The organism is Enterobacter sp. 50588862 (genome assembly GCF_001462935.1).
Classification (GTDB): Bacteria; Pseudomonadota; Gammaproteobacteria; order Enterobacterales; family Enterobacteriaceae; genus Enterobacter; species Enterobacter bugandensis.
In genome coordinates this window covers 56,352-114,022 of record NZ_LNHM01000012.1, presented here as the reverse complement: position 1 = coordinate 114,022, position 57,671 = coordinate 56,352, and the positions used below count along the sequence as shown (strand labels likewise).

Sequence of the window (57,671 nt, the reverse complement as noted above, 5' to 3'; positions counted from 1 at the left end):
GCAGGAGCGCGCCTCTACCGGCCGTATCTACATCCAGAACGTTGACCACTGCAACACCCACAGCCCGTTTGATCCGGCGGTTGCGCCAGTGCGCCAGTCTAACCTGTGCCTGGAGATCGCCCTGCCGACCAAACCGCTGGAAGACGTGAACGACGAAAACGGCGAAATCGCCCTGTGTACGCTGTCCGCGTTCAACCTGGGTGCGATTAAGAGCCTGGACGAGCTGGAAGAGCTGGCCGTGCTGGCGGTACGTGCGCTGGATGCCCTGCTGGACTACCAGGATTACCCAATCCCGGCCGCTAAACGCGGCGCAATGGGCCGTCGTACCCTGGGTATCGGCGTGATCAACTTCGCCTACTGGCTGGCGAAAAACGGCAAGCGTTACTCCGACGGCAGCGCTAACAACCTGACGCACCAGACGTTCGAAGCGATTCAGTACTACCTGATGAAAGCCTCTAACGAGCTGGCGAAAGAGCAAGGCGCGTGCCCGTGGTTCAACGAAACCACCTATGCAAAAGGCATTCTGCCGATCGACACCTATAAGAAAGACCTGGATGCGATCGTCAGCGAGCCGCTGCACCTGGACTGGGAAGGCCTGCGCGAGTCCATCAAAACGCACGGCCTGCGTAACTCCACGCTCTCTGCCCTGATGCCGTCCGAGACCTCTTCGCAGATCTCCAACGCCACCAACGGTATTGAGCCACCGCGCGGCCACGTCAGCATTAAAGCGTCGAAAGACGGCGTGCTGCGTCAGGTGGTGCCGGATTACGAAACGCTGGGCAACAACTACGAGCTGCTGTGGGAGATGCCAAACAACGACGGTTACCTGCAGCTGGTGGGTATCATGCAGAAGTTTATCGACCAGTCGATCTCTGCCAATACTAACTACGACCCGACGCGCTTCCCGTCCGGCAAGGTACCGATGCAGCAGCTGTTGAAAGACCTGCTGACCGCCTACAAATTTGGCGTGAAAACGCTGTACTATCACAACACCCGTGACGGTGCAGAAGACGCGCAGGACGACCTGGTACCGTCAATTCAGGACGATGGCTGCGAAAGCGGCGCATGTAAGATCTAATGAAGGGCGGGGATATCCCCGCCTTTATTTCGTAAGACAGGACACACTCATGGCATATACCACCTTTTCACAGACGAAAAACGACCAGCTCAAAGAGCCAATGTTCTTCGGCCAGCCGGTCAACGTGGCACGCTACGATCAGCAAAAATATGACATCTTCGAAAAGCTGATTGAAAAGCAACTCTCCTTCTTCTGGCGTCCGGAAGAAGTGGACGTTTCCCGCGACCGTATTGATTACCAGTCGCTGCCGGATCACGAAAAGCATATTTTCATCAGCAATCTGAAGTACCAGACGCTGCTGGACTCCATTCAGGGCCGTAGCCCGAACGTGGCGCTGTTGCCGCTGATCTCGATTCCTGAGCTGGAAACCTGGGTGGAAACCTGGGCGTTCTCTGAGACGATCCACTCCCGCTCTTACACCCACATCATCCGCAACATCGTGAACGATCCGGCGGTGGTGTTTGACGATATCGTCACTAACGAGCAGATCCAGAAGCGCGCGGAAGGCATTGCGCACTACTACGACGAGCTGATCGAGATGACCAGCTACTGGCATCTGCTGGGCGAAGGCACCCACAGCGTGAACGGCAAAACCGTTACCGTGAACCTGCGCGCGCTGAAAAAGCAGCTGTACCTCTGCCTGATGAGCGTTAACGCCCTGGAAGCGATCCGCTTCTACGTGAGCTTCGCCTGCTCCTTCGCCTTTGCCGAGCGCAAGCTGATGGAAGGCAACGCCAAAATCATCCGTCTGATCGCTCGTGACGAAGCCCTGCACCTGACCGGCACCCAGCACATGCTGAACCTGCTGCGCAGCGGTACGGACGACCCGGAGATGGCGGAAATCGCCGAAGAGTGCAAGCAGGAGTGCTACGACCTGTTCGTGCTGGCGGCTCAGCAGGAGAAAGAGTGGGCTGACTACCTGTTCCGCGACGGCTCCATGATTGGCCTGAACAAAGATATTCTGTGCCAGTACGTCGAGTACATCACCAACATCCGCATGCAGGCGGTTGGTCTGGACCTGCCGTTCCAGACGCGCTCTAACCCGATTCCGTGGATCAACACCTGGCTGGTATCCGATAACGTGCAGGTTGCGCCGCAGGAAGTGGAAGTGAGCTCTTATCTGGTCGGTCAGATTGATTCTGAAGTCAACACCGACGACCTGAGCGACTTCCAGCTCTGATGAGCCGCGTAACGCTGAGCCTTTCTGGCACCGAAGTGCTGTGCCAGGAAGAGCATCCTTCCCTGCTGGTGGCGCTTGAAGCGCATCAGGTGGAGGTAGAGTACCAGTGTCGTGAAGGCTATTGCGGTTCCTGCCGCTGCCGTCTGGTCGCAGGCCAGGTGGACTGGCTGACCGAACCGCTGGCCTTTATCAGTGAAGGGGAAATTTTGCCCTGCTGCTGCCGGGCAAAAGGCGATATTGAGATCGAGATGTAAAAAAGGGCCTTACGGCCCTTCTTCTATTTTAAGAACGTCACCGCTTTATCCGGGAAATCCGTAAACAGCCCGTCCACGTCCGCCTGCTTATACAACACCTCGTAAAGCTGATTCACATCGGTGGCATATGGCGGCAGCTGGTCGGCACGCACCGTGTACGGATGCACCTGCATCTTGCTGGCGTGCGCCTCTTTCACCATCGCCGTCAGCTTCACGTGGCCAGGCGTTGAGCCTTCCGCCACCAGCATGTGATAATCCGGCCCGATGCCGTCAGCGTACTGCGCAATCTGCTTCATCGCGCCCGGCTTGAACATCCAGTCGTAGCTGTAGTTCACCCACTTCCCGTCCGGCTGTTTCTCCTGGGTTTCATTCCAGTCGGTGTAGGCAATCAGCTGCACCAGATTGAGATCCATCCCCATCTTCGGCTCCAGCTCGGTTTTGATGCGCTTCAGCTCGGCGGCGTCAAAACACTGCAGGTAAACTTTGTCCTTCTTGCTGGTGTAGCCGTACTGTTTCAGCACCTCCAGCGTCTTCGCGGCAATGTCCTTCCCTTCCTGATGGTGGAACCACGGCGCTTTGATTTCCGGGTAGATACCGATATTTTTACCGGTCGAGTGGTTCAGCCCCTGAACAAACTCAATCTCTTCCTGGAAGGTATGGATCCGGAAGTCAGATTTGCCCATCGGGAAGCGTCCCGGGTAGACCTGCACCTTCTTGCCGTTTTCAATCTCAAAGCCTTCGGTAAACTTCAGAGAGCGGATTTCATCCAGGGTAAAGTCGATGGCGTAGTAACGACCGTCTTTGCGCGCGCGGTCCGGGAAACGCTCCGCCACGTCCGTGACGCGGTCAAGATAGTGGTCGTGCAGGACGACCAGCTGGTCGTCCTTCGTCATCACCAGATCCTGCTCCAGGTAATCCGCGCCCTGGGCATAGGCCATCGCTTTCGCCGGCAGCGTATGCTCCGGCAGATAGCCGCTGGCACCGCGGTGGGCGATAACGATTTTATCCGCCGCCAGGGCAGAGCCAGTCATCAGGCCTGCCAGCAGCAGGCCGGTGGTTAATGGAGTTAATTTCATCGCAATGCTCCTTATTGACGACGCGCCAGCACTTCCGCGTGGTGACGTTTCTCGCCGATCATCACAACAACCAGCAGCAGAACCGCCAGCACGCTGCCGCCGATCATCACCATAAAGCCGCCGTCCCAGCCGAAGAAGTCAACGGTGTAGCCCACGATAGCGCTCGCCGCGACGGAACCGCCGAGGTAGCCAAACAGACCGGTAAAGCCTGCCGCCGTGCCCGCCGCTTTTTTCGGCGCCAGCTCAAGCGCGTGCAGACCGATCAGCATCACCGGGCCGTAAATCAGGAAGCCGATAACGATCATACAAGCCATGTCTACTGATGGGTTACCCGGCGGGTTAAGCCAGTAAACGACAGTCGCGATGGTCACCAGGGTCATAAAGAACACGCCCGTTGCGCCGCGGTTGCCTTTAAACACTTTGTCCGACATCCAGCCGCAAAGCAGCGTGCCCGGGATCCCGGCATATTCATACAGGAAATAGGCCCAGGAGGATTTATCCAGCGCGAAGTGCTTCACCTCTTTCAGGTAGGTTGGCGACCAGTCGAGGATGCCGTAGCGCAGCAGGTAAACGAACACGTTGGCGACCGCGATGTACCACAGCAGCTTGTTGGGCAGCACGTACTTCATGAAGATCTGTTTTGCGGTCAGCTCTTCTTCGTGCTCTTTGCTGTAGTCATCCGGATAGTCGTTTTTGTACTCTTCGATTGGCGGCAGCCCGCAGGACTGCGGCGTGTCGCGCATCAGGGCGAAGGCAATAATCGCCACCAGAATAGCACCAAAGGCAGGCATGTAGAGCGCCGCGTGCCAGTCGTTGAACCAGGCCATCCCCAGCAGGAACAGCAGAGGTGGAAGCCCGCCCCCGACGTTATGCGCGCAGTTCCACACTGACACAATGCCGCCACGCTCCTTCTGCGACCACCAGTGCACCATGGTACGTCCGCACGGCGGCCACCCCATCCCCTGGAACCAGCCGCAGAGGAACAGCAGCACGAACATGATGGCAATGCTGGACGTCGCCCACGGCACAAAGCCCATGAACAGCATGACCGCTGCCGCGAGGATCAGACCGGCGGGCAGGAACACGCGCGGATTCGAGCGGTCCGAAACGGAACCCATGATGAATTTAGAAAAACCGTAGGCGATGGAGATCCCCGACAGCGCGAAGCCCAGGTCGCCGCGAGAGAAGCCCTGCTCCACCAGATACGGCATGGCGAGCGCAAAGTTTTTACGTACAAGATAGTACGCCGCATACCCGAAGAAGATCCCGAGGAAGATTTGCCAACGCAGACGGCGGTAGAGAGGATCGATCTCTGCCTCTGGCAGTCGCGCCCGATGCGGCGCAGGTTTGAAGATACTGAGCATAACAGCCTCCGTGGCCTTTCAAAAAATGACCAGGCATCTCGCGCCCGGTTACAGAGGCGGGGATGTTAAAAAAACATGCGGTTTGTTACTGTGAATCAACGCACAGATTGTTACAGAAATATGACAGAATGCGCAAAAAAGCGCATGAAATCACGTTTCAGTTTCGAATTTCGCGCGTTTATGTTCGAAATCAAACAAACCACACGATCTATGTGGCTAAATGCTAAAAAACGAACATAGAGGAAAGGCAATGACAATTCACGATCCACGCTACAGCGATGTGATTATCATTGGCGGTGGCGCAACCGGCGCCGGCATCGCACGCGACTGCGCCCTTCGCGGCTTAAGCGTCACGCTTCTGGAGCGCCACGATATCGCCACCGGCGCGACGGGGCGTAACCACGGCCTGCTGCACAGCGGCGCGCGGTATGCGGTCACCGACGGTGAATCCGCGCGCGAATGTATCGCTGAAAACCAGATCCTCAAGCGTATCGCCCGACACTGCATAGAGCCGACCGACGGTCTCTTTATTACCCTTCCCGAAGATGACCTCGCCTTTCAGTCAACCTTCATAACCGCCTGTACTGCAGCGGGCATTCAGGCTGAGGCTATGGATCCGGCGCTGGCCCGGCGGCTGGAGCCGTCGGTGAACCCGACGCTGATCGGCGCGGTGAAGGTGCCTGACGGCACCGTCGATCCGTTCCGCCTGACCGCCGCCAACATGCTGGACGCCCGCGAGCATGGCGCGCGCATTCTGACCGGACATGAAGTGACCGGGCTTATCCGCGAGGGTCATCGCATCTGCGGCGTGCGGGTGTTTGATACGCAGTACAACGAGCACAGCGAGCTGCACGCCGCCGTAGTGGTCAACGCGGCGGGGATCTGGGGCCAGCGCATCGCGGAATACGCCGACTTATCCATCCGCATGTTCCCGGCAAAAGGTTCGCTGCTTATCCTTGACCACCGCATCAATAACCACGTCATCAACCGCTGCCGCAAACCGTCTGACGCCGACATTCTGGTGCCGGGCGACACCATTTCGCTCATCGGTACGACGTCAACGCACGTTGACTACAGCGACATTGACGTCAACCGGGTCACCGCCGAAGAAGTGGATATTCTGCTGCGCGAAGGGGAAAAGCTGGCGCCGGTGATGGCGCAGACGCGTATCCTGCGCGCCTACGCGGGCGTGCGTCCCCTTGTCGCCAGCGATAACGATCCGAGCGGACGTAACGTCAGCCGGGGCATCGTGCTGCTCGATCACGCCGAGCGCGACGGCATGGACGGGTTTATCACCATTACCGGCGGCAAGCTGATGACCTACCGGCTGATGGCCGAGTGGGCGACCGATGCCGTCTGCCGCAAGCTCGGAAATACCGAACTGTGCGTTACCGCAGAACAGCCGCTGCCGGGATCGCGCCAGTCTACCGAAAAAACGCTGCAAAAAATCATCTCCCTGCCCGCGCCGCTGCGCGGTTCGGCCATCTACCGCCACGGCGACAGAACGCCGCAGTGGCTCGGTGAAGGACGACTGAGCCGCAGCCTGGTGTGCGAGTGCGAAGCCGTTACCGCAGGCGAAGTGCAGTACGCGGTAGAGAACCTGACAGTCAACAGCCTGTTGGATCTCCGCCGCCGCACCCGCGTCGGAATGGGGACCTGTCAGGGCGAACTGTGCGCCTGTCGTGCCGCCGGGCTGCTGCAGCGTTTTCATACCACCACCGCCACCCAGTCGCTCGATCAGCTCAGCGCGTTTTTGAACGAGCGCTGGAAAGGCATTCAGCCTGTCGCCTGGGGTGATGCCCTGCGCGAAAGCGAATTTACCCGCTGGGTCTATCAGGGGCTTTGCGGCCTGGAGAAGGAGCAACACGATGAAATTTGATACCGTAATCGTCGGCGGCGGGCTGGCAGGCTTGCTCTGCGGCATCAAACTCACGAAGCAGGGGCTGCGCTGCGCCATTATCACCCGCGGCCAGAGCGCCCTGCACTTCTCGTCGGGATCGCTGGATCTGGTGGACGAAGCGTACCGCGACAGGCTGCCGCCGGAGCACCCCTATCACCTGGTTGGCGCGCAGCATATTGACCGCTTTGCGCTGGAAGCCGAAGCGCTGCTGGCGGGCTGCGGCGCGCGTCTGAAGGGAAGCGCCAGGCAAAATCACCAGCGCATCACGCCGCTCGGCACCCTGCGCTCCGCGTGGCTCAGCCCGGAGGAAGTCCCCGTGGCCCCCGTCAGCGCGGGACGAGTGCGGGTGGTGGGTATTAGCGGCTTTCTGGATTTTCAACCCCATCTCGCGGCGGCCTCGCTCTGTCGCCAGGGCATCAACGCCGACACGGCAGAAATAGAGCTGCCCGAGCTGGATATCCTGCGCGATAACCCGAGCGAGTTTCGCGCGGTGAATATCGCCCGTTTTCTGGATAACGAGGAGAAATGGCCGCTGCTGTATGAGGCGCTCAGGCCGCTCGGTAAAACCTGCGATGCCCTGATAATGCCCGCCTGCTTTGGTTTAAACGACAACCGGCTCTGGCGCTGGCTCTCGGATCGTCTGCCCTGCACGCTCGGTTTGCTGCCGACGCTTCCCCCTTCCGTACCCGGCATTCGTCTGCACACCCAGCTTCAGCGCCAGTTTGTTGCGCAGGGCGGCGTATGGATGGCGGGTGACGAGGTGAAAAAAATCACCCTGACCGATGGCGCGGTGAGCGAAATCTGGACGCGCAACCACGAGGATATTCCGCTTCGCGCCCGCTATACGGTGCTGGCGAGCGGGAGCTTCTTCAGCAACGGGCTGCTGAGCAGCCGGGAGGGCATCCGGGAAGCGATTATGGGGCTGGATGTGCGGCAAACCGCTTCCCGCGCGGACTGGTATCAGTGTGATTTCTTCACGCCGCAGCCCTGGCAGCAGTTTGGCGTAATTGTCGATAACCGGCTACATCCGCAGCTTTCCGGTATGCCCGTCGGTAATCTTTTTGCCATCGGCTCACTGCTGGGCGGATACGATCCGATCCCCCAGGGATGCGGCGGCGGGGTTTGCGCCGTCACGGCGCTGTATGTAGCCGAGCAGATTATTCAGCGCGTGGAGGCTGAACAATGAACGATACCCGTTTCGAAAGCTGCATTAAATGCACGGTCTGTACCACCGTCTGCCCGGTCAGCGGCGTAAACCCGCGCTACCCTGGGCCAAAGCAGGCCGGACCGGACGGCGAGCGCCTGCGCCTGAAGGACGGCAGGCTGTACGACGAGGCGCTGAAATACTGCATCAACTGCAAGCGCTGCGAGGTCGCCTGCCCGTCGGACGTAAAAATCGGCGACATCATCCAGCGCGCCCGGGCGCGCTACAGCACGCAAAAGCCGACACTGCGCGATGCGATCCTGAGCCATACCGATCTGATGGGCAGCGTCTCCACGCCGTTTGCCCCGCTGGTAAATGCCGCAACCTCACTCAAGCCGGTGCGTCAGCTGCTGGATGCCACGCTTAAAATAGACCATCACCGCAGCCTGCCAAAATATTCTCACGGCACCTTCCGTCGCTGGTATAAAACCGTCGCGGAGCAGCAGGCGCAGTACGACGATCGGGTAGCCTTTTTCCACGGCTGCTATGTGAACTACAACCACCCGCAGCTGGGAAAAGACCTGCTGAAGGTGCTGAACGCCATGGGAACAGGCGTACAGCTGCTTAGCAAAGAGAAGTGCTGCGGCGTGCCGCTGATTGCCAGCGGGTTTACCGATAAAGCGCGCAGGCAGGCCAAAAGCAACGTCACCTCCCTGCGCGAAGCGATTGTCGATAAAGGCATGCCGGTGCTGGCGACGTCGTCCACCTGCACCTTCACCCTGCGCGATGAGTATCCGCACCTGCTGGACGTGGATAACGCCGGACTGCGCGAGCACATCGAGCTGGCGACGCGCTTCCTCTGGCGCAAGCTGGACAGCGGGCAGACGTTGCCGCTGGGAACATTGCCGCTGAAGGTGGTCTATCACACCCCGTGTCATATGGAGAAAATGGGCTGGTCGCTCTATACGCTGGAGCTGCTGCGGTTAATTCCGGGGCTGGAGCTGACGGTGCTGGATTCGCGCTGCTGCGGCATCGCAGGCACCTACGGCTTTAAGCGTGAAAACTACGAAACCTCGCAGGCAATTGGTGCCCCGCTGTTCCGCCAGATTGAAGAGAGCGGCGCGGATATCGTGGTGACGGACTGCGAAACCTGTAAATGGCAGATTGAGATGTCCACCAGCAAGCGCTGCGAACATCCGATTACCCTGCTGGCGAAAGCACTGGGCTGAACGTTGCCGGGGCGAAAGGCCCCGGCACAGGCATTACTCAACGAACAGCGACTCGACAACGTTAATCCAGCCGTGCTCGCTGGCGACCTCTTTGCCGTTGAGCCAGCGGCGCAGCATATTCAGCGCCATCATGGCGCACACCTCCTGACGCACCGCCAGGCTGTGGCGGGTGATGCTCATTTTTACCCGCAGCGCCCAGGTGCCTTCCGGCGTCGCCAGCGCGAAGTTGAGGTAATCCTCATCCAGCCCGCCGACAAACAGCGCCAGACCGGCAAAATGCTTCACCCTTCTTTCGGAAGCCCAGCGGGCGGTTTGCGCCAGGGTCTCCTGCTGAAACGGCACCACTTCGCTGGCAAGCAGCGGCGCGTTGACGCGCGACAATTGCAGCGCCAGCAGGCCACCGGTGAACTGCTCGCTTAAGGTCACGCTGAGCTGGCGAGTCTGCAGATGTTTTGCAATCTGCTCAGGCAACCCTTCCGTCCCTTCAAAAATAAGGCTTTCGCCCGCCACGCGCTGCACCTCAGGCCACAGGGCCAGCATCGCCTCTTTCTGCGTGGCCGGTCCTGTTAATTTGAGTTCAATGATCGGCATAGAGGAGCGATAGCCCATGGACACGCCCGGCGGCAGCGGAAGGTGGTCAAGGCTCTGGGCCAGATCGCTTTCCGAGCGGCCAAAGGTGGTCAGGCGCAGGCACAGCGGAGGTTCAGGCAGAGTAAAACGCTGGCGAAGGCGCGGCAGGATCTGCTGCTCGACCATCACCTTAAATTCAGAGGGTACGCCCGGCGTGAAGAACATCAGGCAGCGGTTCAGCTGCATGGCAAACCCGCATGCGGTACCGACCGGGTTATCAACCAGCTCGGCGCTGGCGGGAATTTCAGCCTGTTTACGGTTGCTGGGGGCCATGACGCGGCCACGTTCGGTGAAAAAGCGCTCCATCTGCGAAAGCCACGCCTCATGCAGCACCAGCCCTTCGCCTTTTGCGGTCGCGGCGGCCAGCGCGCTGAGATCGTCACTGGTGGGGCCGAGCCCGCCGTTCACGATCAGCACGTCGCACTGTTCACTGCGCTCGCGCAGAACAGCGACCAGTGACTCCAGATTGTCGCCCACGGTATTGCGGCGCGTTAACGGTAATCCTTGCTCAAAGAAAAGATCGGCAAGCCAGGCAGCATTGGTATCAATAATCTGTCCGTGCAGCACTTCGTCGCCGGTGGATAACATCTCCACGTTAATCATTGTGTTCTCCCGCTTATTTGGTCAAAACACTATAGCGCAAACGCGGGGTGGAGATGAGAGAAACTGGCGCGACGGAACGCCGCGCCGGAACGATTAGAAGCCTGCGCTCACGCCCACGTACGGGCCGTCAGCCAGCGCGTTATCGCGGTTGCCGTCTTTACCGGCCAGGTTCAGATAACGGTAGCCCGCTTCGATGGTAATCGGACGCATGATGGTCCAGCGCGCGCCGGCGTTGGCTTCTTCATAGCTGTCGATGCCGCTGGAGAGGGAATCCGGAGAGTAGTAGTACTCGCCAAACAGGCCGAAGCTGTCGCCAATTTTCCACTGCAGGCCGCCGCCCACTGCCGCTGCGTACCCTTCATCACCGTCATTTGGGTTGGTGTAGATACCTTTACCGCCAACGGTGGCCAGGAATGGGCCAAGAGGAATATTCAGACCGAGGCCGAGGCTTGCCGCGTCGCCGTCGTCATCGTTGTGCGTCCAGCCGCCGGTCATTGCCAGACCGGAGGTCTCAGTACCCATGCCAAAACCGAGGTGGGTATAGTCCTGACCCGCCGAACCATTAATGCTAATGGCGTTAGCCGCCGCAGATACAACCATCAGGCCGAGGCCCAGTAATGCCACTTTTTTCATTGTCGCGATCCTGCATAATTATAGAGAAGTCCCCAAAACCGCGAGATTTTAACCTGAGTCTGCGGGGGATCAAGCACTCTGCGTGCGGCGGACAGGAAGATTGTAACGATTTGAAACCCCCGGCTTTTTTACGTAAGCAGCAGAAAGCGCATTTTGACGCAAAGGCCACCCAGCGTTTCGCTGCGAGTCAGCTGCAAATGGCTGCGGTGCAGCCGGGCGATATCCCCCGCCAGCGCCAGCCCAATCCCGGAACCGGCGGCGTTCCCGACGTTGTCCAGACGGTGGAAAGGCTGCATCGCCTGGTAGATCTGATCCTCTTCAATGCCGGGGCCGCTGTCCTCAACGCTCAGCTCAACGGCGCCGCCATCCACGCGCAGGAATACGGTCACGGTCCCGCCTGCAGGCGTATATTTAATCGCGTTCTCCAGCAGGTTGGCGCACAGCTCGCCCAGCAGAACGTCATCGCCTTCGATCGTGACCGGCTGCTGTACACCGTCATATCCTAAATCGATCGCCTTGCTCCGCGCCTGCGCCAGCCGGGAAAAGCAGCAGTTCTGCACCACCTGAACCAGATCCACAGGCGTAAAATGACGATCCCCCTGCTCTTTTCCCTTCACCGCTGAAAGCTGCAGCAGCCGCTCGGTGAGCACGATAGTGTCGTCCAGGGTGGCATTCATTGCCCGCAGGCTCTCCTGCCACAGGGCGGGATCCTGACGCGCGAGGGCGACGGAGACCTGGGTTTTAAGCACCGCCAGCGGCGTTTTGAGCTGGTGCGACGCATCCGCGTTAAAGCGTTCCTGACGCGAAAGCACGCCGCGCAGCCGGTCGATATAGCGGTTAAAGGCGACTATCAGCAGCCGGGTCTCGGACCAGGGCAGCAGCTCCGGCAGCGGTGCGAGCAGGCCCGGCTCGCGCCGCACCATCAGTGACGAAAGCTGGCGCATTGGGCGCAGCACGCGGCGCAGCAGCCATGCGGTCAGCACCAGCGTCAGCAGCACCAGCAGCCCCTGTGAAACCCAGGATGAAAAGAGCAACTGGCTGGCGAGATAGCGGCGGGACTGGAGCGTCTCGGCGACGTAAATCTCCGCCATGCCAAAAACATTATCTTCATTTACGGGCTGCAGCAGGCGCGCCACCCGAATCGCCTGGCCGCGATATTCGGTGTGGTAAAACCAGGCCAGCGCCGGATAGAGCGTGGTGCGCGACGTCGCAGGCGGCATCTTCGGCAGATCGTCATAGCCGGAGATCACCCGTCCGTCGGGGTCGACCACCTTATAGTAGAGCCGGTCGTTCATGTTGAGCTCAAAGCTGTCGAGCACCACCCAGGGCACGTCGACCACCAACCTGCTGTTGCGCACCTCCAGCCGCTCGGAGATGGTGCGGGCAGAGGATAACAGCGTGCGATCGTAGGCCTGCGTGGCCGCCTGCAGCGCGCTAACGTAGCTGTTAAAGGCCGACAATCCCCACAGCAGCAGCAGCGGTAGACCCAGGAAAAGCAACAGCTGCAGATAGAGCGACTGCGGCTTAACCCACCTCATCGCCGCACTCCAGCACGTACCCAAGCCCCCGAAGGGTGGTGATCCGCACGCCGCTGCCGGTCAGCTTCTTACGCAGCCGGTGAATATAGAGATCGATGCTTTCAGGGCTGACGTCGTCGTTCAGGCTGAATACCTGGTCGAAAAGCTGCTGTCGTGAAACCGGACGGGTCCGGCGGTGCATCAGCACTTTCAGCAGGGAGAGCTCCCGCGGCGTCAGGGAAAGCGGTTCATCGCGCAGCAGGAAAAAGCCCTCGTCGTCATACTCCAGCTCCCCAAGGCGCTGACGCTCCTGCGTTCGACCCTCGCTTCGGCGCAACAGGGCGCGCAGACGCGCGTCAAGCTCCTCCAGCTCAAACGGTTTTGGCAGATAGTCATCTGCCCCGGCGTTCAGTCCCTTCACCCGATCCGCCACGTTGCTGCGGGCGGTAAGAAACAGCACCGGCAGCGTTTGCCCCCGTTTTCTGAGGCGGTGGACCACTTCCAGGCCGTCAAAACCGGGCATGCCGATGTCCAGAATAGCGACCGCGTAGTTTTCACCCTGCAGCAGATGGTCGGCGGCACGTCCGTCGGAGACGCAGTCCACGGCAAAGCCTTCCTGCACCAGCGCTTTCTCCAGCCAGTGAGCCAGCTCACGATTATCTTCTGCGAGTAAGAGACGCATGTCACATCCTGTAAAGTTGGTGTCCCGTTGAAAGGGAAATGAAAGGTTATTGTTTTAACAATCACGCAACGGAACCGCTACAAGGTGGTTCACATAATCAGAAAAAAAGACCCGTATCCCCGGCGTGAGGATAAACGATGAAAAAACAATTACTTTCTACCCTTGCTGCAAGCGTATTGCTGTTAAGTACCTCTGTCGTTCAGGCCCAGGACGCTCCGTCCCGTACCGAATGTATCGCCCCGGCCAAACCGGGCGGCGGTTTCGATCTCACCTGCAAGCTTATTCAGGTCAGCCTGCTGGAGACGAAGGCCATTGAGAAACCGATGCGCGTCACCTACATGCCAGGCGGCGTGGGCGCGGTGGCCTATAACGCGATTGTCGCGCAACGTCCGGCGGAAGCGGGAACGGTGGTGGCCTTCTCCGGCGGCTCGCTGCTGAACCTGTCGCAGGGCAAGTTTGGCCGCTACGGTGTTGACGACGTGCGCTGGCTGGCGACCGTCGGCACCGACTACGGAATGATTGCCGTGCGTGCCGATTCCCCGTGGAAATCCCTGAAAGATCTGCTGACCGCTATGGAAAAAGATCCGAACAGCGTGGTGATTGGCGCAGGGGCGTCTATCGGCAGCCAGGACTGGATGAAAGCGGCCCTTCTCGCCCAGCAGGCGAAGGTTGACCCGCACAAGATGCGCTACGTGGCCTTTGAGGGCGGCGGCGAACCGGTCACGGCGCTGATGGGCAACCACGTTCAGGCCGTTTCCGGCGATCTCAGCGAGATGGTGCCGTACCTGAGCGGGGATAAAATCCGCGTGCTGGCGGTCTTCTCGGAAAACCGTCTGCCGGGCCAGCTGGCGAACGTCCCGACCGCCAAAGAACAGGGTTATAACCTGGTCTGGCCGATCATCCGCGGCTTCTTCGTCGGGCCAAAAGTGACCGACGCCGAGTACCAGTGGTGGGTCGACGCGTTCAACAAACTCCAGCAGACGGAAGAATTTAAGAAACAGCGCGATCTGCGCGGACTGTTTGAGTTTAACCTGACCGGTAAGCCACTGGATGAGTACGTCAAAAAACAGGTGAATGACTACCGCGAACAGGCGAAAGCCTTTGGCCTGGCGAAATAACCGGAGGCGCTATGAGCGATCGTATTTTTGCCGGGATATGGCTGCTGCTCTGCGTCGGTGGGATGTTTGTCGCCTGGCAGATCCACAGCGAATACAGCTATGAACCCGTGGGACCCCGCCCTTTCCCGATGGGCATCGTCGGCCTGATGCTGCTCTGCTCGGTGGCGCTGCTGCTTCGCCACCCGGATACCGTCGAGTGGCCGCCGCGTCGCATTCTGCAGCGTCTGCTGGTGATGGTGATTGTCCTGCTGATGTATGCCTGGGGCTTTGAGTGGCTCGGCTTCCCGGTGGCGACCGCCATTCTGACGATGGTCATCGGCATGCTGTTTAACGCCACCCTCCCCGCGGCGGGGATCTCTGGCGTGGTGATGGGGATTTTACTGTGGTACGCCTTTGACCGCCTGCTGGACGTGACGTTACCGCTCGGCGCCTGGCTTAATTAACGGAGCACGCTATGGATACCTGGATTTACCTCTCGCAGGGGTTCGCCGTGGCGATGACCCCGGAAAACCTGGTGATCGCCCTGATCGGCTGTTTCGTGGGCACGATTGTCGGCCTGCTGCCGGGCCTTGGGCCGATCAACGGCGTGGCGATTTTACTCCCGCTGGCGTTTGCCCTGCATCTGCCTGCGGAATCGGCACTGATCCTGCTGGCAACGGTCTACATCGGCTGTGAATATGGCGGACGCATTTCGTCGATCCTGCTTAACGTGCCGGGGGATGCGGCGGCGATCATGACCGCGCTGGACGGCTACCCAATGGCGCGGCAGGGACGCGGCGGTGTGGCGCTCTCCATCTCTGCGGTCAGTTCATTCTTTGGCTCACTGATTGCCATTGGCGGCATCATTCTGTTCGCTCCTGCGCTGGCCCAGTGGTCGCTGGCGTTTGGTCCGGCAGAATATTTTGCCCTGATGGTGTTCGCCATTGCCTGCCTCGGCAGCATGATGGCGCAAAATCCGCTGAAGTCGTTTTTATCCGCGCTGATTGGCTTAGGGTTAGCCACCGTCGGCGTGGATGCCAACACCGGGGTCTATCGCTTTACCTTCGACAGCGTTCACCTGTCCGATGGCGTGCAGTTCATTGTCGTCGTGATCGGCCTGTTCTCTGTCTCTGAGATCTTACTGATGCTGGAGCATACCAGCAGCGGGCAGACGCTGGTGCGCAAAACCGGCCGGATGCTCTTTAGCGCTAAAGAGGGCGCGCAGTGCATCGGCGCCACGCTGCGCTCGTCGGTGATTGGCTTCTTCGTCGGCATCCTGCCGGGCGCCGGGGCCACTATCGCCAGCGCCATCACCTACATGACCGAGAAGAAGCTCAGCGGCAATAGCGACAGCTTTGGTAAAGGCGATATTCGCGGCGTCGCCGCGCCTGAGGCGGCCAATAACGCCTCGGCCTGCGGCTCGTTTATCCCGATGCTGACCCTGGGCGTGCCGGGATCCGGCACCACGGCGGTGATGATGGGCGCGCTGACGCTCTATAACATCACGCCCGGCCCGGCGATGTTTACCGAGCAGCCTGATATTGTCTGGGGGCTGATTGCCGCGCTGCTGATCGCCAACGTCATGCTACTGGTGATGAATATCCCGCTGATTGGGCTGTTCACCCGCATGCTGACGATTCCGCTGTGGTTCCTGGTGCCCGCCATTGCCGCCGTCTCTGCGGTGGGGGTTTACGCGGTGCACAGCACCACGTTTGACCTGGTGCTGATGGTGGTCCTCGGCGTGTTCGGCTACATCTTGCGAAAAATGCACTTCCCAATGTCTCCGCTGATTTTGGGCTTTGTGCTGGGTGAGATGCTGGAGCAGAACCTGCGCCGCGCCCTGTCCATCAGCAACGGTAATGTGTCGATACTGTGGGACAGCAGCGTCGCGAAGGTTCTGTTAGCGCTCGCGGTCATGGTGATTGTGGTGCCGCCGGTGTTGCGCCTGCTGCGTCGTCGCCAGCGCAAACCGGAGCCGGATATCGGCTAACTATACGGACAGCTGGGCATTGACCCACTGCTTTAACGCCTGGCGGGAGATCTTAATCCCGCCATTTTTTAGCTCAGCCGGCAGCACCAGCCAGTGAACGGGCTGCTCAAAGCGCGCCAGCCTGCCCTGTACCCAGGTCGGGAAACGGGTGATATCCGTTCCCGGCTCGCACTCCACCACCGCCACCGGACGCTGTCCAAACTCGGCGTCATCCAGCGGGACGATAAAAACCTGGTTAATCTGCGGGTGCGCGGCGATAACGCGCTCCAGCGATTCCGGCTGGATCCCCTCTCCACCGCTGAAAAAGAGATTGTCCATGCGGCCTAAAATCGTCAGACGGTCGCCATGCCATTCCCCGCGATCGCGAGTGGCAAACCAGCCCTGCGCGTTGGTCAGCGGTATCAGGGCGCCGTCCCGCCAGTAGCCGGAAGCCATGCTCTGCGCTTTGATCCAGACTTCACCGTTAACGACCTGCACCTCTCTGCCCGGCAGCGCACGGCCCACGTCCGGATCGCCGTCAGCCTCTTTTGCGCAGACGGTAGAGGCAAACTCGGTGAGGCCGTAGCCGCAGTACGTCCGAACGCCCTGTTCCCGGGCCTTTTGCGTCAGCGTTACGGGAATGGCCGCCCCGCCGAGCAGCACCGCTTTCAGTGCGATGTGGCTTTCGCTATTGAGGAGACGCCAGAGCTGGGTCGGCACCAGCGAGGCGTGGGTGCAGCCGCGTAGCGCCTGCTCCAGCGGCTGCTTCTCGCGCACGGTTAAGCGCGCACCGGCCTGCAGCCAGCGCCATAAAATCCCCTGGCCTGAAACGTGAAACAGCGGCAGCGAAAGCAGCCAGTCGTCATTATCCCCGTAGGGCATCAGCGACAGCACGCCGCGGGCGCTGGCAAGATGGGCGGCGCAGGTATGCACCGCCGCCTTCGGCAGCCCGGTGGAGCCGGAGGTGAGCGTCATGGTGGCCAGCCGCGACGGCTGCCACGCAGCGCAGTACGCATCTGCTGGCTCGCACATGCTCAGGCCGTGAAGGCCGTCGTAGCTGCCGTCCAGCACCAGCGCAAAGCGCAGCGTCATCTGCGGGATCAGCACGTCGAGCAGCGGGCGCGGCAGCTGCGGATTAACGGGAAGAATACGTGTCCCGCACTGAAGCAGCGCCAGCCATGCCAGCAGCGTTTGCGGGTGGTTATAGGCCAGCAGCAGTACGCCGTCGCCCTCCGCCACGCCCTGCTGGTGAAACCCTGCCGCAAGGCGGTCGACGCGCACACACAACTGCTGCCAGGTGAGCGCGTCATCATTCAGCCTCAGGGCCTGATTATCGGCAAAAAGCGCGCGCCAGTGACGCCAGGGCCAGTCGGTAAAACTCATAGCAACGGCTCCAGCGCCTCTGCGTCGAGGCACGGCAGCGTGCTGGCAGGCCACTCGCGGAGAAGCTGAGCCTGCATCAGGTTCAGCGTGTCGAGGCCGGGAACCGTGTCCGGCGTTAACCAGGCGGCAATGCGCGCCAGCTGGGTCAGCCCCAGGCTGGACTCTATCGACGAGCTGATCACCGCCGTCAGCCCCAGCGCGTGCGCCGCCGAGACCTGCTCGCGCACCTTCGCCAGGCTGCCGGTTAGCGTCGGCTTAATCACCACCGCGCTGACGCCGGGCTCGGCGACAAATTCAAAATCGTCCTCGCGCAGACTTTCATCCCAGGCGATGGCGATCCCCGTTTCGCGGGCAAAGGCGCGCGAGTCATCGCGGGTTTTGCACGGTTCTTCGAGGAAGGCAATGCGGCTGCGGTACGCCGGGTTGACGTACCTGGCGAACTGCTGCGCCTTAAGCGGCGTCCACGCGCGGTTGGCATCCAGACGCAGGTGCAGATCGGGGATTGCTTCCAGCAGCAAGTTGGCGACCATGCCGTCACGCACCGCTTCGTAGAGACCGACTTTGATTTTCGCCACTTTCTCGCCCGGCATGGCGGCGAGCAGCGCGAACAGCTCGTCCGGGTCGCCCGTGCAGAGCGGTGCCGCGCGATAGTTAGCCTCTTCCGGCAGGCTACCGTCCAGCTCCGCCAGCGCGCAGCTGATGCCAAAGGCGGCGGAACGCGCGTCCGGTAATGCCGGGTTTGCGCCCTCACGCCACGCCTTGACCCACGCCAGCAATGCAGACTGCGCGTCATCCAGCGACTCCAGACTAAAGCCCGGCAGAGGCGAAATCTCGCCCCAGCCTTCCTGCTCGTCCTGATGAAGATGCACAAAGAAGCCGTCACGGGTTTTTAACCGCCGTTCACGCAGCACCACGCCCGCGTCCATCGGTATCTGCCAGCGGTAAACCTGCGCGCGACGCATTACGGGTTCCGTTTGTATTTGCTGAAGTCTGGCTGGCGTTTTTCGTTGAACGCGTTGCGCCCTTCCTGACCCTCTTCGGTCATGTAGAACAGCATGGTGGCGTTACCCGCCAGCTCCTGCAGACCCGCCTGACCGTCACAGTCGGCATTAAGTGCCGCTTTCAGGCAACGCAGCGCCATCGGGCTGTTTTGCAGCATCTCTCGGCACCAGCGCACGGTCTCTTTTTCGAGATCGGCAAGCGGCACCACGGTATTCACCAGGCCCATATCCAGCGCTTCCTGTGCGTTGTACTGGCGGCACAGGAACCAGATTTCGCGGGCTTTTTTCTGCCCGACGATGCGCGCCATGTAAGAGGCACCCCAGCCGCCGTCGAAGGAGCCCACTTTCGGGCCGGTCTGGCCGAAGATGGCGTTTTCAGCAGCGATGGTCAGGTCGCACATCATGTGCAGCACGTGGCCGCCGCCGATGGAATAGCCCGCCACCATCGCCACCACCGGTTTCGGGCAGGTGCGGATCTGGCGCTGGAAATCGAGGACGTTCAGGTGGTGCGTACCCGCATCGTCCTGGTATCCGCCGTAGTCGCCGCGCACCTTCTGATCGCCACCGGAGCAGAAGGCCTTCTCGCCTTCACCGGTCAGCACGATCACGCCGATACTGTCGTCGTAGCGCGCATCCGCCAGGGCCTGAATCATCTCTTTGACGGTCAGCGGACGGAAGGCGTTACGCACCTGCGGACGGTTGATGGTGATTTTGGCAATGCCGTCGGCGGATTTGTGGTAACGAATGTCGGTGTAGCCTTCGGAGCAGTCCTGCCATTCAACCGGCGCATAAAGCATGTGTTCATCAGGATAGATCATAGAGTGTCCTTTATTCGAAGACGCAGTATCTGAGCCAGACTCGCGGCAACCGCGTCGGGGTTTTCCCGGTGGGCGTTGTGTCCGGCGTTTGGAATCGCATGGCGAACGGCGTCCAGTTCAGCGGCCAGGGCCGCGAACTTCTGGTCACGTTCACCGTAGAGATAGTCAAAAGGGAAATTGCATACGCTAATCGCGGCACGCAAATCGGGCTGCACGGCCAGCGACGTTGCTTCGAGCATCTTCGCCAGCGTCGCGCCGTTGTTCTGGCTGCGCAGGGCGATAAGCGCCTTGCGCTGGTGGTCAATGAGGGAAGCAAATACCGGCTGTTGATACCAGTCGGTAAAGACCTTTTCCAGCGGTTCGGTGCGAAAACGCGTCGCCCAGCGGTGGTCGGATGTCCACCGTGCGTGACGCTCATCCTCATCCTGCAGGCCCGGATGTCCACCTTCAACGATCACCCCCAGCAGCCCCTTTGGCTGCTGGCAGGCATGAAACATCGCAATGCGGCCACCGAGGGAGTACCCCACCAGCCAGTAGTCCAGTATGTTGTAACTAAGCAGAGTTCGGGTAAGTAACGTGCTCATCTCGTCGAACCCCGTCACGGCAATATTCCCGGACTCACCGTGGCCCGGCAGGTCAAGATAGAGCCGGGAATACTCGCCGAGTTGCTTCCCGACAGCCTGCCACTCGCGGCAGTCGCCGGAAAAACCGTGCAAAAAGACCAGCCAGGGATAGCCTGGTTTTCCGGCCTGCTGCACGCCCGAGAGGATCACAGCTGGCTCACCTGCGCCAGCAGGCTTTGCAGGGTCTGCGCGCCGTCGGCCTCGTTCACCACCAGCTCAATCAGCGTCGCGCCCGGCTGCTTCCAGGCGGTGCTTAACGCCGCTTCCAGCTGTTCCCAGCTTTCCGGGCGATGGTATTTCAGGCTGAACATCGCCGCGGCGTGTTCAAACTGCACGTTCTGCGGCATCAGGTAGAAGCGCTCGCGCTCGCTCTGGGGCGTTGGCAACAGGGAGAAAATCTGCCCACCGTTGTTGTTGACCACAATCAGCACAAACGGCGCGGACGCCTGACGCAGTAGCGCCAGCGCGTTGAGATCGTAGAGCGCGGAGAGATCGCCCACGATCGCCAGCGTCGATTTCGCGCTGGCGCGCTGCACCCCCGCTGCCGTCGAGATCAGCCCGTCGATGCCGCTGGCACCACGGTTGCTGTACACCGGGTAGCCCGCCGGCAGCTGCGAAAAGGCATCGATCAGCCGCACGACCAGGCTGTTGCCGACAAACAGCTGCCCTTGTTCCGGCAGGTATTGGCGAATACGGTGCGCCAGCCCGGCCTCGCTGAATGTCTCACAGCGCGCTTTGGTGATTTCCCACGCCTGACGCGACAGCTCAGGGATCGCCACCGCCCAGGGCTGACGTTTTTCCGCCGGGTGCAGTTCCAGCCAGCTATCAATTTTGCTCACCAGACGACGGCCGCGATGGTGCGCCGGGTCGAGCCGCCCTTCCAGTGCGTCCACCACCCAGTACTCTTCCGGCGTGCAGGTCGCCTGCCACTGCAGCAGACGTTTTCCGGTCAGGCTTGCGCCGATCTGGACCACAATCTGCGCCTGCGAAAGCTCAGTAACCGCTTTCGCGTTACCCAGCCAGAGATCGGCGCACGGCAGCGGCTGGCCGGTCTGGGAAAGCACGTCGCCAATCAGCGGCCAGCCGAGGGTTTGCGCCCATTCGGCGACCAGCCTGCCTTCGGCGGCGCTCATGCGCCCGGCGATGACCACGCCTCGCTTCTGCCGCCAGAAGAACCAGTCGCGCTGTTTCGCGCTCTCAAGATGCGTCTGCTCGCGCAGCCACGGCTTTTCGCTCTGCCACCATTCGCCGAGCGACCGCTGCCAGTCAAGGCCGGTATCGTCCAGCTCGCCGTACAGCGGTTCGGCAAACGGGCAGTTGATATGCAGCGCCCCGCTGCGCAATGTCGCCATGGCGTGATCGACGGTGGAGACCAGCCAGCTTGCAGGAATATCCTGGGTGGGACGCGGTAACGAAACCGTCTGCGAAGGGTGCGTAGAAAAAAGTCCGGGCTGGCGAATGGCCTGATTGGCGCCGCAGTCGATTAGCTCAGGCGGACGGTCGGCCGTCAGCAGGATCAGTTTTTCACCGGTTAACCCGGCTTCAATCAGGGCCGGATAGAGGTTCGCCACGGCGGTACCGGAAGTGACAATCACCGCCACGGGTTCTTTGCTTACCTTCGCCAGCCCGAGCGCGAGATGTCCCAGACCTCGCTCGTCAAAGTGGGTGTGGTGAACAAACGCCCGGTTTTCAGCCGCCGCCAGCGTCAGCGGCGTTGAGCGAGAACCCGGTGCAATACACACGTGCCTGACGCCATGGCGCGTCAGGGCTTCAAGGATCACCGCCGCCCAGCGTCGGTTAAAAGAACTTACTGACATGAGATTGTCCGGTATCAAGAATGCGACACAGTATAAATAATAGAAAAAATTGGAATTTTGATATGAATCGGGATTGCGCGAATCAGTATTAATCCCTTAGGAGCAGAGAGCGCAATCCGGCGGCTTTGTTTTCGATCTCCTGCCACTCCTGCTCCGGGTCAGAGCCGCTGACAATGCCCGCTCCAGCGTAAAGCCGCAGAGCGTCTTCCTGTACGCGCGCCGAGCGCAGCGCCACGCAGAATTCGCTTTGTTCGGGGGATAAATACCCGGCCGAACCGGCGTACCACTCGCGGTTAAAGGGTTCAACGTGCTGAATAAACTCGCGCGCTGGCTGTCGCGGAAGCCCGGCAACCGCCGCCGTCGGCTGTAGCACGTGCAGGCACAGCTCATCGTCGGCCTGCTTGAGCTCGGTCCAGATACAGCGGCGTAAGTGCTGCACTTTGCGCAGGCGGACGACCTGAGCCGGCAACACCTCCAGCGTCTGCGTATGGTGTTGAAGACGCTGGCAGATATCTTCCACCACCAGCATATTTTCGCGCTGGTTTTTATCGTCATTCAGCAGCCACTCGCCCAGACGCTGCGCCTGTTTATCGTCAGTATGGCTGGCGACGGTGCCCGCCAACGCTTCGGTGCGCAGCAGCTTGCCGCGCCGCCGCCAGAGACGCTCGGGCGTGGAGCCGAGAAACGCGTTGCTGGCGTCGAATATCATGCAGAAATGATAGCAGTTTAAATTCAGGGCGCGGCTGGCGGCCATCAGCGCGACGGGGTTAACGCGCTGTTTACACTGCAGGTCGGTTGCTCGGGCGAGAACGACCTTTTCGAAATCACCGCGTGCAATCGTCTCTGTCGCTTTGCCGATAAGGCTAAGCCATTGCGGTTTTTCCGGGTGATGGGTTTCGCGCTCAACCTGCACGGAGAGCGGACGGATCGGTCTGGCGGGAAGCAGTTGCTGTAAGAACGCCCGCGCGGTGTCGGCATCGTCCTCAAGCGAGCTGTCGCTCCACAGCTGCAGACGCAACGTGGCGTTGCCAGCGGTACGTCGCCACAGCAGACGCGGTAAAAAGAGGCTGCCCTGCTCCGGGTTAAACGCGTTCAGGCCGCAGATTCGGGTATCTTCAGGGGCGTGTTGCGCACTTAAAAACTGCGAGGCTAACGCCAGAGAGGAGAATTGGACCACCGCTCCCAGCGCGGCCAGCTCTTCATCGCCGTTACGCTGTTGCCAGTAAAACTGAGGATAGCACTGCTGCTCGCCCAGCCAGGCAAGGGGATCGAAGGCATCGTTTAACGGGAAAGAGACGTCGAAATGACGCAGGCCGGATGTGGCAGGTAACGCTTGCGAAAGATGGCTACGCAATTGTTCCAGCGCGAGGAAAATCGAATTCACGCGAACCTCTCCCTGTTAAAACCTCATATTATACGGGGTACCATAAGAAATATCAGTACCCACGTATAGGGAGTGGTTAAACGGCTTAACGACGGGCCAGCAGCAGACCCAGCACCAGCCCTACGGCTGCGCCCACCCCAATGCCCTGCCACGGTTTTTCATGGACGTAATCATCGGCACGATAAACCGCTTTTTTGGCGCGGTAGTAGTAAGTATCAGACGCATGGCTGACGCGGTTTTTAACGTCGTGGAGCGCCTGCTCGGCACGGGCTTTCAGCTCGATATATTTCTGATCGGCAGGGTCGCCCGAGGAACGTAACACCTCTTCCAGCGTTTCGCTCAGTAAGGTCAGGTCGTCGTCGATACGGGTATCCCAGGATTGAAATGACATATTTTTCTCCATGTTAGTACACCAGTCCGCTAACTATAGACAACGACGCGCCATTACGCCTGTTTCGCTTCCCGCGCCATGCCGATGTGCGGAATACCGTCTTCGTCGTAGATGTCGGTGACCGGCATAAAACCGAAATGACCGTAGAAGGATTGCAGGTGCGCCTGCGCGCCCAGGTATAACGCCTTGTCCGGCCACTGTTTCTGGCATGACTCCAGCGTTTTTTCCATCAGCTGATAGCCCAGTTTCTCACCCCGAGCGTTACCGCTGATAATGACGCGGCCTATCACCACGGGCTCGACATCGTCCTCGCTTTTCAGAATCCTCGCATACGCCACCAGCTCGTTATCCTTCCAGCCGAGGATATGGCGGTTTTCGCCAACGAGGTCATCGCCGTCGATGTCCTGATACGGGCACGTCTGTTCAACCACAAACACTTCGCAGCGCAGTTTAAGCAGCGCGTAGAGCGAATGAACGGTGAGCTCACTATGATGTAAATCTTGCCACTGGATCATCTCTTTCTCCTTCCTGGGGTTCATCACGTTATACTAAACCCCTCCCCGTTCGGCAAAGGGCTGATTGCGTTATGGAACTGATTTTTCTGGGTACGTCCGCTGGCGTGCCAACCCGCTCACGAAACGTGACGGCAATTCTGCTGGATCTTAAGCACCCCACCCGCGGCGGGCTGTGGCTGTTTGACTGCGGTGAAGGGACGCAGCATCAGCTGCTGCACACCGCGTATCACCCCGGCAAGCTGGATAAAATTTTTATTACTCACCTGCACGGCGACCATCTGTTTGGCCTGCCGGGCCTGCTGTGCAGCCGCTCCATGGCCGGCAACGCCAATCCGCTGACGATTTACGGTCCTGCGGGTGTGCGTGAATTTGTTGAAACCGCGCTGCGCCTGAGCGGATCATGGACGGATTATCCGCTGGAGATCGTTGAGATTAGCGAAGGCCTGGTTTTCGATGACGGTGATTATAAGGTGAGCGCTCAGCCGCTGAATCATCCCGTTGAGTGCTATGGCTATCGCATAGAAGCGCATGACAAACCCGGCGCGCTGGACGCCGCCGCGCTGATGGCCGCTGGCGTAAAACCCGGACCGCTGTTCCAGCGCCTGAAGCACGGCGAGACCGTCACGCTGGAGGACGGTCGCGTCATCAACGGTCAGGATTATCTCGCCGCGCCCGAGCCGGGCAAGAAGCTGGCTATCTTTGGCGACACGGCCCCGTGCCCTGCCGCCCTTCAGCTTGCCCGGGGCGTTGACGTGATGGTGCACGAAGCCACGCTGGAAACGGCGATGGAAGAGAAAGCCAACGGCCGCGGCCATAGCTCAACGCGTCAGGCGGCGCAGCTTGCCCGCGACGCAGGCGTCGGGAGGCTGATCGTCACTCACGTCAGTTCCCGCTACGACGCGCGGGGGTGTGCAAGCCTGCTGGCAGAGTGCCTGGCGGTGTTCCCGGCGTGCGAGCTGGCCGAAGATTTCGCTAAGGTCAGCGTTTAGCCCTTCATTTTTCTCTCAGAATGCCGATAACGATTAAAAGGTCAGCATTTCTCTCGAGGGTAGAATGGATAATTTCCAGAAAGATATTGATGACAGGGCGAATCTCACCCTGTCGAACCGTTTTGAATTGTTGCTGTTCCGTCTTGGCACCTCTCTGAACGAAAATAAATCCGAGCTGTTTGGCATTAACGTCTTTAAGCTGCGTGAAATTGTGCCGATGCCGGAATTCACAAAACCCGCCGGGATGAAATCACCGCTGATGGGGATGGTGAATATTCGCGATCAGGTGATCCCGGTGATCGACCTGGCCGCCGTGGCGGGCTGTAAGCCTACCACCGGGCTGAACATCCTGCTTATCACCGAATATGCCCGCAGCGTGCAGGCCTTTGCCGTGGAGTCGGTTGAAAACATCATGCGTCTGGACTGGAAGCAGGTGCACGCGGCGGAAACGGCCGTCAGCGGCCGCTATATCACCAGCATTGCCTGCCTGGATGAGAAAACGGATACCAACGATCTGGCGATGGTGCTGGACGTTGAGCAGATCCTGTATGACATCACCCCAGCCAACCACGATCTGCACGCCACCAATCTGAAAACCACCAAGTTCAACATCAAGCCGGGCGCAGTCGCGATTGTGGCGGAAGATTCCAAAGTGGCGCGTTCGATGCTGGAGAAAGGTCTGCAGGCGATGGAGATCCCAGCGCAGCTGCACATCACCGGCAAAGACGCGTGGGAAAAAATTGGCGTGCTGGCCGCGCAGGCGCAGGCTGAGGGCGTGCCGATCACCGATAAGATCGCTCTGGTGCTGACCGACCTCGAAATGCCGGAGATGGACGGATTTACGCTGACGCGCAAAATCAAAACCGACCCGGTTCTGAAGGATATTCCGGTAGTGATCCACTCCTCCCTTTCCGGCAACGCCAACGAAGATCATATTCGCAAGGTGAAGGCGGACGGGTACGTGGCGAAGTTTGAGCTGAACGAGCTGTCGTCGGTGATTGAGGAAGTGCTGGATCGTTCGATGAAGAAGATTGGCGGGCCGTTGATTAGCCGGAAGCAGCTGGCTTAAGTCCTGTGCGGGCTGGTGCCCTCACCCCATCCCTCTCCCACTGTACACCCACAGGGAGAGGGCGCAAACCATAAAAAACCCGCCGAGGCGGGTTTTTTGTTTTTACATTAATGGCATCGCTCGCTGCACGATATCAATCAGCGGCTGCGGATAGATACCGAAGATCAGCACCAGCAGCGCGGAGATAAGCACTACGATACCACCGGCGCTGTACTGCCAGTTGCCTGGAGCATCACGGTTAAGCTGCTGAGGCGCGCTCAGGTACAGGCTCACGGCCACACGCAGGTAGTAGTACAGACCAATCGCGGAGCCGATAACGACACCGGCAGTCAGCCACCACAGGTGCGCCTGCACACCGACGGCCAGCACGTAGAACTTACCGATAAAGCCCAGCGTCATCGGGATACCCGCCAGAGAGAGCATCATCACGGTCATTACCGCGGACAGAATTGGACGGTGCCAGAACAGACCACGGTAGGAGAACAGTGAATCGGCATCCGGACCACGGTACGGGCTGGACATCAGGCTCACCACGCCGAAGGCGCCGAGGCTGCTGAACAGGTAACCGGCCAGATACACGCCTACGGCTTCCATCGACATCTCACCGCTCTGCAGCGCAATCAGCGCCACCAGCAGGTAGCCCAGATGAGAGATGGACGAGTAGCCCAGCAGACGCTTGATGTTGGTCTGGCTCAGCGCCATCAGGTTACCGAAGATGATGGAGACGAACGCGATGATGCCCAGCACCACGCGAACGGCTTCACTATCACCCACCGGCGCGTACAGAAACAGACGCATGACCACACCGAAGATAGCGATTTTGCTCGCCGTCGCCAGGAAGGTAGAGACCGGTGCAGGCGCACCCTGGTATACGTCTGGCGTCCACAGGTGGAACGGAACCAGAGAGAGCTTGAAGCCGAGGCCAACGATCATCATGCCCAGACCCGCCAGCAGCAGCGGCTCATGCAGCATGCCGTCGCCGAGGCTCTTGCCGAGCGCCATGAAGGAGAGGTTACCGGACTGTGCGTACAGCAGCGCAATACCAAACAGCAGGAAGGACGACGCGGCAGCAGACAGAATGGTGTACTTGATGCTCGCTTCCAGAGAGCGCTTCTGACGGAAGGCGTAACCAATCAGGCCGAACAGCGGCAGAGAGATCAGCTCAATACCGAGGAACAGCGCGGCCAGATGGTTGGCATTCGCCAGCAGAATGCCGCCCAGCGCGGCAATCAGTACCAGCAGGTAAAACTCTTCTTTGTTGTCGTTGTAGCCTTCGAGCCACGGGTAAGCAAAGGTACAGGTTGCCAGGCTCGCCAGCAGCACCAGCCCGGTATACAGCATGGCGTAACCGTCAACGCGCATCAGCGGGGTGACGTCCATCGCCCCGCCCTGGCCAACAAACCAGAGTGAGACTAACGCGGCATTCAGGCCGATGACCGACAGCGTGGCATTCAGGAAGTGATTGCGTCGCCACGCAATGGAGAGCATCACAACCACCACCGTCAATCCGACGATCAGCAGCGGTAGCAGCGCGATCAGTTGTTGTGGAGTTATTGTCATGGCGAATTACGGCCTTGTAGTAGAAACAGAATTAACAAACCACTGCTGGATATTGCCCATCGCGCTGTGCGAGGTATCCAGAATCGGCTGCGGGAAGAAGCCCAACAGCACCAGCAGTACGACCAGCAGCAGGATGATGAACAGCTCACGCAGCGACATCCCCGGCAGTTCTTGTGCAGCAATTTCGCTCTTCGCTTTACCGAAGTAAGCGCGGTGCAGCATCGCCAGCGAGTACACGGAAGCGAACACCAGACCAAAGGTGGAGATCACGGTAATCACCGGTACCACTTTGAAGCTGCCGAACAGAATCATGAATTCGCCGACGAAGTTACCGGTACCCGGCATCCCCAGGGTAGCCACCGCGAAGAACATGGAGAGCGCTGGCAGCCACTTAATTTTGCTCCACAGACCACCCATCATACGCATGTCGCGGGTGTGCAGACGTTCGTACAGCTGGCCGCACAGGATGAAGAGACCGGCTGCGGACAGACCGTGCGCAATCATCTGGATCACCGCGCCCTGGTACGCCAGCTGGCTGCCGGTGTAGATAGCAATCAGCACGAAGCCCATGTGGGAAACGGAGGTATAAGCAATCAGACGCTTGATGTCGTATTGCGTGAAGGCCATCCAGGCACCGTAGAAGATACCGATCACACCCAGCCACATGGCAATCGGTGCGAACTCCGCGGAGGCATTCGGGAACAGCGGCAGTGCGAAACGCAGCAGACCGTAGGCCGCCGTTTTCAGCAGGATGCCCGCCAGGTCAACGGAACCCGCCGTTGGTGCCTGGGAGTGCGCGTCTGGCAGCCAGCCGTGCAGAGGAACCACCGGCATTTTCACCGCGAAGGCAATGAAGAAGCCCAGCATCAGCAGGTATTCAACGCCGTGTGACATCGGGGTCTTCAGCAGGTCTTCGTAGTTGAAGGTCCAGGTGCCGGTTGCGTTGTGATGAACGAACACCAGCGCCAGAATGGCAATCAGCATTACCAGACCGCTCGCCTGGGTATAGATGAAGAACTTGGTTGCCGCCGTGATACGCGTTTTACCGTCGGACGCCTTGTGGCCCCACAGCGCGATCAGGAAGTACATCGGCACCAGCATCATCTCCCAGAAGAAGAAGAACAGGAACATGTCGATGGCAAGGAACACGCCGATCACGCCGCCCAGGATCCACATCAGGTTCAGGTGGAAGAAGCCCTGGTATTTTTCGATTTCTCGCCAGGAGCAGAGTACCGCCAGAACGCCGAGCAGACCGGTCAGCACCACCATCAGCAGCGACAGACCGTCAATCGCCAGGTGGATCGTAATGCCGAAACGCGGGATCCACGGCAGGATAAACTCAGACTGCCACTGCGGAATGCCCGCAGACTGGGTCAGTGAGTAACCGCCCTGCAACCACAGTTGCAGGCCAAGCGCGAGCGTCAATCCCATGGTGATCAGCGCGATCCAGCGCGGCATCTTCACGCCAAAGCGTTCGGTCTGCCAGCACAGGAAGCCGCCGATGAAGGGAATTAATATTAGCCAGGGTAGTAACATGGCGATTTACATTCCTTTTTAAGGCCCCCAGCAGGGGCCTGATTTTCAACGAATTCGAATAAAATTCACTTAACGATCAACGCAATACCATCAGCAGCGCCAGCACCACAACCGCACCGATGCTCATGGACGCCACATACCAGCGCAGGTAACCGTTCTCGCTGTACAGCAGGCCTTTACCTGCAAAGCGGGAGAGGATTGCCGGGATGTTCATCAGGCTGTTCAGCGGGTCGCGCTTCAGCAGCCACGCAACGCCCAGGAACGGCTTAACGAAGATCATGTCGTACAGCCAGTCAAAGCCCCACGCGTTGTACCACCAGGTGCCCAGCAGGCGGCCCGGCGCACTGTTGGCCACGGCAGTGACCAGCGTACGTTTGCCCAGCCACAGCCATGCCGCAATCAGGATACCCGCGATAGCGACCACACCGGAGGTGATTTCAAGCGTCAGAACGCGACCGTGCTCAAGCTCGGTGGTGTCTGGCAGTACGCCCTGCAACGGTGGCACAATCATCGCGCCAACGAAGGTGGACAGTACCAGCAGCACAATCAGCGGCAGGTGGTGGGTAATCCCCTTCCCTGCGTGAGCGTGAATTTGTTCTTTACCGTGGAATACGATGAAAATCATACGGAAGGTATACAGGGAAGTCATGAACGCACCGACCAGACCCGCAACCATCAGATTGATATGACCATTCGCCATGGCACCCGCAAGGATTTCGTCCTTACTGAAGAAGCCCGCGGTGATCAGCGGCAGTGCCGCCAGCGCCGCGCCGCCCACCAGGAAGCAGACGTAGACCAGCGGGATGGACTTACGCAGTCCGCCCATCTTGAAGATGTTCTGCTCGTGATGGCAGGCCAGAATCACCGAACCGGATGAGAGGAACAGCAGCGCTTTGAAGAACGCGTGCGTCATCAGGTGGAAAATGGCCGCGTCCCACGCCTGAACACCCAGCGCCAGGAACATGTAACCAATCTGGCTCATGGTGGAGTACGCGAGAACGCGCTTGATGTCGGTCTGAACCAGCGCGGCAAAGCCTGCCAGCACTAGCGTGACCGCACCGACGATACCCACCAGATGCAGAATTTCCGGAGTCATCAGGAACAGGCCATGAGTACGCGCAATCAGGTAAACACCGGCGGTGACCATGGTCGCGGCGTGGATCAGCGCGGAGACAGGGGTTGGACCCGCCATCGCGTCGGCCAGCCATGTCTGCAGCGGCAGCTGCGCGGATTTACCCACGGCACCACCCAGCAGCATCAGCGTTGCCCACCACAGCATGTTATTGCCTGCCTCGAAGTGTGCTGGCGCCAGTTCCACCATCTCGCGGAAGTTCAGCGTGCCCAGTTCGTTGTAGAGAATGAACAGCGCGAACGCGAGGAAGACGTCACCCACGCGGGTCACGACGAACGCTTTCATGGCCGCTGCGCCATTCTTCGGATCGGTATAGTAGAAACCGATCAGCAAGTAAGAGCACAGGCCCACGCCTTCCCAGCCCAGATACATCAGCAGCAGGTTATCGGCCAGAACCAGAACGACCATGCTGGCAATAAACAGGTTGGTGTAGGCGAAGAAGCGGGAGTAACCCTCTTCACCGCGCATATACCAGGAGGCGAACATGTGGATCAGGAAGCCGACGCCGGTGACCACGGAGAGCATGGTCAGCGAGAGGCCGTCCAGCACCAGGTTGAAACCGATGTTGAAATCACCGACCGACATCCAGGTCCACAGCGGCACGCTGAAAGGCTGGCGTCCGTTGTTAAAGAAGTCGATACCCGCATACGCTGTGACCAGCGCAGCCAGGCCGACAGAGCCCATGCCAACGGTCGCGGACAGGTTTTCAGACCAGCGGCCGCGAGAAAACGCCAGCAGCACGAAGCCAATCAGCGGAAAAATAATGGTTAAGGCAAGCATGTTCATCCACGCAACTCACTTACTGAATCGATGTTCAGATTCTGGCGGCGACGATGGAGCTGCAGCAACAGCGCCAGGCCAATACTCGCTTCAGCAGCCGCGAGGCTGATGGCGAGAATGTACATCACCTGACCATCGGTCTGGCCCCAGTAGCTTCCGGCGACCACGAAGGCCAGCGCGGAGGCGTTAATCATGATTTCCAGACCGATCAGCATAAACAGCAGATTGCGGCGGATAACCAGACCGGTCAGACCCAGAACGAATAAAATCGCAGCGAGGATCAGTCCATGTGTTAAGGGGATCATGCGCGCTCCTCCGTTTTTCTTTTCGCGCGGTCGTCAGTGCGGTTGCTCAGCACCTCGCCAGCACGCTCTTCGCGGCCAACGTGGAAAGCCACAACCAGGCCTGCCAGCAGAAGCATAGAGGCCAGTTCCACCGCCAGAACGTATGGGCCAAAGAGCGTGATACCCACCTCTTTCGCACCAATTGGCGTGCCGTCGATGCCCTGATCGTTCACGCCCAGAATGGCGTAAACGATCACCACCAGCATGATGGCCGACAAAATTGCCGGGCCAATCCACACCTGCGGTTTTAACCACTGACGTTCCTGCTCAATTTCAGAGCCGCCCAGGTTCAGCATCATCACTACGAACACAAACAGCACCATGATGGCCCCGGCGTAAACGATGATCTCCAGCGCACCGGCGAAGTGCGCGCCCAGTGCGAAGAACACCCCGGAAATGGCCAGCAGCGAAATGATTAAGTACAGCAGCGCATGCACCGGATTGGTGTGCGTAATCACTCGCAGCGTAGCCAGGATGGCGATAAGGCCACAGATATAAAAAGCGAATTCCATTGCCCTCTCCTTACGGTAACAGGCTCTTGACGTCGATAGGCTTAGCTTCGTTCTCTGCTTCGCCCTTATCTTTGCCGTCGATTGCCATACCCGCCATCCGGTAGAAGTTATATTCCGGGTATTTGCCCGGACCGGAAATCAGCAGATCCTCTTTCTCGTACACCAGGTCCTGACGCTTGTACTCACCCAGCTCGAAGTCTGGAGTCAGCTGAATCGCCGTGGTTGGGCACGCTTCTTCACACAGACCGCAGAAAATGCAGCGTGAGAAGTTGATGCGGAAGAACTCAGGGTACCAGCGGCCGTCTACCGTCTCGGCTTTCTGCAGAGAGATACAGCCGACCGGACACGCTACCGCACACAGGTTACAGGCAACGCAGCGCTCGGAACCGTCCGGGTCGCGCGTCAGCACGATACGGCCACGGTAGCGCGGCGGCAGATATACCGGCTCTTCCGGGTACATCCGGGTTTCGCGTTTAGCAAACGCGTGCAGGCCGATCATCCAGATACTGCGTACCTGGGTACCGAAACCTACCAGTAATTCTTTTAAGGTCATGGTCTATAGCCCCTTATGGCTGCTGCCAGAGAATGACAGCTGCCGTTACCAACAAGTTGACGAGCGTCAGCGGCAGGCACACTTTCCAGCCGAAGGACATTACCTGGTCATAACGTGGACGCGGTAACGCTGCGCGAATCAAAATGAACATCATCATGAAGAACGCGGTTTTCAGCGCGAACCAGATGAACGGCGGTAAGAACGGGCCATGCCAGCCACCAAAGAACAGCGTTACCATCAACGCGGAAATGGTGACGATACCGATGTACTCGCCCACAAAGAACAGACCGAACTTCATGCCGGAATATTCAATGTGGTAACCGTCTGCCAGTTCCTGTTCGGCTTCCGGCTGGTCAAACGGGTGACGGTGACACACGGCCACGCCCGCGATAGCAAAGGTAATAAACCCAAAGAACTGCGGGATAACGTTCCAGATGTCGGCCTGATTATTGACGATGTCGGTCATGTTGAATGAACCGGCCTGCGCCACCACGCCCATCAGGGAGAGCCCCAGGAACACTTCGTAGCTCAGCGTCTGCGCGGAAGCACGCATCGCACCCAGCAGCGAGTATTTGTTGTTACTGGACCAGCCTGCGAACAGCACCGCGTAAACCGCAAGGCCTGCCATCATCAGGAAGAACAAAATGCCGATGTTCAGGTCAGCGACCACCCAGGTCGGGCTGACCGGAACGATAGCAAACGCCAGCAGCAGCGAGGTGAAGGCGATCATCGGTGCCAGAGTAAAGATCACGCGATCCGAGAAGCGCGGGATCCAGTCCTCTTTAAAGAACATCTTGATCATGTCCGCCACCAGTTGGAGTGAACCACCCCAGCCCACGCGGTTCGGTCCGTAACGGTTCTGGAACAGACCGAGAAGACGACGTTCACCAAAGCTCATGAACGCGCCGCAGGTGACCACCACCAGCAGGATAACAATCGCTTTCAGAATGCTCAGCAGGATGTCGATAAGATCCGGCGTTAACCAACTCATGCTTTTGCCTCCTGCAGATTATCAAGACGCGCACCCGCCAGAACCGGCGCGATGCCAGGCATACCCATCGGCAGACCGACCTGCCCTGCTGTCAGATTTTCAGAAATAATCAGCGGCAGGCTGATGCTCTGGCCGTCATAGCTAAAGGCGATGTTCGCGCCCGCGTTAACGCCAAGCTTCGCGGCATCCGCCGGGTTGAGCTTGATGTAAGGCTGCGGCATACGGGTCTGGAAGACCGGTGAACGCTGGGACAGCTCATCGCTACCGAACAGGTGGTAGTACGGGGCAATACGCCAGCTACCGTCCTGCGCCTGGAAGCTCGCCGGTACGGTGGTGAAGAAGTCCAGACCGGTTTCGGAAGCTTCAATCAGACGCACGCCCGGATCGCCGTGGCGCAGGGAGCCGCCCACTTCAGCCTGGAACTTGTTCCACGCCTGCGGGGAGTTCCAGCCCGGAGCCCATGCGAACGGAATTTGCGAACGCGGGGCAGACGGCTGGTTGTTCCCTTCCATGGAGAAGGCGAACATGGTGTCTTTATCCTGCGGCTGGCGCGGTTCGTGCACGCTGATATTGGCGCGCATGGCGGTACGGCCGCTGTAGCGGTGCGGTTCACGCGCCAGCTTCTGGCCGCGGATGCGGAAGCTTGCTTCAGGCGCGGCATCTTTAATGCCTGCCAGCTGAGGCAGTTTTTCCACCACCGCGTCGATAACGTGGTCGAGCTGCGTCCAGTCCACTTCACGGCTCTGCACGGTGCTGTGCAGGGAGTGCAGCCAGCGCCAGCTTTCCAGCATCACGGTGTTGCTGTCGTAGTACGCCGGGTCATAAACCTGGAAGAAACGCTGGGCGCGGCCTTCGTTGTTGATAACGGTACCGTCGCTTTCTGCGAAGCTTGCCGCAGAGAGCACCAGGTGCGCTTTGTCCATGATCGCGGTGCGCTGATGGTCAATGACCATCACCAGCGGCGCTTTGGAGAGCGCGGCATCAACGCGAGCGGCAGACGCATGACGATGCAGATCGTTTTCCAGCACCACCACGGCGTCAGCGGAACCGGATTCCAGTTCGCTTAACGCTTCTTCCAGCGAGCCGCCGCCAATCATGCCCAGACCGATGCTGTTTACCGCACGGGCAATCATGGTCACGCCGACGTCTGCACCGCGGCCTTTCAGGGCTTTGGCAACGTTCGCGGCGGCCTGAATGATTTCAGCGCTACCGGCGTTGGTTCCGGAGATAATCAGCGGTTTCTTCGCACCTGCGAGGGCCTGAACAATCACGTCGACCTTGTTTTGCAGGTCGCGATCCAGCTCAACGGCCGGTGAGCTGTTGTCCAGCGCGTGGGCAATGGCAAAGCCAAGACGCGCCTGGTCTTCAACCGGCGCGCAGTAGGTCCACGCCGCGATATCGTCCAGACGGGTATTGTCGACGTTAGTCACAAACAGAGGATGCTTCGCGCGCTGGCCGATGTTGAGGATCGCCGCAATCTGCCAGTCAGCCACTTTCTGCGCCGCTGCCATTTCACGTGCTTTACCCTTCACCGCCTGACGAACCGCCAGGGCCGCGCGGGCGCCGGTCTGCGTCAGGTCTTCACCCAGCACCAGAACCGCATCATAGGATTCAATTTCGCGCAGCGCAGGGGTATGGATACCGCCTTCACGCAACACTTTCAGTACCAGCTGCAGACGTTCCTGCTCGCCCTGAGCGATGCCGGTGTAGAAGTTTTCCGCTCCAACCAGCTCGCGCAGCGCGAAGTTGCTTTCGATGCTGGCGCGCGGGGAGCCGATGCCGATCACTTTCTTCGACTGGCGCAGAATATCTGCCGCGCCCTGCATCGCCTGTTCTGCGTTCAGGGTAATGAAGTCGTCGCCACGGCGCTGAACCGGCTGACGCGGACGGTCTTTCAGGTTCACATAGCCATAGCCGAAACGACCGCGGTCGCACAGGAAGTAGTGGTTAACGGTACCGTTGTAGCGGTTCTCGATACGACGCAGTTCGCCGTAGCGCTCACCCGGGCTGGTGTTACAGCCGAGGGAACACTGCTGGCAGATGCTTGGCGCAAACTGCATGTCCCATTTACGGTTGTAACGCTCGGAGTGGGTTTTATCCGTGAAGACGCCGGTCGGGCAGATTTCTACCAGGTTACCGGAGAATTCGCTCTCCAGCACGCCGTCTTCCGGACGACCGAAGTAGACGTTGTCATGCGCGCCATACACGCCCAGATCCTGACCGTCTGCATAGTCTTTGTAGTAACGCACGCAGCGATAGCAGGCGATGCAGCGGTTCATTTCGTGAGAGATGAACGGCCCCAGATCCTGGTTACGGTGGGTACGCTTGGTAAAGCGATAGCGACGGAAGCTGTGACCGGTCATCACGGTCATATCCTGAAGGTGGCAGTTACCGCCCTCTTCACAAACCGGACAGTCGTGCGGGTGGTTGGTCATCAACCACTCCACCACGCTTTCGCGGAACTGTTTGGCTTCTTCGTCATCAATCGAAATAAAAGTGCCTTCGGTGGCTGGCGTCATACAGGACATCACCAGGCGACCACGCGTGTCTTCCGCGTTTTGATATTGCTTCACCGCACACTGGCGGCAAGCACCGACGCTGCCCAGCGCCGGATGCCAGCAAAAGTACGGAATATCGAGGCCAAGAGACAGACAAGCTTCCAGCAGGTTGTCCGCCCCGTTGACTTCGTATTCTTTGCCGTCTACATGAATCGTAGCCATTAGCATGCTTCCAGTTGGCTCAGTCGAAACCGAGCGTTAATCAAAATTCTTGTCGTTACCAGCGCGCTTTCAGCAGGTTCGGCTGAATACCATTGATCGAATGGGTATTGCTGAACGGCTGCTTGATGCCTGCTTCGAATTCGTCGCGGAAATATTTAATCGCGCTCTGCAGCGGCTCGACGGCACCCGGTGCGTGGGCGCAGAAGGTTTTACCTGGCCCTAAGAATCGACACAGTTGCTCAAGTGTCTCGATATCGCCCGGCTGGCCTTCGCCGCGCTCGATGGCGCGCAGGATCTTCACACTCCACGGCAGACCGTCACGGCACGGTGTACACCAGCCGCAGGACTCGCGAGCAAAGAACTCTTCCAGGTTACGTACCAGCGAGACCATGCCGATCTCGTGATCGACGGCCATCGCCAGCGCCGTACCCAGACGGCTGCCTGCTTTCCCAATGCTTTCGAATTCCATCGGCAGGTCAAGGTGGGCTTCGGTCAGGAAGTCCGTCCCTGCCCCGCCCGGCTGCCAGGCTTTAAATTTCAGGCCATCGCGCATGCCGCCGGCGTAGTCTTCAAGAATTTCGCGTGCGGTGGTACCGAACGGCAGTTCCCAGACGCCAGGGTTCTTCACGCGACCGGAGAAGCCCATCAGCTTGGTACCGGCATCTTTGCTTGAGGAGATGCCCTGATACCACTCTACGCCGTTGGCGAGGATAGCCGGGACGTTACACAGGGTTTCGACGTTGTTTACGCAGGTCGGTTTACCCCACACGCCGGAGCTTGCCGGAAACGGTGGCTTGGAACGCGGGTTCGCACGGCGGCCTTCCAGGGAGTTAATCAGCGCAGTTTCTTCACCGCAGATGTAACGCCCGGCACCGGTGTGCACGAACAGTTCGAAGTCAAACCCGGTACCCAGGATGTTTTTACCCAGAAGGCCGGCTTCGGTGGCTTCGGCAATCGCGCGACGCAGGTTTTCTGCCGCTTCGATGTACTCACCGCGCAGGAAGATGTAGCCACGGTACGCTTTCAGCGCAAACGCGGAGATCAGCATGCCTTCCACCAGCAGGTGCGGCAGCTGCTCCATCAGCAGGCGGTCTTTATAGGTGCCTGGCTCCATTTCATCGGCGTTACACAGCAGGTAACGGATGTTCATGGATTCGTCTTTCGGCATCAGGCTCCACTTCAGACCAGTGGAGAAGCCCGCACCGCCGCGGCCTTTCAGACCGGAATCTTTCACCGCGTTAACGATGTCGTCCGGCGCCATGCCGCCAAGGGCTTTACGCGCACCGGCATAGCCGTTTTTGCTCTGGTATTCGTCGAGCCATACCGGCTGTTTGTCATCGCGCAGACGCCAGGTCAGCGGATGCGTCTCAGCAGTACGAATTACAGTTTTCATTTGTACTGCTCCAGCAGGTCAGGAATCGCTTCCGGCGTCAGATGGCTGTGAGTGTCCTCATCAATCATCATGGTCGGCCCCTTGTCGCAGTTACCCAGGCAGCAGGTTGGCAGCAGAGTAAAGCGTCCATCGAACGTGGTCTGGCCCGGCTTGATATTGAGCTTTTTCTCAATCGCAGCCTGAATGCCCTGATAGCCGGTAATGTGGCAGACGACGCTGTCACAGTAGCGGATCACATGGCGACCTACCGGCTGACGGAAGATCTGGCTGTAGAACGTGGCTACGCCCTCTACGTCACTTGCCGGAATACCCAGCACTTTTGCGATCTCGTAAATCGCCCCATCCGGCACCCAACCACGCTGTTTCTGTACGATTTTCAGCGCTTCAATGGACGCCGCACGCGGGTCTTCGTAGTGGTGCATCTCGTGCTCAATGGCGGCACGCTCTGCTTCACTCAGCTCAAAAGCCTCGGTTTGTGGTTGTTGATTCTCGTGCATAATTAGCGGTCCACATCTGACATAACAAAATCGATACTACCCAGATACACAATCAGGTCAGAGACCAGACTGCCGCGGATGGCGGACGGGATCTGCTGCAGGTGCGCAAAGCTCGGCGTACGCACGCGGGTACGGTAGCTCATGGTGCTGCCGTCGCTGGTCAGGTAGTAACTGTTAATACCCTTGGTCGCTTCAATCATCTGGAAGGATTCTTGCGCCGGCATGACCGGGCCCCAGGAAACCTGCAGGAAGTGGGTGATCAGGGTTTCGATATGCTGCAGCGTGCGCTCTTTCGGCGGCGGCGTGGTCAGCGGGTGATCCGCCTTGAACGGGCCTTCCGGCATGTTGTTGAGGCACTGCTCGAGGATGCGCAGACTCTGGCGCAGCTCTTCCACTTTCAGCATCACGCGGGTGTAGCAGTCGGAAACACCGCCGCCTACCGGGACTTCAAAGTCGAAGTTCTCGTAGCCAGAGTAAGGACGGGCTTTACGCACGTCGAAATCAATACCGGTCGCGCGCAGGCCAGCACCTGTGGTCCCCCACTCCAGCGCTTCTTTCGCGCCGTAGGCAGCAACGCCCTGGGAACGGCCTTTCAGGATGGTGTTGCGCAGCGCGGCTTTCTCGTAGGAGGCCAGACGTTTCGGCATCCAGTCGAGGAATTCACGCAGCAGGCGGTCCCAGCCGCGCGGCAGATCGTGCGCCACACCGCCAATACGGAACCAGGCCGGGTGCATACGGAAGCCGGTAATCGCTTCCACCAAATCGTAGATTTTCTGACGGTCGGTAAAGGCGAAGAAGACCGGGGTCATCGCGCCGACGTCCTGAATGAACGTGGAGATGTACAGCAGGTGGCTGTTAATACGGAACAGTTCAGACAGCATAACGCGAATCACGTTAACGCGATCCGGTACGGTGATGCCTGCCAGTTTCTCAACGGCCAGCACGTATGGCATTTCGTTTACGCAGCCGCCGAGGTACTCGATACGGTCGGTATACGGAATGTAGCTGTGCCAGGACTGACGCTCGCCCATCTTCTCAGCACCGCGGTGGTGGTAGCCGATGTCAGGAACGCAGTCGACAATCTCTTCGCCGTCAAGCTGAAGAATAATACGGAATGCACCGTGCGCAGACGGGTGGTTCGGACCGAGGTTGAGGAACATGAAGTCCTCGTTTTCAGTACCGCGCTTCATGCCCCAGTCTTCCGGCTTGAAGGTCAGCGCTTCCATCTCCAGATCCTGCTTGGCTTTGGTCAGCTCAAACGGATCGAATTCGGTCGCACGTGCCGGGTAGTCTTTACGCAACGGGTGGCCGGTCCAGGTCTGCGGCATCATGATGCGCGTCAGGTGCGGGTGGCCGTCGAAGGTCATGCCGAACATTTCCCAGGTTTCACGCTCATACCAGTTAGCGTTCGGGAAAAGTTTGGTGATCGTCGGCAGATGCATGTCGTTTTCAGACAATGCCACCTTGAGCATGATATCCGTGTTGCGGTCTATTGAGATCAGGTGGTAGAAAACGGAAAAATCCGCAGCAGGGAGCCCCTGGCGGTGCGTTCTCAGACGTTCGTCCATGCCGTGTAAGTCAAACAGCATGACGTAAGGTTTTGGCAATTTCTTGAGGAAATCGACAACTTCCAGCAATTGTTCACGCTTCACCCAAACAACGGGTACCCCGGTGCGGGTCGCCTGAACGGTAAAGGCATCCGGCCCAAAACGGTTGCGCAGTTCGCCAATAACGGGGTCATCAAGATGATCCCGGGTCTGCCAGGCGGCTTCTTGCGCGGTTAAGTCGGTCATATTGTTCACCATTGCAAATGGTCCGTGGTGACTGTTAAGCCTGGCTTCGCGCTATTTGAGTAGTGATATGCGAAGGTTTTCTCCAGGCCTACAGGCGCAAATTAAATTTCGTCAGGCGTACGCAGGTTGGTGACGGCAATACGTTCACCGCGTTTACGCTCGCGCTCGGACTGCATGTTCGCGCGATAGACACCCTGATCGCCAACAACCCATGAGAGTGGGCGACGTTCTTTACCGATAGACTCCTGCAGCAGCATCAGCGCCTGCATATAGGCTTCTGGGCGCGGCGGGCAGCCCGGGATGTAAACATCCACTGGAATGAACTTATCAACGCCCTGTACAACGGAATAAATGTCGTACATACCGCCGGAGTTTGCACATGCGCCCATGGAAATAACCCATTTTGGCTCCAGCATCTGGTCATACAGACGCTGAATAACAGGTGCCATTTTGGTAAAGCAGGTACCGGCCACCACCATCAGGTCAGCCTGACGCGGGGAAGCACGCAGTACCTCGGCCCCAAAACGCGCAACGTCATGCACCGCAGTGAATGACGTCACCATTTCAACGTAGCAGCAAGAAAGGCCAAAGTTGTATGGCCAGATGGAGTTCTTACGACCCCAGTTGACCATATCGTGCATGGCATGTTCGAGTTTGCCCATGTACACGCTTTTGTTGACTTCTTGCTCCAGGGGGTCGGTTACGATCTCCTGTTTTTGCAGGGGGTAACGGTCATTCTCACCGTTAGGATCTATGCGGGTGAGCGTATAATCCATCTTATTGCCTCGCTGTTACTGCTGACGATTAGAGATACTGTTTTCCGGGTTGATGTGTTCACGACGTGAACGCGCAGGCGTCCAGTCAAGCGCGCCAATACGCACCAGATAAACCAGACCGGCCAGTAGCACTAAAATGAAAATTGCGGCCTCGACAAAGCCCACCCAACCACTTTCGCGAATGGAGGTCGACCATGCGAACAGGTAGAGCGCTTCCACGTCAAAGATGACGAAGAACATCGCTACCAGATAGAACTTGGCAGACAGGCGTAAGCGAGCGGAACCTACTGAATCAATACCTGATTCGAAAGGTGTGTTTTTGTGCCTTGCACGGGCGCGACCGCCCAGGAACCAGCCGCCGACTAACATCAGGCAGCACAGGCCAATGGCTACAATAAGAAAGATTGCGAATGCCCAGTGATGAGCGATGACTTCTGTGGATGTTGACATACTCATTGCTTACTCATCAAAAGTGATACCGACGACACTGCTCTTGCTGGCAGATGGGCATCACATCGATTCATGGGGAGGAACAAATAACCTTACACTAACTGTCTGAAATGAGACGTAGACAGCAAAATGATGGGGTTTTTTACTCCTTTCTATAACCTATTGTCAACTTTAACAAAGGTTTCTTCACATTAAATTACATCGAGCGATTCTCATTAACATTTGGTGCCCTTTAACCCTGGTGGTTACCTGACTTTTCGTCAAATGCATGTTGTTGAATCGTGTCCGTTTTGGAAGTAAAAAAAATAACCCTCCTATTTTGACAGGATTTGCCAACGATTCCTCCCCCCAAATAGGAGTATTTTCTTGATCTGAGACACGCTTTTGTTAATTCACCCAAAAAACCGGCAACATATTTGCTGCTTTTTTAACATCAAGGGGTTATGGATGAAGTTAGAACGGAAAGTGAACAAGATATAAGCAGAAGCATTTATTCCCTTGATATGTATGTTTTATTTATGAAAACCTTGTAACGAAAGAGGATAGTAATGGCAAAAAAAAGCCACTGCGTGCGAAAACGGCACGAGTGGCTTTTTTTTACACTTACAATTTGTTACCAGAATTTTGAGCTTTTGATCACTCAAAGTCACCTTCAACGATCAGGGAATCATCCCCCCCTTCGGAGGTAACATGCTCGAACTGCCATGGGTTATGGTAATTTTCCATCGCCTCAAATACCACCTTCGCCAGCTCGTTATGACTGGACGCGTTATGGCAAAGCAGATACTCGGTATCCGGCAGCGCTGGGAGACCATCAGATTTACCGAGAACGCGCAGATCGGGGCTCATCATCTCTACCGGACGGGCCGTTACGCCAAGACCCGCTTTCACGGCGGCACGCACCGCGGGCAGCGTGGACGCTACATAGGCCAGACGCCACGGAATGTTGGCTTCATTTAACGCCGTAAGCACCATATCCCGGAAAGGACTCGGATCGTCCAGTAAAACCAGCGGTACGGGTTCCCCTTTTTGCAACACGTATTCCGCTGCGCAATACCAGTGCGTTGGCGATGTGCGCAAGGTCAGACAATCAAACTGTCCGGGACGATGCGTCGTGACCACCAGGTCGACCTTGTTCTCATTTAACATCTCAACCATAAAGGCATTACGCTTTACGCTTACATCCAGCGCAAGCTTCGGATAAACCGAGCTAATTCGGTTGAGAAGAAACGGCAATATTGTATCCGCTGACTCATCAGATGCCCCTAAGGTTAACACCCCCTGAAGGTTGCTAAACATTAATGACATACATGCTTCATCATTAAAGCGAAGAATTTTCCTGGCATAACCCAGTAGCTGAATACCGTGTTCCGTTAAGAGCTTATTACGCCCGTGACGGGCAAAAAGCTCTTTCCCAACCAGTTGCTCCAGCCGCTGCATTTGCTGGCTAACGGCGGACTGAGTTCGGCAGACGGCGGCAGCAGCTGCTGCAAAAGTGTTGAGATCGGCGACCGCAACAAACGTTCTCAGCAGATCGAGGTCGAGATTCATTATCGGACGATTTGCATTTATCATATCTATTCACTTTCAGGTTGCTCGTGCGGAGCTGCCCGGGTTGAAGCTGTGTGTAACAGTTAAGCAATTCCTTCTGAAGGTTTTCCCTCGCATCCCGGCCCGGCAGACTGCCTGACAGATAGTTATTGTGCTGCTTTATATCAACAGTCAGAAAGCACGTTTCATGACGTTATTTTTATTCTCTTAAACGTTCAGGATATTTAGATGTTCGCAGGGTTATGTAAATTACATTAAAGGCGTAACACTTTTTCTGCCATCTTTTTCGCAGCGCTGTCAACGTAGCAGGAGATGTTTGACACATTCCAGCCAGAGATAACTCCAACAATAACAATCAATTAAATCGGAAAATCAGTTTCAAAAATGCAAAATCACTGCATCTTTCTACTGCTTTCCGTATAGACATCTTAACCCAAATCCACTTTATTTATAAGTCTTATTGCAATATTCGGGATTAAAGAGGTTTGTTAAGCTTCTAAACTAATTTTATTAGAATTAACTAAAGTTGCATTTTGTTGGTTAATAATAAATAAATTTTAATTTAGATTATGGTCATTCATTAATAACACTTAACATTAATTTCACATGATTAACTTTTAGCCGCTCCAGGCTATTACTGCAAGGTCCCTTCAACACTCAGGTTTTACGAAATGTCATCCAGCGTAACTTCTGCTTGTTGTCTGCGCGTTTTTATTTTCCATCAGAACAATATACATAATTCACATAAATTCGTAGCACAATCAACCTTTATTTATGGTTTGTACATGACGTTAAGGCGGTGAAAGCGACAGTCAATAGTTAAAAAGATTCATCACAATTTCGCTATGGGCACAAAATCTTCTTCTGCACACCCTTCAAAACGAAGCGTGGGGGGAGTACATTATTCCGTGCTGACTTCCACGGCAGGGAGTGGCAATAATAGCGAAAAGGTTAAAGGTTCATGTCCCCTATCGAAAAATCCAGCAAGCTAGATAACGTCTGTTATGACATCCGTGGCCCGGTTCTGAAAGAGGCAAAACGCCTTGAAGAAGAAGGCAACAAGGTTCTGAAGCTCAACATCGGCAACCCCGCGCCATTTGGTTTTGAAGCGCCGGATGAAATTCTGGTTGATGTGATCCGCAACCTGCCTACGGCACAAGGCTATTGTGACTCAAAGGGACTTTACTCCGCCCGTAAAGCCATTATGCAGCACTACCAGGCGCGCGGTATGCGTGACGTTACCGTCGAAGATATCTATATCGGCAACGGCGTCTCCGAACTTATCGTTCAGGCCATGCAGGCGCTGCTGAACAGCGGTGACGAAATGCTGGTTCCCGCGCCGGACTATCCGCTGTGGACCGCTGCCGTATCGCTCTCAAGCGGTAAAGCGGTACATTATCTTTGCGACGAATCCTCTGACTGGTTCCCGGATCTGGATGACATTCGCGCGAAAATCACGCCTCGCACGCGTGGGATTGTGATCATCAACCCGAACAACCCGACGGGCGCGGTCTATTCAAAAGAGCTGCTGATGGAGATCGTGGAGATCGCCCGCCAGCACAACCTGATCATCTTCGCTGACGAAATCTACGACAAGATCCTGTACGACGCGGCGCAGCACCACTCTATCGCCGCGCTGGCACCCGACCTGCTGACCGTCACCTTTAACGGACTGTCTAAAACCTACCGCGTGGCCGGTTTCCGTCAGGGCTGGATGGTGCTGAACGGCCCGAAAAAGCACGCAAAAGGCTATATTGAAGGGCTTGAGATGCTGGCGTCGATGCGTCTTTGCGCCAACGTGCCTGCGCAGCACGCGATCCAGACGGCGCTGGGCGGCTACCAGAGCATCAGCGAGTTTATCGTCCCTGGCGGTCGCCTGTACGAACAGCGTAACCGCGCATGGGAACTGATCAACGATATCCCGGGCGTCTCCTGCGTGAAGCCGAACGGGGCGCTGTATATGTTCCCGAAAATTGACGCGAAGCGCTTCAATATCCACGACGATCAGAAAATGGTGCTCGATTTCCTGTTGCAGGAAAAAGTGCTGCTGGTTCAGGGGACGGCGTTTAACTGGCCGTGGCCGGACCACGTGCGTATCGTGACCCTGCCGCGTGAAGACGATCTCGAAATGGCCATCAGCCGCTTCGGGCGATTCCTCTCTGGATACCATCAGTAATCTTAAAATCAGGCTACTTCGGTAGCCTGATTTGCATCTTCCCTCCCCTCCCCGCACAATGAAGTCCTGTCGCAGTGAAGACAAAAGGTAACCTATGAGTCAGAGCCATTTCTTTGCCCACCTCTCCCGCCTGAAACTGATCAACCGCTGGCCGCTGATGCGCAACGTGCGTACAGAGAACGTGTCTGAACATAGCCTGCAGGTTGCTATGGTTGCTCATGCGCTGGCTGCCATTAAGAATCGCAAATTTAACGGGCAGGTGAATGCCGAGCGCATCGCTTTGCTGGCGATGTACCACGACGCATCAGAGGTGCTGACCGGCGACCTGCCTACCCCAGTGAAATATTTCAATTCTCAGATTGCTCAGGAATATAAGGCTATCGAGAAGATTGCCCAGCAAAAGCTTATCGAGATGGTGCCCGAAGAGCTGCGCGATATCTTTGAACCGCTCATCGACGAGCATCAGTATACGGAAGATGAAAAGTCGCTGGTCAAGCAAGCCGACGCGCTGTGCGCCTATCTGAAGTGTCTGGAAGAGCTGTCTGCGGGCAATAATGAGTTTTTACTGGCGAAAACGCGTCTGGAAAAAACGCTGGAATCCCGCCGCAGCGAAGAGATGGACTACTTCATGCAGGTATTTGTGCCGAGCTTCCATCTATCGCTGGACGAGATTAGCCAGGATTCACCGTTGTAATTTTAGCCGGGTGGCGGCTTCGCCTTACCCGGCCTACGTTTCTGCGCTCACGCTAAAACGGGAATAACACCGGAATTAACACCACGCACACCACCATCACCAGCACGGTGAACGGCACGCCCAGCTTCACGAAATCGCTGAACTTATAATTCCCCGGCCCCAGCACCAGCGTGTTCACCGGCGATGAAACCGGCGTCATAAACGCCGCGGATGCCGCCATCGCGACCATCATCGCAAACGGGTACGGCGACACGCCCATAGATTTCGCCATCGCCAGCGCAATGGGCGCCATCAGCACCGCCGTCGCGGTATTCGAGATAAATAACCCTATCGTGGCGCACATGACAAACAGACAGACCATCATCATGTATGGTCCATACCCGCCGCCCACGTCCATCAAGCCTTTTACGATCAGATCCACCCCGCCGGTTTTTTGCAGTGCCAGGGCAAAGGGCATCATCCCGACGATAAGAATAATGCTCGGCCAGTGAATGGCTTTATACGCGCTTTCGGCGTCAATGCAGCGGAATTTCCCCATCAGCAGGCAGGCGATAATGGCCGCGACCGGATTAGGGATTTCATCGGTCAGCATCAGCGCCACCATCAATACCAGACAGAAAATCGCATGGGGCGCCTGGCTGTGCGCCGGGGAGGCATCGCTCTCCTCGACCGGCATGTTGAGCACCACAAAATCACGCCCTTTTTGCCCGAGCTGGCTTATCAGCTTCCAGTTGCCGACCACGAGAAAGATATCGCCCAGCAGGATCGGCTCATCGACGACGGCCCCTTCCATTGCCACGCCATCACGCTTCAGCCCCACTACGTTCAGGCCATAGCGGGTACGGAACCCCATTTCACGCACGGTTTTACCCAGCAGTTCCGATTCCGGTATCAGCGACACTTCGGCCATCCCCACATCCAGCGCCTGGTCGGAGAAATACTCGCCGCGTAGCACCATCGGCTCCAGCAGCTGCTCGCTACAGAACTCTCGCAGATCCACGTCCGCCGTTGACATATCAATCAGCAGGACATCACGCGCGCGGAACTCTGATACCCCGTTCACGTTAACGATCACCCGGCGAAAACGACGCCAGCGCTCAACCCCGATCACGTTCGCGCCATAACGCTCGCGCAGCTTAAGGTCGTCGAGCCGCTGGCCGACCATCGGCGAGCCGGGGCGAATGGCCAGACGGCGCGCCCGCCCGGTGAGGCGGTACTCTTTGATCAGATCGCGGAACGTACGTCGCTTCCACCCCTCTTTATTCTTATCCTGTTTGTCGCCTTTGAGGGCAAAACGGGTCAGCAGCATGTAGACCACGCCCATCGCCAGAATCACCAGCCCAAGCGGGGTGACGCTGAAAAAGCTGAAGCCCTGAAACCCTTCACGAATCAGCTCGCTATTGACCACCAGGTTCGGCGGCGTCGCCACCAGCGTCATCATTCCGCTGATCAAACCGGCAAAGCTCAGGGGCATCATCAGGCGCGACGGCGAGCTCTGCATCCGCATTGAAACGCTCAGCACCACCGGAATAAAAATAGCGACCACGCCCGTTGAGCTCATAAACGCCCCCAGTCCGGCGACCGTCAGCATCAGGTAGATCAGCATTTTGGTTTCACTGCTGCCGGCCACCTTAACCAGCCACGCGCCCATGATGGTCGCCACGCCGGTGCGAACAAGGCCGTCGCCGATGATAAACAGGGCAGCTATAAGGATAACATTGGGGTCGCTGAACCCGGAGAAGGCTTCCGGTAGCGTGAGCGTGCCGCTCAGCACAAACGCGACAATGACAAACAGGGCGACGGCATCCATGCGCACCTTGCCTGTGGCGAAGAGAATAATGGCGATTAAAAGCAGGCTCAGAACCCAGATTAGTTCACCGTTCACAACCTATCCTTGTCAGTGGAAGATGAGAAATTTTGCCATAAAAAAGCCCCAACAGCGTGGGGCTATATCATGGGATTACATTTTTAGCGAGACGGTTACAACTCCGTCGGGCGCTTTTGACACCGCCAGCGCCGTCAGGGAATGAATCACAAAGTCCGCCTCGTCCAGGCGTGGAGATCCCGCCGGAACGTTAACGGCAATGACGTGGCTCCCGGCGTTCAGCCCGGCCAGCACGCCAGCGGCCGCATCTTCCACCACCACACACTCTGCAGGCGCGAAGCCCAGCATTTCTGCACCAAGCAGAAACGCATCCGGCTCCGGCTTGCCGCGTTTAACGCGCTCAGCCGTAATGAACACCTCTGGCTTCGGTAAACCGGCCGCCTTATGGCGGGCATGCGCGACCGGAACAGAGCCGGAGGTGACGATAGCCCACGGGATCTGCGCTTCATTCAGATGCTCAAGCAGTTCGCGCGCCCCGGGCAGCGCGGTAATGCCCTCGGTGTCGGTGGCCTCAATCTGCTCCAGGTATTTGAACTCCGCCTGGATCTCTTCCTCAGAACGCCCCGCTAAAAAGTGCCGCAATGAGGTAATGGCCTGTTTGCCATGGATAAAATTCAGCACGTCCTGATGGTCGATGCCGTGCCGGTCGGCCCAGTGGCACCACGAGCGTTCCACCACCGGCAGCGAATCCACCAGCGTACCGTCCAGATCAAACAGAAAACCTTTACACTGCACACGCACCTCCGTCAGGCATTAATGATTTGTTGAATTTCGTTGCTGCTTAAATGGTACTGACGCGGGCAGGCGTGCCACGCGCTCAGCATACGTTGATATTTATCCCACATGGGGGTTTGGGCGTTGAAGCCGTGCGTTCCCGCATCAAAATGGGTGTAGCGCCCTTCGGTGTTCACCATAAAGCGAACATAGCTCAGGTAGCGCGCTTCCGTCGCGGCATCAAAGCCTAAAAAGGTCACGCGACGTTCGTCAATGGTCTGCTGGTCTTTGAGGTTCGTCCAGGAGACGTGCAGAGCGTGATACATCTCCATAATGTCGATCACGATGCGGCAGGTTTCTTCTTTCAGCTCGCCAAACTCTCGGTCCAGTTCGCGCATTTGCAAACCAAAACCGCGTTCGACGATGGTTTGCAGGCGGCTGTAGCGCGCAGCGTTATCGGGATCAAGCATAGTCATCATCTTGTACTGGTTAGACAAAATCAGACGTTGAGCATGGGTCATTTCCATCTTTTGACTCCTGTAGCGCATTGCACTGTAAAAAAAAGACACGGTAACGGTGTGTTACTGTGCCTTCTTTTGTTAGTCGTTTCGATGATCAATCACAAGTCATCGAGGAATGTTTTATCCAGCTGCTTAAAAGCACGCTTTAACGTGTCCGCCAGCGCCTGGTAATCCGGCTTGCCTTCAACCGGGGCCAGCGCCTGCCCGGCCTCCTCCAGTTTTCCACGCACTTCATAAAACCAGTGTAAAATAGAAGGCGGAAGCGGCGTAATGGAGCGTTTGCCTAACCACCACAGCCCCTGCATCGGCAGGCTTAACGCGAAGAGCGCCGTTGCGACGGCAGGACCAAGCTGTCCACCGAGGGCGATTTGCCAGCACATAGTAAAGATAGCGACCGGAGGCATAAAGCGAATCGCATAGCGCGTGGCGCGGATCGTGCGATTCTCAATAAACATTGGCGCAAGGCGCTTTTCCATTGGCCACGTCTTTGCGTAATGCTGTCCCCGACGAAACAGACTGAAAAAGCTCACGGACGGGATTTCGGGTGTCGACATGGCTGTACCTCAACTTCACATATAAAAATTAAAATTTTTGTGCAAAACCACAACAGGCTATGACAACGTTCAAAATATTTTGTCATCGCTACCCCGTATCGGGTATTCTGTGCCAGCCTGATAGGGCCGTAGACGAGAAGCGTTAACTCGTCAAATTATCGCATATTATGCCATTGTCTGAAAAATGTTCAAAATGGCTTAAAATCATAGGTATTTCTTCCATCCTGCCAGAATGTTCGTTTGGCATGATGTTAATCATAAACGTCTGGGTCAGCTTGCGTTACGCTTTTAGGCTCATTGACGTTTTTTTAGCCACGTATCAATTATAGGTACTTCCATGTCGAGTAAGTTAGTACTGGTTCTGAACTGCGGTAGCTCTTCACTGAAATTCGCCATCATCGATGCGCTCAACGGTGACGAGTACCTCTCTGGTTTGGCCGAATGTTTCCATCTGCCTGAAGCACGTATCAAGTGGAAGATGGACGGCAGCAAACAAGAAGCGGCTTTAGGTGCAGGCGCCGCTCACAGTGAAGCGCTGAACTTTATCGTTAACACTATTCTGGCACAAAAACCAGAACTGTCTGCTCAGCTGACTGCGATTGGTCACCGTATCGTCCACGGCGGCGAAAAATACACCAGCTCCGTTGTCATCGACGACTCTGTTATCCAGGGCATCAAAGACTCTGCCTCTTTTGCTCCGCTGCATAACCCGGCGCACCTGATCGGTATCGCTGAAGCGCTGAAGTCCTTCCCGAATCTGAAAGACAAAAACGTGGCCGTGTTTGACACCGCGTTCCATCAGACCATGCCGGAAGAGTCTTACCTCTATGCCCTGCCGTACAGCCTGTACAAAGAGCACGGCGTACGTCGCTACGGCGCGCACGGCACCAGCCACTTCTATGTGACTCAGGAAGCCGCAAAAGTCCTGAACAAGCCAGTTGAAGAAGTCAACATCATCACCTGCCACCTGGGCAACGGTGGTTCTGTTTCTGCTATCCGCAACGGTAAATGTGTTGATACCTCTATGGGTCTGACCCCGCTGGAAGGTCTTGTGATGGGTACCCGTTCCGGTGATATCGACCCGGCGATCATCTTCCACCTGCACGACACTCTGGGCATGAGCGTTGACGACATCAACAAAATGCTGACCAAAGAGTCTGGCCTGCTGGGTCTGACCGAAGTCACCAGCGACTGCCGTTACGTTGAAGACAACTACGACAGCAAAGAAGACGCGAAGCGTGCAATGGACGTTTACTGCCACCGTCTGGCGAAGTACATCGGTTCTTACACCGCGCTGATGGATGGTCGTCTGGACGCGGTTATCTTCACCGGTGGCATCGGTGAGAACGCGGCAATGGTACGTGAACTGTCCCTGGGCAAACTGGGCGTTCTGGGCTTCGAAGTCGATCACGAGCGTAACCTGGCTGCCCGCTTCGGCAAGTCTGGCTTCATCAACAAAGAAGGCACCCGCCCGGCTATCGTTATCCCAACTAACGAAGAGCTGGTCATCGCGCAAGACGCGTGCCGCCTGACTGCCTGATTCCACACCGCCAGCAATGCTGGCGGTGCTGTTTTGTAACCCGCCCAACGCGGCGGTAACGAAAGAGGATAAACCGTGTCCCGTACTATTATGCTGATCCCTACCGGAACCAGCGTCGGCCTGACCAGCGTCAGCCTCGGCGTGATCCGCGCTATGGAACGCAAAGGCGTTCGTCTGAGCGTCTTTAAGCCTATTGCCCAGCCTCGTGCCGGTGGCGATGCGCCAGACCAGACCACCACCATCGTGCGTAAGAATTCCAATCTTCCTGCGGCTGAACCGCTGAAGATGAGCCACGTTGAGTCTCTGCTCTCCAGCAACCAGAAAGACGTGCTGATGGAAGAGATCATCGCCAACTACCACGCTAACGCGCAGGACGCGGAAGTGGTGCTGGTTGAAGGCCTGGTCCCGACCCGCAAACACCAGTTTGCCCAGTCCCTGAACTTTGAAATCGCGAAAACCCTGAATGCAGAGATTGTTTTCGTGATGTCTCAGGGTACTGATACCCCAGAGCAGCTGAAAGAGCGTATCGAACTGACGCGCAGCAGCTTCGGCGGCGCGAAAAACACCAGCATCACTGGCGTGATCGTTAACAAACTGAACGCACCGGTTGATGAACAGGGCCGTACGCGTCCTGACCTGTCCGAAATCTTCGACGACTCTTCCAAAGCGAAAGTCATCAAGGTTGATCCGGCAAAGCTGCAGGAATCCAGCCCGCTGCCTGTACTCGGCGCAGTGCCATGGAGCTTCGATCTGATTGCCACCCGTGCAATCGATATGGCGCGTCACCTGAACGCGACCATCGTTAACGAAGGCGATATCAACACCCGCCGCGTGAAGTCCGTGACCTTCTGCGCGCGCAGCATTCCGCACATGCTGGAACACTTCCGCGCAGGTTCCCTGCTGGTGACCTCCGCAGACCGTCCGGACGTGCTGGTTGCTGCCTGTCTAGCGGCGATGAACGGCGTGGAAATCGGTGCAATTCTGCTGACCGGCGGCTACGAAATGGACGCGCGCATCAGCAAGCTGTGCGAACGTGCGTTCGCGACAGGCCTGCCAGTCTTTATGGTGAACACCAACACCTGGCAGACCTCTCTGAGCCTGCAAAGCTTCAACCTGGAAGTGCCGGTTGATGACCACGAGCGTATCGAGAAAGTTCAGGAATACGTTGCGGGCTACATCGACGCAGACTGGATTGAATCCCTGACCGCGACCTCCGAGCGCAGCCGCCGTCTGTCTCCTCCAGCCTTCCGCTACCAGCTGACCGAGCTGGCGCGTAAAGCGGGCAAACGCGTGGTTCTGCCAGAAGGCGACGAACCACGTACCGTTAAAGCGGCGGCTATCTGTGCAGAGCGCGGCATCGCGACCTGTGTGCTGCTGGGTAACCCGGATGAGATCAACCGCGTTGCGGCGTCTCAGGGCGTTGAGCTGGGCACAGGCATCGAAATCGTTGACCCGGAAGTGGTGCGCGAAAGCTACGTTGCCCGTCTGGTTGAGCTGCGTAAGAACAAGGGCATGACCGAAGCCGTTGCGCGCGAGCAGCTGGAAGACAACGTCGTGCTGGGCACGCTGATGCTGGAGCAGGACGAAGTTGACGGTCTGGTTTCCGGTGCGGTTCACACCACCGCGAACACCATCCGTCCACCGTTGCAGCTGATCAAAACCGCACCGGGCAGCTCTCTGGTCTCCTCCGTGTTCTTCATGCTGCTGCCTGAACAGGTTTACGTTTACGGCGACTGCGCGATCAACCCGGATCCTACCGCAGAACAGCTGGCAGAAATCGCTATCCAGTCTGCGGACTCCGCGACTGCCTTCGGTATTGAACCACGCGTAGCGATGCTCTCCTACTCCACCGGCACCTCTGGTGCAGGTAGCGACGTAGAGAAAGTCCGTGAAGCGACCCGTATTGCGCAGGAAAAACGTCCCGATCTGATGATCGACGGCCCGCTGCAGTACGACGCCGCGGTCATGGCTGACGTGGCGAAATCCAAAGCGCCGAACTCGCCGGTTGCCGGTCGCGCTACCGTGTTCATCTTCCCGGATCTGAACACCGGTAACACCACCTACAAAGCGGTACAGCGTTCTGCCGACCTGATCTCCATCGGGCCAATGCTGCAGGGCATGCGCAAGCCTGTGAACGACCTGTCCCGTGGTGCGCTGGTTGACGATATCGTCTACACCATCGCGCTGACGGCGATTCAGTCTTCGCAGCAGCAGTAATGTTAAAAAGCCCGGTGGCGCTAGCGCTTACCGGGCCTACGGTGTTGCAACCCGGATAAGCGAAGCGCCATCCGGCAAGAAAGGCGACCACTTAATTGGTCGCCTTTTTTTATTACAGCAGCTCCCGCGCCGCCGACACAATGTCATGCGCCGTCAGGCCATACTCTTTTTGCAGGAAGTCCTGTGTGCCCACCTGGCCGTAACGCTCCTTCACGCCCACGCGACGCATCGGCACCGGGCAGGTCTCCACCAGCACTTCCGCCACCGCTGACCCGAGACCGTTGTGAATACTGTGGTTTTCGCAGGTGACGATGCGCCCGGTTTTCTCGGCATAGTTTTTCACCAGCATCCGATCGATAGGCTTCAGGGTAAACATGTCGATGACCGCTGCGCTTACCCCCTCCTGTTCAAGCTGGCGCGCCGCCTCCAGCGCTTCCGCCACCATGATGCCGTTGGCAATGAGCGTGATATCGCTTCCCTCGCGCAGCACGTTGCCTTTGCCAATGGTGAAGGTTGAGCCCGGCGCATAGACGCTCGGCGCCTGCTTGCGGATGGTGCGCACCCAGTAGAAGCCTTCGAGATCGATAAGCTGACGCAGCACATCCTCGAACATCACCGCATCGGTGACTTCCAGCACCACCGAATGCGCCAGACCGCGCACGATGCCCATATCCTCGAAGGACATGTGCGTCCCGCCGTTGTGGCAGGCCGTCACGCCCGCATCCGAGGCAATCACCTTCACGTTGTTGCGCTGGTAGTCCAGGGACATAAACAGCTGGTCGAAGCAGCGGCGGCTGGCAAACGCGGTGAAGGTGTGCACGAACGGCTTACGGCCGGTGAGCGCCAGCCCCGCCGCAGTGCCGATGACGTTGGCCTCCATAATGCCGCAGTTAATCACGTGCTGCGGATAATCGCGCGCTACGCCGTCCATCGCCATTGAGCTCATCAGGTCCGCTTCCAGGGCGATAATCTCGCTGCCGGCCTCAATCTGCTTTGCCACAAAGCCCGCGTAGACCTTGCGCATCTCAACGGCGTCTTTCTGTCCTGCCGGTGCAACCTTAATCATGTGAAGCCTCCAGTTGGCGAATCGTCTCATTGAGGGCCGCTTTGCTCTCCGCGGTCAATCGCAGGTGGTGCGAGTTGCTGAGCTGTTCCAGGTACGGCACCCCCTGCCCTTTGATGCTGTCGAGGATCACCACTCGCGGACGCGCATCGGCCTCCGGTACCCTTGAAGTCACCTTCAGCAGTGCCGGAATGTCATCCCCTTTGACCGTCACCACGTCAAAGCCAAAGGCGCGGAATTTGCCCTCCAGGTCGAAGGCACAGATGATTTCGTCCAGTTCGCCGTCGAGCTGCTGTTTGTTCCAGTCCACGAACACGGTCAGGTTGTTCAGACGATGGTGAGCGATAAACTGGAACGCTTCCCAGCACTGGCCTTCGTTCAGCTCGCCGTCGCCAACGATGCAGAAGACCCGATTCGGTCGCCCGGCCAGCCTGTGCGAGAGTGCCATACCGCCCGCAATGGAGATCCCCTGCCCCAGCGAGCCGGTGGTGGCATCCACGCCGCGCGTTTTCAGACGGTCCGGGTGGCTGGGCAGACGCGTGCCGTTCTGGTTCAGCGTGCTCAGCTCTTCAACCGGGAAGTAGCCCTTAATCGCCAGGGTGCTGTAGAGCGCCGGGCCTGCATGACCTTTCGACAGCACAAAGTAATCGCGCTCAGGCCAGTCCGGATCCGCCGGGTCGATCTTCATCACGGCGCCGTACAGCACCGCCAGGGTTTCCACCACCGACATGCTGCCGCCGTAGTGCCCAAAGCCCAGCTGCGTCAGGGATTTGAGGGTTTCAAGACGGATCTGACGCGCCAGTTCGGTTATCTCGTTCTCATTCATGATTTGGCTCCGGTATTTTCCTGCGCGTTACTACCCGCAGGTTTGTTTTTCGCGAAGATGTTGTAGGCCACCAGCAGCGCGAACAGCGCCACAACCAGCCCGGTGATGGCAAGCGGTGACAGGAAGCGCGCCAGGTTGCCCAGCACAATCCCGACCGCGCCGAAGTCGGCGTCCGAGAAGGTGGTGTTAGCAAAGCCAATCGCACCCAGTACCGGCAGCAGCAAGACCGGGAGGAAGGTAATCAGCAGGCCGTTAGCAAAGGCGCCTATCATTGCCCCGCGGCGTCCACCGGTGGCGTTACCGAACACGCCTGCCGTTGCGCCGGTGAAGAAGTGCGGCACTACGCCCGGCAGGATCAGCACCCAGCTAAACTGACCGCAGATCAACAACCCCACAATTCCCCCGAGGAAGCTGAACAGGAAGCCAATCAGCACCGCGTTTGGCGCATACGGGTAGACCACCGGGCAGTCCAGCGCCGGACGCGCGTTCGGCACCAGTTTTTCCGAGAAGCCGGTAAAGGCCGGGACGATTTCCGCCAGAATCAGGCGCACGCCCTGCAGGATGATGAACACGCCCGCCGCGAAGGTGATCGCCATGATGATGGCGTAGACCAGGTAGTTTTGCCCGCCGCTGAAGGTGGACTCCACGTACTCACGCCCGGCGCTTACCGCCATGATCAGGTAGATAATCATCATGGTCAGGGAGATGGAGATCGAACTGTCGCGCAGGAAGCTGAGGTTTTTCGGCAGGTTCATCTCTTCGGTGGAGCGCGAGCCTTTGCCGACCCTGCTGCCAATCCAGCCGGACAGCACGTAGCCCAGCGTACCGAAATGACCGAAGGCGATCTCATCGTTGCCGGTAATACGCTTCATATAGCGCTGCGCAATCGCCGGGAAAAAGGCCATAATCAGGCCGAGGATCAGCGAACCGGTAAAGACCAGCCCCACCCCTTCAAAGCCTGCGACCGTCAGGATCACGCCAATCATGCACGCCATGTAGAAGGTGTGGTGCCCGGTCAGGAAGATGTACTTCAGGCGGGTAAAGCGCGCGACGACAATGTTCGCCACCATGCCGAAGGCCATGATCAGCGCGGTCGAGGCACCGTATTTTTCCAGCGCGATCGACACAATCGCTTCATTGTTTGGAATAATGCCCTGGATATTAAAAGCATGCTCAAACATGCCGCCTAACGGGTTTAACGACCCCACCAGCACCGTGGCGCCACCGCCCAGTACAATAAAGCCGAGAATCGTTTTAATTGTGCCTTTTACGACATCAGAAAATGCTTTTTTCTGCGCGACCAGACCAATTAACGCAATTAAACCCACCAGCACCGAAGGGACTTTTAAAATATCGACAACGAAATTCAGCGTTTCAAGGATAAACATATCCACCTCGCCTTATCAGGGTTATTGTCTGTCGAACCAGGCGCGCAGCTGCGCTTCGAGTTCGTTGATATCAATGATGTTGTTGATCACCACCAGCTGGCTTTCCGGCACGCTGGCGCTGGCCGCAATGTCTTTCGCCATCACGAACAGGTCCGCCGCGCCCGGCGTGGCGGAGGAGAGATCGGAGTGTTCAACCTCGGCCTCAATGTCCAGCTTTTTAAGCACCTTTTTAATGTTCATTTCGACCATAAAACTGCTGCCCAGGCCAGAACCGCAAATAGCCATGATTTTCATTGTTGTCCCCTTATTTTGAGTAGAGCACGCCCCATCACGCTGGCGCGTAATGTTGTGAATAATCGGATTAAAAAATTAAATCAGAAGCGGTCAATAATGGCTTTAATATCCTCCAGGGTACTCGCCTGATGTAATTTCTCCATATCTTCGTCGCTGGAAAATAATTCAGCGAGCGCGGATATCATTTCGATATGGCTATGTTTATCCGGTGCCGCGAGCATAATAATCAGATCGACAGGGTCAAACTCTCCGGCACCAAAAGAGACGCCCTGTTTTAGTTTTAGTAATGACAAACCCAGTCCTTTGGCGCCTTCCTCCGGCCGCGCATGCGGCATGGCTAGCCCTGGTGCCAGCACATAATAGGGTCCTAACGTATGGTGCTGCTGAATGATTGCCGTCACGTATTCCGGTGCAATCACCTGCAGATCCAGCAGCGGTTTCGCGCATATCTCCAGCGCCTGTGGCCAGCTTTCCACGCTATCCTGCAGCGTGATGGTTGTATCATATATCCAATTTTTGAGCATTTTCCCTCCCGCCAAACGCTAAAGATGGGCAAACTTTATTCAACCCATCAATCATTGACTGCGATCGCGATCACAAAGATAGCGCTACCAATTACCAACATGCAGAAATGTGATAGCGCTATCAAAATGTAATCATGGTGTGAAATCACAGCAAAAAAAGGGATTTAAGGCGTATACTGCCTGTCACCTGAAATGAAGGAAAAAAGAACGCGTCTGGTCAGCAGGAAGGTGTATGTCTTTAACCCGAAAACGGCGCAGTACCGGAAAAGTCACGCTCGCTGATGTCGCGCAGCTTGCCGGAGTCGGCACGATGACCGTCTCCCGTGCGCTCCGCACGCCCG

Annotated in this window: 53 protein-coding genes (2 of these 53 cut by a window edge); 16 read left to right on the top strand and 37 right to left on the bottom strand. The window is 57.7% G+C overall.

The features are described from left to right. The 3 genes in view from nrdA to yfaE are tightly spaced (at most 49 nt apart) and all read left to right on the top strand, a layout consistent with a single transcriptional unit that may run on beyond the window. Positions 1-1,078, top strand: partial view of a class 1a ribonucleoside-diphosphate reductase subunit alpha gene (gene nrdA, locus APT89_RS06640; RefSeq protein ID WP_028013905.1) — the final stretch only. 1,208 nt of this gene lie to the left of the window's left edge; only the last 1,078 of its 2,286 coding nucleotides appear in the window; the start codon falls outside the window, past its left edge; it ends in the stop codon at positions 1,076-1,078. Positions 1,079-1,127: 49 nt separating this feature from the next. Next, a complete protein-coding gene (nrdB, locus tag APT89_RS06635; protein WP_041908962.1) occupies positions 1,128-2,258 on the top strand; it encodes a class Ia ribonucleoside-diphosphate reductase subunit beta in 1,131 nt (376 codons plus the stop codon). Next, on the top strand, positions 2,258-2,512 hold the full coding sequence (gene yfaE / locus APT89_RS06630; RefSeq protein ID WP_003859419.1) for a class I ribonucleotide reductase maintenance protein YfaE: 255 nt from the start codon (positions 2,258-2,260) through the stop codon (positions 2,510-2,512). The genes nrdB and yfaE overlap by 1 nt, the downstream gene beginning before the upstream one ends. Before the next feature lie 23 nt (positions 2,513-2,535). Here the strand turns inward: yfaE and glpQ are convergent, their stop codons facing one another. Together glpQ and glpT are read right to left on the bottom strand one after the other, a co-directional pair. Continuing rightward, positions 2,536-3,588: a glycerophosphodiester phosphodiesterase gene (gene glpQ, locus APT89_RS06625; RefSeq protein WP_041908960.1), complete on the bottom strand. Its 1,053-nt coding sequence runs from the start codon at positions 3,586-3,588 to the stop codon at positions 2,536-2,538. 11 nt (positions 3,589-3,599) lie between these two features. After that, entirely contained in the window at positions 3,600-4,952 is a 1,353-nt protein-coding gene (gene glpT / locus APT89_RS06620) for a glycerol-3-phosphate transporter (RefSeq protein WP_045629883.1), read from the bottom strand. A 250-nt stretch (positions 4,953-5,202) separates the two neighbouring features. Here glpT and glpA point away from each other — a divergent pair, with 250 nt between their 5' ends. Genes glpA through glpC form a run of 3 tightly spaced genes read left to right on the top strand, consistent with a single transcriptional unit; the run spans position 5,203 to position 9,225 of the window. Further along, positions 5,203-6,831: an anaerobic glycerol-3-phosphate dehydrogenase subunit A gene (gene glpA, locus APT89_RS06615; RefSeq protein ID WP_047363039.1), complete on the top strand. Its 1,629-nt coding sequence runs from the start codon at positions 5,203-5,205 to the stop codon at positions 6,829-6,831. Further along, a complete protein-coding gene (glpB, locus tag APT89_RS06610) occupies positions 6,821-8,038 on the top strand; it encodes a glycerol-3-phosphate dehydrogenase subunit GlpB (protein WP_060571955.1) in 1,218 nt (405 codons plus the stop codon). Before glpA ends, glpB begins: the two co-directional genes overlap by 11 nt. After that, positions 8,035-9,225 carry an anaerobic glycerol-3-phosphate dehydrogenase subunit GlpC gene (gene glpC / locus APT89_RS06605; protein ID WP_060571954.1) on the top strand — a complete coding sequence of 397 codons (1,191 nt, stop codon included), beginning with the start codon at positions 8,035-8,037 and terminating at the stop codon, positions 9,223-9,225. The genes glpB and glpC overlap by 4 nt, the downstream gene beginning before the upstream one ends. 33 nt (positions 9,226-9,258) lie before the next feature. Here glpC and APT89_RS06600 read toward each other — a convergent pair whose 3' ends face one another. From APT89_RS06600 to tctD, 4 genes are all read right to left on the bottom strand, one after another. Next, positions 9,259-10,458 (bottom strand): nicotinamide mononucleotide deamidase-related protein YfaY, encoded by a 1,200-nt coding sequence (locus APT89_RS06600; protein WP_045629885.1) that lies wholly within the window; start codon positions 10,456-10,458, stop codon positions 9,259-9,261. Between the two features lie 93 nt (positions 10,459-10,551). Continuing rightward, positions 10,552-11,091: a YfaZ family outer membrane protein gene (locus APT89_RS06595; protein WP_047367983.1), complete on the bottom strand. Its 540-nt coding sequence runs from the start codon at positions 11,089-11,091 to the stop codon at positions 10,552-10,554. 128 nt (positions 11,092-11,219) lie between these two features. Further along, positions 11,220-12,629, bottom strand: coding sequence for a sensor histidine kinase (locus APT89_RS06590; RefSeq protein WP_060571953.1), 1,410 nt, complete (start codon positions 12,627-12,629; stop codon positions 11,220-11,222). Next, positions 12,616-13,290: a transcriptional regulator TctD gene (tctD, locus tag APT89_RS06585; RefSeq protein ID WP_028013915.1), complete on the bottom strand. Its 675-nt coding sequence runs from the start codon at positions 13,288-13,290 to the stop codon at positions 12,616-12,618. Before tctD ends, APT89_RS06590 begins: the two co-directional genes overlap by 14 nt. 137 nt (positions 13,291-13,427) lie before the next feature. Here tctD and APT89_RS06580 point away from each other — a divergent pair, with 137 nt between their 5' ends. From APT89_RS06580 to APT89_RS06570, 3 genes are read left to right on the top strand one after another with little or no spacing between them, the layout of a single operon-like run. Then, positions 13,428-14,408: a Bug family tripartite tricarboxylate transporter substrate binding protein gene (locus APT89_RS06580; protein WP_047363034.1), complete on the top strand. Its 981-nt coding sequence runs from the start codon at positions 13,428-13,430 to the stop codon at positions 14,406-14,408. An 11-nt stretch (positions 14,409-14,419) separates the two neighbouring features. Further along, positions 14,420-14,851: a tripartite tricarboxylate transporter TctB family protein gene (locus tag APT89_RS06575; protein ID WP_014884622.1), complete on the top strand. Its 432-nt coding sequence runs from the start codon at positions 14,420-14,422 to the stop codon at positions 14,849-14,851. Between the two features lie 11 nt (positions 14,852-14,862). Then, entirely contained in the window at positions 14,863-16,377 is a 1,515-nt protein-coding gene (locus APT89_RS06570; RefSeq protein ID WP_041908947.1) for a tripartite tricarboxylate transporter permease, read from the top strand. Here the strand turns inward: APT89_RS06570 and menE are convergent, their stop codons facing one another. From menE to APT89_RS06530, 8 genes are all read right to left on the bottom strand, one after another. Next, the gene (gene menE / locus APT89_RS06565; protein WP_060571952.1) at positions 16,378-17,739 is read right to left on the bottom strand and encodes an o-succinylbenzoate--CoA ligase; all 1,362 of its coding nucleotides are present in this window, start codon (positions 17,737-17,739) and stop codon (positions 16,378-16,380) included. It abuts the gene before it with no gap. After that, entirely contained in the window at positions 17,736-18,701 is a 966-nt protein-coding gene (gene menC / locus APT89_RS06560) for an o-succinylbenzoate synthase (RefSeq protein WP_060571951.1), read from the bottom strand. Before menC ends, menE begins: the two co-directional genes overlap by 4 nt. Continuing rightward, positions 18,701-19,558 carry a 1,4-dihydroxy-2-naphthoyl-CoA synthase gene (gene menB, locus APT89_RS06555; protein WP_028013920.1) on the bottom strand — a complete coding sequence of 286 codons (858 nt, stop codon included), beginning with the start codon at positions 19,556-19,558 and terminating at the stop codon, positions 18,701-18,703. Before menB ends, menC begins: the two co-directional genes overlap by 1 nt. Continuing rightward, a complete protein-coding gene (menH, locus tag APT89_RS06550) occupies positions 19,555-20,331 on the bottom strand; it encodes a 2-succinyl-6-hydroxy-2,4-cyclohexadiene-1-carboxylate synthase (protein ID WP_060571950.1) in 777 nt (258 codons plus the stop codon). Before menH ends, menB begins: the two co-directional genes overlap by 4 nt. Next, positions 20,328-21,998: a 2-succinyl-5-enolpyruvyl-6-hydroxy-3-cyclohexene-1-carboxylic-acid synthase gene (gene menD / locus APT89_RS06545; RefSeq protein ID WP_060571949.1), complete on the bottom strand. Its 1,671-nt coding sequence runs from the start codon at positions 21,996-21,998 to the stop codon at positions 20,328-20,330. The genes menH and menD overlap by 4 nt, the downstream gene beginning before the upstream one ends. A gap of 88 nt (positions 21,999-22,086) precedes the next feature. Beyond that, positions 22,087-23,382, bottom strand: coding sequence for an isochorismate synthase MenF (gene menF, locus APT89_RS06540; RefSeq protein ID WP_045259697.1), 1,296 nt, complete (start codon positions 23,380-23,382; stop codon positions 22,087-22,089). A gap of 85 nt (positions 23,383-23,467) precedes the next feature. Continuing rightward, positions 23,468-23,773, bottom strand: a complete 306-nt coding sequence (elaB, locus tag APT89_RS06535) for a stress response protein ElaB (RefSeq protein WP_028013924.1) — start codon at positions 23,771-23,773, stop codon at positions 23,468-23,470. A gap of 53 nt (positions 23,774-23,826) precedes the next feature. Further along, positions 23,827-24,288, bottom strand: coding sequence for a GNAT family N-acetyltransferase (locus tag APT89_RS06530; protein WP_045629890.1), 462 nt, complete (start codon positions 24,286-24,288; stop codon positions 23,827-23,829). 71 nt (positions 24,289-24,359) lie between these two features. On the opposite strand from APT89_RS06530, the gene rbn reads away from it, so the two are divergent. Next, positions 24,360-25,277, top strand: a complete 918-nt coding sequence (rbn, locus tag APT89_RS06525; RefSeq protein WP_028013926.1) for a ribonuclease BN — start codon at positions 24,360-24,362, stop codon at positions 25,275-25,277. A gap of 64 nt (positions 25,278-25,341) precedes the next feature. Continuing rightward, complete coding sequence (locus tag APT89_RS06520; protein ID WP_028013927.1) at positions 25,342-26,346, top strand: chemotaxis protein; 1,005 nt, start codon at positions 25,342-25,344, stop codon at positions 26,344-26,346. Positions 26,347-26,448: 102 nt separating this feature from the next. Here the strand turns inward: APT89_RS06520 and nuoN are convergent, their stop codons facing one another. The 14 genes from nuoN to lrhA form a co-directional block, all read right to left on the bottom strand. Next, positions 26,449-27,906, bottom strand: coding sequence for an NADH-quinone oxidoreductase subunit NuoN (gene nuoN / locus APT89_RS06515; protein ID WP_028013929.1), 1,458 nt, complete (start codon positions 27,904-27,906; stop codon positions 26,449-26,451). 6 nt (positions 27,907-27,912) lie between these two features. Continuing rightward, positions 27,913-29,442, bottom strand: coding sequence for an NADH-quinone oxidoreductase subunit M (gene nuoM, locus APT89_RS06510; protein ID WP_008500214.1), 1,530 nt, complete (start codon positions 29,440-29,442; stop codon positions 27,913-27,915). A 76-nt stretch (positions 29,443-29,518) separates the two neighbouring features. After that, positions 29,519-31,360: an NADH-quinone oxidoreductase subunit L gene (nuoL, locus tag APT89_RS06505; protein ID WP_028013930.1), complete on the bottom strand. Its 1,842-nt coding sequence runs from the start codon at positions 31,358-31,360 to the stop codon at positions 29,519-29,521. Next, positions 31,357-31,659 carry an NADH-quinone oxidoreductase subunit NuoK gene (nuoK, locus tag APT89_RS06500; protein WP_003861496.1) on the bottom strand — a complete coding sequence of 101 codons (303 nt, stop codon included), beginning with the start codon at positions 31,657-31,659 and terminating at the stop codon, positions 31,357-31,359. The genes nuoL and nuoK overlap by 4 nt, the downstream gene beginning before the upstream one ends. Continuing rightward, complete coding sequence (gene nuoJ / locus APT89_RS06495; protein WP_008500212.1) at positions 31,656-32,210, bottom strand: NADH-quinone oxidoreductase subunit J; 555 nt, start codon at positions 32,208-32,210, stop codon at positions 31,656-31,658. Before nuoJ ends, nuoK begins: the two co-directional genes overlap by 4 nt. 10 nt (positions 32,211-32,220) lie before the next feature. Beyond that, positions 32,221-32,763, bottom strand: a complete 543-nt coding sequence (gene nuoI, locus APT89_RS06490; RefSeq protein ID WP_003861491.1) for an NADH-quinone oxidoreductase subunit NuoI — start codon at positions 32,761-32,763, stop codon at positions 32,221-32,223. Positions 32,764-32,776: 13 nt separating this feature from the next. Further along, a complete protein-coding gene (gene nuoH / locus APT89_RS06485; RefSeq protein WP_008500211.1) occupies positions 32,777-33,754 on the bottom strand; it encodes an NADH-quinone oxidoreductase subunit NuoH in 978 nt (325 codons plus the stop codon). Continuing rightward, positions 33,751-36,474, bottom strand: a complete 2,724-nt coding sequence (gene nuoG / locus APT89_RS06480) for an NADH-quinone oxidoreductase subunit NuoG (RefSeq protein WP_060571948.1) — start codon at positions 36,472-36,474, stop codon at positions 33,751-33,753. The genes nuoH and nuoG overlap by 4 nt, the downstream gene beginning before the upstream one ends. Before the next feature lie 55 nt (positions 36,475-36,529). Beyond that, positions 36,530-37,867, bottom strand: coding sequence for an NADH-quinone oxidoreductase subunit NuoF (gene nuoF / locus APT89_RS06475; protein ID WP_006811381.1), 1,338 nt, complete (start codon positions 37,865-37,867; stop codon positions 36,530-36,532). Further along, the gene (gene nuoE / locus APT89_RS06470; RefSeq protein WP_006176513.1) at positions 37,864-38,364 is read right to left on the bottom strand and encodes an NADH-quinone oxidoreductase subunit NuoE; all 501 of its coding nucleotides are present in this window, start codon (positions 38,362-38,364) and stop codon (positions 37,864-37,866) included. The genes nuoF and nuoE overlap by 4 nt, the downstream gene beginning before the upstream one ends. 2 nt (positions 38,365-38,366) lie before the next feature. After that, positions 38,367-40,169 carry an NADH-quinone oxidoreductase subunit C/D gene (nuoC, locus tag APT89_RS06465; protein ID WP_028013933.1) on the bottom strand — a complete coding sequence of 601 codons (1,803 nt, stop codon included), beginning with the start codon at positions 40,167-40,169 and terminating at the stop codon, positions 38,367-38,369. Between the two features lie 89 nt (positions 40,170-40,258). After that, positions 40,259-40,933 (bottom strand): NADH-quinone oxidoreductase subunit NuoB, encoded by a 675-nt coding sequence (gene nuoB, locus APT89_RS06460; protein ID WP_003861482.1) that lies wholly within the window; start codon positions 40,931-40,933, stop codon positions 40,259-40,261. A gap of 15 nt (positions 40,934-40,948) precedes the next feature. Continuing rightward, positions 40,949-41,389, bottom strand: a complete 441-nt coding sequence (nuoA, locus tag APT89_RS06455; RefSeq protein WP_014171000.1) for an NADH-quinone oxidoreductase subunit NuoA — start codon at positions 41,387-41,389, stop codon at positions 40,949-40,951. 630 nt (positions 41,390-42,019) lie between these two features. Further along, the gene (gene lrhA, locus APT89_RS06450; protein ID WP_028013934.1) at positions 42,020-42,958 is read right to left on the bottom strand and encodes a transcriptional regulator LrhA; all 939 of its coding nucleotides are present in this window, start codon (positions 42,956-42,958) and stop codon (positions 42,020-42,022) included. Between the two features lie 937 nt (positions 42,959-43,895). Here lrhA and alaA point away from each other — a divergent pair. Continuing rightward, entirely contained in the window at positions 43,896-45,110 is a 1,215-nt protein-coding gene (alaA, locus tag APT89_RS06445; protein ID WP_003861471.1) for an alanine transaminase AlaA, read from the top strand. Between the two features lie 94 nt (positions 45,111-45,204). Further along, the gene (gene yfbR / locus APT89_RS06440) at positions 45,205-45,804 is read left to right on the top strand and encodes a 5'-deoxynucleotidase (protein WP_028013935.1); all 600 of its coding nucleotides are present in this window, start codon (positions 45,205-45,207) and stop codon (positions 45,802-45,804) included. Between the two features lie 52 nt (positions 45,805-45,856). Here yfbR and APT89_RS06435 read toward each other — a convergent pair whose 3' ends face one another. The 4 genes from APT89_RS06435 to yfbV form a co-directional block, all read right to left on the bottom strand. Continuing rightward, positions 45,857-47,689 carry an SLC13 family permease gene (locus tag APT89_RS06435; protein ID WP_028013936.1) on the bottom strand — a complete coding sequence of 611 codons (1,833 nt, stop codon included), beginning with the start codon at positions 47,687-47,689 and terminating at the stop codon, positions 45,857-45,859. A gap of 75 nt (positions 47,690-47,764) precedes the next feature. After that, the gene (locus tag APT89_RS06430) at positions 47,765-48,424 is read right to left on the bottom strand and encodes a sugar phosphatase (RefSeq protein ID WP_041908926.1); all 660 of its coding nucleotides are present in this window, start codon (positions 48,422-48,424) and stop codon (positions 47,765-47,767) included. Positions 48,425-48,435: 11 nt separating this feature from the next. Next, positions 48,436-48,930, bottom strand: a complete 495-nt coding sequence (locus tag APT89_RS06425) for a YfbU family protein (RefSeq protein ID WP_003861461.1) — start codon at positions 48,928-48,930, stop codon at positions 48,436-48,438. A 92-nt stretch (positions 48,931-49,022) separates the two neighbouring features. Beyond that, positions 49,023-49,478 carry a terminus macrodomain insulation protein YfbV gene (yfbV, locus tag APT89_RS06420; RefSeq protein WP_060571947.1) on the bottom strand — a complete coding sequence of 152 codons (456 nt, stop codon included), beginning with the start codon at positions 49,476-49,478 and terminating at the stop codon, positions 49,023-49,025. Between the two features lie 337 nt (positions 49,479-49,815). Here yfbV and ackA point away from each other — a divergent pair, with 337 nt between their 5' ends. Further along, entirely contained in the window at positions 49,816-51,018 is a 1,203-nt protein-coding gene (gene ackA / locus APT89_RS06415) for an acetate kinase (protein WP_041908924.1), read from the top strand. A 75-nt stretch (positions 51,019-51,093) separates the two neighbouring features. Then, positions 51,094-53,235: a phosphate acetyltransferase gene (pta, locus tag APT89_RS06410; protein WP_041908921.1), complete on the top strand. Its 2,142-nt coding sequence runs from the start codon at positions 51,094-51,096 to the stop codon at positions 53,233-53,235. A gap of 112 nt (positions 53,236-53,347) precedes the next feature. Here the strand turns inward: pta and APT89_RS06405 are convergent, their stop codons facing one another. The 5 genes from APT89_RS06405 to APT89_RS06385 all read right to left on the bottom strand — a co-directional run bounded on the left by APT89_RS06405 (position 53,348) and on the right by APT89_RS06385 (position 57,330). After that, on the bottom strand, positions 53,348-54,301 hold the full coding sequence (locus tag APT89_RS06405; protein WP_041908919.1) for a transketolase family protein: 954 nt from the start codon (positions 54,299-54,301) through the stop codon (positions 53,348-53,350). Next, on the bottom strand, positions 54,294-55,124 hold the full coding sequence (locus APT89_RS06400) for a transketolase (protein ID WP_028013942.1): 831 nt from the start codon (positions 55,122-55,124) through the stop codon (positions 54,294-54,296). The genes APT89_RS06405 and APT89_RS06400 overlap by 8 nt, the downstream gene beginning before the upstream one ends. Continuing rightward, entirely contained in the window at positions 55,121-56,512 is a 1,392-nt protein-coding gene (locus APT89_RS06395) for a PTS ascorbate transporter subunit IIC (protein ID WP_045631476.1), read from the bottom strand. Before APT89_RS06395 ends, APT89_RS06400 begins: the two co-directional genes overlap by 4 nt. 21 nt (positions 56,513-56,533) lie before the next feature. Then, entirely contained in the window at positions 56,534-56,806 is a 273-nt protein-coding gene (locus APT89_RS06390; RefSeq protein ID WP_041908914.1) for a PTS sugar transporter subunit IIB, read from the bottom strand. A gap of 80 nt (positions 56,807-56,886) precedes the next feature. After that, entirely contained in the window at positions 56,887-57,330 is a 444-nt protein-coding gene (locus APT89_RS06385; protein WP_060571946.1) for a PTS sugar transporter subunit IIA, read from the bottom strand. A gap of 232 nt (positions 57,331-57,562) precedes the next feature. Here APT89_RS06385 and APT89_RS06380 point away from each other — a divergent pair, with 232 nt between their 5' ends. Beyond that, a protein-coding gene (locus tag APT89_RS06380; RefSeq protein ID WP_041908911.1) for a LacI family DNA-binding transcriptional regulator crosses the window boundary here: on the top strand, positions 57,563-57,671 show its start. Its footprint extends 911 nt past the window's final position; 109 of the gene's 1,020 nt are visible here — the first part of the coding sequence; it begins with the start codon at positions 57,563-57,565; its stop codon lies off the right edge, out of view.

Coding starts and splice junctions, on each gene's coding strand:
- nrdB (WP_041908962.1), top strand. CDS start 1,128: ATGGCATATACCACCTTTTCACAGACGAAAAACGACCAGCTCAAAGAG.
- yfaE (WP_003859419.1), top strand. CDS start 2,258: ATGAGCCGCGTAACGCTGAGCCTTTCTGGCACCGAAGTGCTGTGCCAG.
- glpQ (WP_041908960.1), bottom strand. CDS start 3,588: ATGAAATTAACTCCATTAACCACCGGCCTGCTGCTGGCAGGCCTGATG.
- glpT (WP_045629883.1), bottom strand. CDS start 4,952: ATGCTCAGTATCTTCAAACCTGCGCCGCATCGGGCGCGACTGCCAGAG.
- glpA (WP_047363039.1), top strand. CDS start 5,203: ATGACAATTCACGATCCACGCTACAGCGATGTGATTATCATTGGCGGT.
- glpB (WP_060571955.1), top strand. CDS start 6,821: ATGAAATTTGATACCGTAATCGTCGGCGGCGGGCTGGCAGGCTTGCTC.
- glpC (WP_060571954.1), top strand. CDS start 8,035: ATGAACGATACCCGTTTCGAAAGCTGCATTAAATGCACGGTCTGTACC.
- APT89_RS06600 (WP_045629885.1), bottom strand. CDS start 10,458: ATGATTAACGTGGAGATGTTATCCACCGGCGACGAAGTGCTGCACGGA.
- APT89_RS06595 (WP_047367983.1), bottom strand. CDS start 11,091: ATGAAAAAAGTGGCATTACTGGGCCTCGGCCTGATGGTTGTATCTGCG.
- APT89_RS06590 (WP_060571953.1), bottom strand. CDS start 12,629: ATGAGGTGGGTTAAGCCGCAGTCGCTCTATCTGCAGCTGTTGCTTTTC.
- tctD (WP_028013915.1), bottom strand. CDS start 13,290: ATGCGTCTCTTACTCGCAGAAGATAATCGTGAGCTGGCTCACTGGCTG.
- APT89_RS06580 (WP_047363034.1), top strand. CDS start 13,428: ATGAAAAAACAATTACTTTCTACCCTTGCTGCAAGCGTATTGCTGTTA.
- APT89_RS06575 (WP_014884622.1), top strand. CDS start 14,420: ATGAGCGATCGTATTTTTGCCGGGATATGGCTGCTGCTCTGCGTCGGT.
- APT89_RS06570 (WP_041908947.1), top strand. CDS start 14,863: ATGGATACCTGGATTTACCTCTCGCAGGGGTTCGCCGTGGCGATGACC.
- menE (WP_060571952.1), bottom strand. CDS start 17,739: ATGAGTTTTACCGACTGGCCCTGGCGTCACTGGCGCGCGCTTTTTGCC.
- menC (WP_060571951.1), bottom strand. CDS start 18,701: ATGCGTCGCGCGCAGGTTTACCGCTGGCAGATACCGATGGACGCGGGC.
- menB (WP_028013920.1), bottom strand. CDS start 19,558: ATGATCTATCCTGATGAACACATGCTTTATGCGCCGGTTGAATGGCAG.
- menD (WP_060571949.1), bottom strand. CDS start 21,998: ATGTCAGTAAGTTCTTTTAACCGACGCTGGGCGGCGGTGATCCTTGAA.
- elaB (WP_028013924.1), bottom strand. CDS start 23,773: ATGTCATTTCAATCCTGGGATACCCGTATCGACGACGACCTGACCTTA.
- APT89_RS06530 (WP_045629890.1), bottom strand. CDS start 24,288: ATGATCCAGTGGCAAGATTTACATCATAGTGAGCTCACCGTTCATTCG.
- rbn (WP_028013926.1), top strand. CDS start 24,360: ATGGAACTGATTTTTCTGGGTACGTCCGCTGGCGTGCCAACCCGCTCA.
- APT89_RS06520 (WP_028013927.1), top strand. CDS start 25,342: ATGGATAATTTCCAGAAAGATATTGATGACAGGGCGAATCTCACCCTG.
- nuoN (WP_028013929.1), bottom strand. CDS start 27,906: ATGACAATAACTCCACAACAACTGATCGCGCTGCTACCGCTGCTGATC.
- nuoM (WP_008500214.1), bottom strand. CDS start 29,442: ATGTTACTACCCTGGCTAATATTAATTCCCTTCATCGGCGGCTTCCTG.
- nuoL (WP_028013930.1), bottom strand. CDS start 31,360: ATGAACATGCTTGCCTTAACCATTATTTTTCCGCTGATTGGCTTCGTG.
- nuoK (WP_003861496.1), bottom strand. CDS start 31,659: ATGATCCCCTTAACACATGGACTGATCCTCGCTGCGATTTTATTCGTT.
- nuoJ (WP_008500212.1), bottom strand. CDS start 32,210: ATGGAATTCGCTTTTTATATCTGTGGCCTTATCGCCATCCTGGCTACG.
- nuoI (WP_003861491.1), bottom strand. CDS start 32,763: ATGACCTTAAAAGAATTACTGGTAGGTTTCGGTACCCAGGTACGCAGT.
- nuoH (WP_008500211.1), bottom strand. CDS start 33,754: ATGAGTTGGTTAACGCCGGATCTTATCGACATCCTGCTGAGCATTCTG.
- nuoG (WP_060571948.1), bottom strand. CDS start 36,474: ATGGCTACGATTCATGTAGACGGCAAAGAATACGAAGTCAACGGGGCG.
- nuoF (WP_006811381.1), bottom strand. CDS start 37,867: ATGAAAACTGTAATTCGTACTGCTGAGACGCATCCGCTGACCTGGCGT.
- nuoE (WP_006176513.1), bottom strand. CDS start 38,364: ATGCACGAGAATCAACAACCACAAACCGAGGCTTTTGAGCTGAGTGAA.
- nuoC (WP_028013933.1), bottom strand. CDS start 40,169: ATGGTGAACAATATGACCGACTTAACCGCGCAAGAAGCCGCCTGGCAG.
- nuoB (WP_003861482.1), bottom strand. CDS start 40,933: ATGGATTATACGCTCACCCGCATAGATCCTAACGGTGAGAATGACCGT.
- nuoA (WP_014171000.1), bottom strand. CDS start 41,389: ATGAGTATGTCAACATCCACAGAAGTCATCGCTCATCACTGGGCATTC.
- lrhA (WP_028013934.1), bottom strand. CDS start 42,958: ATGATAAATGCAAATCGTCCGATAATGAATCTCGACCTCGATCTGCTG.
- alaA (WP_003861471.1), top strand. CDS start 43,896: ATGTCCCCTATCGAAAAATCCAGCAAGCTAGATAACGTCTGTTATGAC.
- yfbR (WP_028013935.1), top strand. CDS start 45,205: ATGAGTCAGAGCCATTTCTTTGCCCACCTCTCCCGCCTGAAACTGATC.
- APT89_RS06425 (WP_003861461.1), bottom strand. CDS start 48,930: ATGGAAATGACCCATGCTCAACGTCTGATTTTGTCTAACCAGTACAAG.
- yfbV (WP_060571947.1), bottom strand. CDS start 49,478: ATGTCGACACCCGAAATCCCGTCCGTGAGCTTTTTCAGTCTGTTTCGT.
- ackA (WP_041908924.1), top strand. CDS start 49,816: ATGTCGAGTAAGTTAGTACTGGTTCTGAACTGCGGTAGCTCTTCACTG.
- APT89_RS06405 (WP_041908919.1), bottom strand. CDS start 54,301: ATGATTAAGGTTGCACCGGCAGGACAGAAAGACGCCGTTGAGATGCGC.
- APT89_RS06400 (WP_028013942.1), bottom strand. CDS start 55,124: ATGAATGAGAACGAGATAACCGAACTGGCGCGTCAGATCCGTCTTGAA.
- APT89_RS06395 (WP_045631476.1), bottom strand. CDS start 56,512: ATGTTTATCCTTGAAACGCTGAATTTCGTTGTCGATATTTTAAAAGTC.
- APT89_RS06390 (WP_041908914.1), bottom strand. CDS start 56,806: ATGAAAATCATGGCTATTTGCGGTTCTGGCCTGGGCAGCAGTTTTATG.
- APT89_RS06385 (WP_060571946.1), bottom strand. CDS start 57,330: ATGCTCAAAAATTGGATATATGATACAACCATCACGCTGCAGGATAGC.